General features: G+C 67.4%; 45 protein-coding genes and 1 riboswitch (1 of these 46 running past the window's edge). Of the genes, 14 read left to right on the top strand and 31 right to left on the bottom strand.

Annotated features, from left to right (window positions below):
• Positions 1-75: 75 nt before the first annotated feature.
• Positions 76-1,764 (bottom strand): SulP family inorganic anion transporter, encoded by a 1,689-nt coding sequence (locus ACZYZF_RS07610; protein WP_463835160.1) that lies wholly within the window; start codon positions 1,762-1,764, stop codon positions 76-78.
• Between the two features lie 57 nt (positions 1,765-1,821).
• Here ACZYZF_RS07610 and ACZYZF_RS07605 point away from each other — a divergent pair, with 57 nt between their 5' ends.
• Entirely contained in the window at positions 1,822-3,141 is a 1,320-nt protein-coding gene (locus ACZYZF_RS07605; RefSeq protein WP_463835096.1) for a uracil-xanthine permease family protein, read from the top strand.
• Here the strand turns inward: ACZYZF_RS07605 and ACZYZF_RS07600 are convergent.
• The 5 genes from ACZYZF_RS07600 to ACZYZF_RS07580 are packed head-to-tail and all read right to left on the bottom strand — an operon-like array spanning position 3,077 to position 8,666.
• Positions 3,077-4,102 carry an NAD(P)/FAD-dependent oxidoreductase gene (locus ACZYZF_RS07600; protein ID WP_463835095.1) on the bottom strand — a complete coding sequence of 342 codons (1,026 nt, stop codon included), beginning with the start codon at positions 4,100-4,102 and terminating at the stop codon, positions 3,077-3,079. The genes ACZYZF_RS07605 and ACZYZF_RS07600 overlap by 65 nt on opposite strands.
• Positions 4,099-4,608, bottom strand: coding sequence for an isoprenylcysteine carboxyl methyltransferase family protein (locus ACZYZF_RS07595; RefSeq protein WP_463835093.1), 510 nt, complete (start codon positions 4,606-4,608; stop codon positions 4,099-4,101). The genes ACZYZF_RS07600 and ACZYZF_RS07595 overlap by 4 nt, the downstream gene beginning before the upstream one ends.
• Positions 4,608-5,675, bottom strand: a complete 1,068-nt coding sequence (locus tag ACZYZF_RS07590; RefSeq protein WP_463835092.1) for a type III polyketide synthase — start codon at positions 5,673-5,675, stop codon at positions 4,608-4,610. Before ACZYZF_RS07590 ends, ACZYZF_RS07595 begins: the two co-directional genes overlap by 1 nt.
• Positions 5,676-5,727: 52 nt before the next feature.
• On the bottom strand, positions 5,728-7,164 hold the full coding sequence (locus tag ACZYZF_RS07585) for a M28 family peptidase (RefSeq protein ID WP_463835090.1): 1,437 nt from the start codon (positions 7,162-7,164) through the stop codon (positions 5,728-5,730).
• Positions 7,161-8,666: a M28 family metallopeptidase gene (locus ACZYZF_RS07580; protein WP_463742796.1), complete on the bottom strand. Its 1,506-nt coding sequence runs from the start codon at positions 8,664-8,666 to the stop codon at positions 7,161-7,163. Before ACZYZF_RS07580 ends, ACZYZF_RS07585 begins: the two co-directional genes overlap by 4 nt.
• 336 nt (positions 8,667-9,002) lie before the next feature.
• Here ACZYZF_RS07580 and ACZYZF_RS07575 point away from each other — a divergent pair, with 336 nt between their 5' ends.
• Positions 9,003-9,707, top strand: coding sequence for a slipin family protein (locus ACZYZF_RS07575; RefSeq protein WP_463835089.1), 705 nt, complete (start codon positions 9,003-9,005; stop codon positions 9,705-9,707).
• Positions 9,708-9,714: 7 nt separating this feature from the next.
• On the opposite strand, the gene ACZYZF_RS07570 is transcribed toward ACZYZF_RS07575, so the two are convergent.
• The 8 genes from ACZYZF_RS07570 to thiO all read right to left on the bottom strand — a co-directional run bounded on the left by ACZYZF_RS07570 (position 9,715) and on the right by thiO (position 14,878).
• A complete protein-coding gene (locus ACZYZF_RS07570; protein WP_463835087.1) occupies positions 9,715-10,473 on the bottom strand; it encodes an ABC transporter permease in 759 nt (252 codons plus the stop codon).
• The gene (locus tag ACZYZF_RS07565) at positions 10,470-11,414 is read right to left on the bottom strand and encodes an ATP-binding cassette domain-containing protein (RefSeq protein ID WP_463742799.1); all 945 of its coding nucleotides are present in this window, start codon (positions 11,412-11,414) and stop codon (positions 10,470-10,472) included. The genes ACZYZF_RS07570 and ACZYZF_RS07565 overlap by 4 nt, the downstream gene beginning before the upstream one ends.
• 47 nt (positions 11,415-11,461) lie before the next feature.
• Positions 11,462-11,752 (bottom strand): WXG100 family type VII secretion target, encoded by a 291-nt coding sequence (locus ACZYZF_RS07560; RefSeq protein WP_463835086.1) that lies wholly within the window; start codon positions 11,750-11,752, stop codon positions 11,462-11,464.
• Between the two features lie 16 nt (positions 11,753-11,768).
• Positions 11,769-12,068, bottom strand: coding sequence for a hypothetical protein (locus ACZYZF_RS07555; protein WP_463742801.1), 300 nt, complete (start codon positions 12,066-12,068; stop codon positions 11,769-11,771).
• 74 nt (positions 12,069-12,142) lie between these two features.
• Positions 12,143-12,919: an SGNH/GDSL hydrolase family protein gene (locus tag ACZYZF_RS07550; RefSeq protein ID WP_463835085.1), complete on the bottom strand. Its 777-nt coding sequence runs from the start codon at positions 12,917-12,919 to the stop codon at positions 12,143-12,145.
• 6 nt (positions 12,920-12,925) lie between these two features.
• Positions 12,926-13,684, bottom strand: coding sequence for a thiazole synthase (gene thiG, locus ACZYZF_RS07545; protein WP_463742803.1), 759 nt, complete (start codon positions 13,682-13,684; stop codon positions 12,926-12,928).
• The gene (gene thiS, locus ACZYZF_RS07540; protein ID WP_463742804.1) at positions 13,677-13,877 is read right to left on the bottom strand and encodes a sulfur carrier protein ThiS; all 201 of its coding nucleotides are present in this window, start codon (positions 13,875-13,877) and stop codon (positions 13,677-13,679) included. Before thiS ends, thiG begins: the two co-directional genes overlap by 8 nt.
• Positions 13,874-14,878, bottom strand: a complete 1,005-nt coding sequence (gene thiO / locus ACZYZF_RS07535; protein WP_463742805.1) for a glycine oxidase ThiO — start codon at positions 14,876-14,878, stop codon at positions 13,874-13,876. Before thiO ends, thiS begins: the two co-directional genes overlap by 4 nt.
• Positions 14,868-14,982, bottom strand: a riboswitch (TPP riboswitch). Its footprint overlaps the gene before it by 11 nt.
• 39 nt (positions 14,983-15,021) lie before the next feature.
• On the opposite strand from thiO, the gene thiE reads away from it, so the two are divergent.
• Positions 15,022-15,693: a thiamine phosphate synthase gene (gene thiE, locus ACZYZF_RS07530; protein WP_463835084.1), complete on the top strand. Its 672-nt coding sequence runs from the start codon at positions 15,022-15,024 to the stop codon at positions 15,691-15,693.
• Here the strand turns inward: thiE and ACZYZF_RS07525 are convergent.
• The gene (locus ACZYZF_RS07525; RefSeq protein ID WP_463742807.1) at positions 15,677-16,183 is read right to left on the bottom strand and encodes an NUDIX hydrolase; all 507 of its coding nucleotides are present in this window, start codon (positions 16,181-16,183) and stop codon (positions 15,677-15,679) included. The genes thiE and ACZYZF_RS07525 overlap by 17 nt on opposite strands.
• Before the next feature lie 135 nt (positions 16,184-16,318).
• Between ACZYZF_RS07525 and glnX the strand changes: the two genes are divergently transcribed.
• The 3 genes from glnX to ACZYZF_RS07510 are packed head-to-tail and all read left to right on the top strand — an operon-like array spanning position 16,319 to position 20,888.
• Complete coding sequence (gene glnX / locus ACZYZF_RS07520) at positions 16,319-17,638, top strand: protein kinase G-activating protein GlnX (RefSeq protein ID WP_463742808.1); 1,320 nt, start codon at positions 16,319-16,321, stop codon at positions 17,636-17,638.
• Positions 17,635-18,606 carry a glutamate ABC transporter substrate-binding protein gene (locus tag ACZYZF_RS07515; protein WP_463742809.1) on the top strand — a complete coding sequence of 324 codons (972 nt, stop codon included), beginning with the start codon at positions 17,635-17,637 and terminating at the stop codon, positions 18,604-18,606. The genes glnX and ACZYZF_RS07515 overlap by 4 nt, the downstream gene beginning before the upstream one ends.
• On the top strand, positions 18,606-20,888 hold the full coding sequence (locus ACZYZF_RS07510) for a serine/threonine-protein kinase PknG (RefSeq protein WP_463742810.1): 2,283 nt from the start codon (positions 18,606-18,608) through the stop codon (positions 20,886-20,888). Before ACZYZF_RS07515 ends, ACZYZF_RS07510 begins: the two co-directional genes overlap by 1 nt.
• 1 nt (position 20,889) lies before the next feature.
• Here ACZYZF_RS07510 and ACZYZF_RS07505 read toward each other — a convergent pair whose 3' ends face one another.
• From ACZYZF_RS07505 to ACZYZF_RS07490, 4 genes are read right to left on the bottom strand one after another with little or no spacing between them, the layout of a single operon-like run.
• Positions 20,890-22,020, bottom strand: a complete 1,131-nt coding sequence (locus ACZYZF_RS07505) for an acetate kinase (protein WP_463835082.1) — start codon at positions 22,018-22,020, stop codon at positions 20,890-20,892.
• Positions 22,017-24,095, bottom strand: a complete 2,079-nt coding sequence (gene pta, locus ACZYZF_RS07500) for a phosphate acetyltransferase (RefSeq protein ID WP_463835081.1) — start codon at positions 24,093-24,095, stop codon at positions 22,017-22,019. Before pta ends, ACZYZF_RS07505 begins: the two co-directional genes overlap by 4 nt.
• Positions 24,096-24,114: 19 nt before the next feature.
• On the bottom strand, positions 24,115-25,434 hold the full coding sequence (locus tag ACZYZF_RS07495; RefSeq protein ID WP_463835079.1) for an aspartate aminotransferase family protein: 1,320 nt from the start codon (positions 25,432-25,434) through the stop codon (positions 24,115-24,117).
• A 30-nt stretch (positions 25,435-25,464) separates the two neighbouring features.
• Complete coding sequence (locus tag ACZYZF_RS07490) at positions 25,465-27,021, bottom strand: APC family permease (RefSeq protein ID WP_463742814.1); 1,557 nt, start codon at positions 27,019-27,021, stop codon at positions 25,465-25,467.
• A 244-nt stretch (positions 27,022-27,265) separates the two neighbouring features.
• On the opposite strand from ACZYZF_RS07490, the gene ACZYZF_RS07485 reads away from it, so the two are divergent.
• A complete protein-coding gene (locus ACZYZF_RS07485; protein WP_463835078.1) occupies positions 27,266-28,027 on the top strand; it encodes a GntR family transcriptional regulator in 762 nt (253 codons plus the stop codon).
• A 2-nt stretch (positions 28,028-28,029) separates the two neighbouring features.
• On the opposite strand, the gene ACZYZF_RS07480 is transcribed toward ACZYZF_RS07485, so the two are convergent.
• On the bottom strand, positions 28,030-28,992 hold the full coding sequence (locus tag ACZYZF_RS07480) for an endonuclease/exonuclease/phosphatase family protein (protein ID WP_463835077.1): 963 nt from the start codon (positions 28,990-28,992) through the stop codon (positions 28,030-28,032).
• A gap of 1 nt (position 28,993) precedes the next feature.
• Positions 28,994-30,004, bottom strand: coding sequence for a glucose-6-phosphate dehydrogenase (coenzyme-F420) (gene fgd, locus ACZYZF_RS07475; RefSeq protein ID WP_463835076.1), 1,011 nt, complete (start codon positions 30,002-30,004; stop codon positions 28,994-28,996).
• A gap of 34 nt (positions 30,005-30,038) precedes the next feature.
• On the opposite strand from fgd, the gene ACZYZF_RS07470 reads away from it, so the two are divergent.
• Positions 30,039-30,779: an MBL fold metallo-hydrolase gene (locus tag ACZYZF_RS07470; RefSeq protein ID WP_463835074.1), complete on the top strand. Its 741-nt coding sequence runs from the start codon at positions 30,039-30,041 to the stop codon at positions 30,777-30,779.
• Here the strand turns inward: ACZYZF_RS07470 and ACZYZF_RS07465 are convergent.
• The 4 genes from ACZYZF_RS07465 to ACZYZF_RS07450 form a co-directional block, all read right to left on the bottom strand.
• Positions 30,776-31,078 carry a hypothetical protein gene (locus ACZYZF_RS07465; protein ID WP_463835073.1) on the bottom strand — a complete coding sequence of 101 codons (303 nt, stop codon included), beginning with the start codon at positions 31,076-31,078 and terminating at the stop codon, positions 30,776-30,778. The genes ACZYZF_RS07470 and ACZYZF_RS07465 overlap by 4 nt on opposite strands.
• Positions 31,079-31,096: 18 nt before the next feature.
• A complete protein-coding gene (locus ACZYZF_RS07460; RefSeq protein ID WP_463835071.1) occupies positions 31,097-32,194 on the bottom strand; it encodes an LLM class flavin-dependent oxidoreductase in 1,098 nt (365 codons plus the stop codon).
• Entirely contained in the window at positions 32,191-32,676 is a 486-nt protein-coding gene (locus ACZYZF_RS07455) for a GNAT family N-acetyltransferase (protein ID WP_463742821.1), read from the bottom strand. The genes ACZYZF_RS07460 and ACZYZF_RS07455 overlap by 4 nt, the downstream gene beginning before the upstream one ends.
• A 104-nt stretch (positions 32,677-32,780) precedes the next feature.
• Positions 32,781-33,860: a class I SAM-dependent methyltransferase gene (locus tag ACZYZF_RS07450; RefSeq protein WP_463835069.1), complete on the bottom strand. Its 1,080-nt coding sequence runs from the start codon at positions 33,858-33,860 to the stop codon at positions 32,781-32,783.
• A gap of 73 nt (positions 33,861-33,933) precedes the next feature.
• Here ACZYZF_RS07450 and ACZYZF_RS07445 point away from each other — a divergent pair, with 73 nt between their 5' ends.
• Entirely contained in the window at positions 33,934-34,785 is an 852-nt protein-coding gene (locus tag ACZYZF_RS07445) for an SDR family oxidoreductase (protein ID WP_463742822.1), read from the top strand.
• Here ACZYZF_RS07445 and ACZYZF_RS07440 read toward each other — a convergent pair.
• Genes ACZYZF_RS07440 through ACZYZF_RS07415 form a run of 6 tightly spaced genes read right to left on the bottom strand, consistent with a single transcriptional unit; the run spans position 34,782 to position 38,873 of the window.
• Positions 34,782-35,192 carry a hypothetical protein gene (locus ACZYZF_RS07440; RefSeq protein WP_463742823.1) on the bottom strand — a complete coding sequence of 137 codons (411 nt, stop codon included), beginning with the start codon at positions 35,190-35,192 and terminating at the stop codon, positions 34,782-34,784. The genes ACZYZF_RS07445 and ACZYZF_RS07440 overlap by 4 nt on opposite strands.
• 9 nt (positions 35,193-35,201) lie before the next feature.
• The gene (locus ACZYZF_RS07435) at positions 35,202-36,416 is read right to left on the bottom strand and encodes an O-succinylhomoserine sulfhydrylase (RefSeq protein ID WP_463742824.1); all 1,215 of its coding nucleotides are present in this window, start codon (positions 36,414-36,416) and stop codon (positions 35,202-35,204) included.
• A gap of 7 nt (positions 36,417-36,423) precedes the next feature.
• Positions 36,424-36,837, bottom strand: a complete 414-nt coding sequence (locus ACZYZF_RS07430) for a rhodanese-like domain-containing protein (protein WP_463742825.1) — start codon at positions 36,835-36,837, stop codon at positions 36,424-36,426.
• Entirely contained in the window at positions 36,834-37,289 is a 456-nt protein-coding gene (locus ACZYZF_RS07425; RefSeq protein WP_463742826.1) for an Rv0361 family membrane protein, read from the bottom strand. Before ACZYZF_RS07425 ends, ACZYZF_RS07430 begins: the two co-directional genes overlap by 4 nt.
• 6 nt (positions 37,290-37,295) lie before the next feature.
• Positions 37,296-38,546, bottom strand: a complete 1,251-nt coding sequence (gene purT / locus ACZYZF_RS07420; RefSeq protein ID WP_463835067.1) for a formate-dependent phosphoribosylglycinamide formyltransferase — start codon at positions 38,544-38,546, stop codon at positions 37,296-37,298.
• 24 nt (positions 38,547-38,570) lie between these two features.
• Positions 38,571-38,873 (bottom strand): UBP-type zinc finger domain-containing protein, encoded by a 303-nt coding sequence (locus ACZYZF_RS07415; RefSeq protein WP_463835066.1) that lies wholly within the window; start codon positions 38,871-38,873, stop codon positions 38,571-38,573.
• A 43-nt stretch (positions 38,874-38,916) separates the two neighbouring features.
• Here ACZYZF_RS07415 and ACZYZF_RS07410 point away from each other — a divergent pair, with 43 nt between their 5' ends.
• The 5 genes in view from ACZYZF_RS07410 to ACZYZF_RS07390 are tightly spaced (at most 10 nt apart) and all read left to right on the top strand, a layout consistent with a single transcriptional unit that may run on beyond the window.
• Positions 38,917-40,506, top strand: a complete 1,590-nt coding sequence (locus ACZYZF_RS07410; protein ID WP_463742829.1) for a Na+/H+ antiporter — start codon at positions 38,917-38,919, stop codon at positions 40,504-40,506.
• Positions 40,499-42,505: an MMPL family transporter gene (locus tag ACZYZF_RS07405; protein ID WP_463835065.1), complete on the top strand. Its 2,007-nt coding sequence runs from the start codon at positions 40,499-40,501 to the stop codon at positions 42,503-42,505. Before ACZYZF_RS07410 ends, ACZYZF_RS07405 begins: the two co-directional genes overlap by 8 nt.
• Positions 42,506-42,515: 10 nt before the next feature.
• Positions 42,516-43,322: an alpha/beta fold hydrolase gene (locus tag ACZYZF_RS07400; protein ID WP_463835064.1), complete on the top strand. Its 807-nt coding sequence runs from the start codon at positions 42,516-42,518 to the stop codon at positions 43,320-43,322.
• Between the two features lie 9 nt (positions 43,323-43,331).
• On the top strand, positions 43,332-44,537 hold the full coding sequence (locus ACZYZF_RS07395; protein ID WP_463742832.1) for a cytochrome P450: 1,206 nt from the start codon (positions 43,332-43,334) through the stop codon (positions 44,535-44,537).
• Between the two features lie 5 nt (positions 44,538-44,542).
• A protein-coding gene (locus tag ACZYZF_RS07390) for a ferredoxin (protein WP_463742833.1) crosses the window boundary here: on the top strand, positions 44,543-44,566 show its beginning. Its footprint extends 171 nt past the window's final position; only the first 24 of its 195 coding nucleotides appear in the window; its start codon is at positions 44,543-44,545; the stop codon falls past the right edge of the window.

Here is a 44,566-nt window from a genome sequence, read left to right as displayed (position 1 = left end):
CCGCCAACAAACCCACACCCAACGCATCAACACCGAACGCCGACTCAACACCGAACAAGACAAACCCCCGCCCTACTAGGCAGAACGGTTTCGGAATGCCTCCACCGCAGTCGGCAGGGTGGGGAAGATCCGGTCGGTACCGACGCGGTCGAGAAAGCCGGCTGCCACCAGGTCGTCGCGCAGATCGGCCTTGACGCGAGCCATCGCGAACACGATGCCCTGCGCCGTCAACTCACGGCGCAACTGCTCCAACGCATCAACAGCCGTCAGGTCCGGGTCGACGTTGGCCTCGGCGTTGTAGACGAACCACTCGACCTTTTCCGGGGCAGCCTCGACCGCAGCCAACGCGCGTTCCCTGAAGTTCTCAGCGTTGGCGAAGAACAGCGGAGCGTCGTAGCGGTACACGACCAGCCCGGGAACCAGTCGGGCGTCCGGATAGTCGTCGACATCGTGCATCCCTGCCACCCCGGGGACATAGCCGAGCACACTGTCGTGCGGACGGGCGATCCGCCGCAGCGCATCCATGAGGGACAGGGCAATTGCCACCAGCACCCCGTAGAGCACACCGAAGGCCAGCACCGCGACCGTGGTGGCGAGCGCCAGAATCAGCTCACTGCGACGAAAGCGTGCCAGCCGCCGGAACTCTCCGACGTCGATCAACCGCAGCGCGGCGTAGACCACGAGTGCACCCAATGCGGCCATCGGGAAATTCTCCAGCAGATCACGCCCGACCAGCATGACCAACAGAACAGTTGCCAGCATCACCAACGAGTACAACTGGCTGCGGCTTCCCACGGTGTCGCCGAGGGCAGTACGGCTACCGCTGGAACTGACCGGAAATCCTTGCGTGACACCCGTTGTCAGGTTGCACACACCCAAAGCGCGCAGTTCCGCGTTGGCGTCGATGGTCTCTCCCTTACGCGCCGCGAAGGTGCGGGCCGTCAAGGCGTTGTCGGAGAACGCGACAACCGCAATACCGACCGCCGGGATCACCAGACCTAACAGCTCCGTCATCGGTACCGGCGGAAGCGCGGGTTTCGGCAACCCGGCCGGGATGCCCCCGACCACCCGGATTCCATTGTCATCCAAGGAAAACAGCCACACCAACGCCGTGGCTGCCAGCACAGCGACCAGAGGGCCCGGGAACCGCGGCGAGATCCGGTACAACACGAGCAACAGCGCCAGTACCGCGGCCGACAATGCCAGCGTCAATGTGTGCAGCGACCCGAGACCCGTGACGAAGGAGCGGACCTGGTCGATGAATTCGTCGCCGGTGACCTCGACGCCCGTGATCTTGCCGAGCTGGCCGCCGATCATGATGACGGCCACCCCGGTCATATAGCCGACCAGGACGGGGCGTGACAGCAGGTCGGCCAGGAACCCCAGCCCGCACAGCCCGGCCACCAGACAGATCGTCCCCACCAACAACGCGAGAACCGCCGACAAGGCGACATAGCGGGCCGGATCGCCGATCACCAGCGGAGCCAGGGCGGTGGCCGTCATCAACGCCGTGGTGGACTCCGGACCGACCGACAGCTGCCGCGACGAACCCAGCAGCGCATAGACGGCCATCGGCACCAGCGCCGCCCACAACCCCGCCACCGGCGGTAGGCCCGCCACCGTCGCATAGGCCATCACCTGCGGCACCAGGTATGCCGCGACAGTCACCCCGGCCAGGACGTCGCCGCGTAGCCAGGAACGCTGGTAGCCCGTGAACTGCGCCAGTCCGGGCACCCAGCGCGCCAGATTCGATTTCATCAGGATTGATTCTTGCCCTAGTCCGCATGCGTGGCAGCCGATCATGGTGTGTAGTCAACAATCGTGATTCCGCTGCGTTGGAAATACGTCGAGACCCGCACCGACGACGACTTCGTCGTCGCCCCCGGGGAACGGCTCGATTGGGCCAGCACCATCGGCATCGGTGCCCAGCACGTGGTGGCCATGTTCGGCGCCACGTTCTTGGTGCCGGTGCTCACGGGCTTTCCGCCGGCCACCACTCTGCTGTTCTCCGGTGTCGGGACAATCTTGTTCCTGCTCATCACGGGCAACCGGTTGCCGAGCTATCTGGGGTCGAGTTTCTCGGTGATCGCCCCGGTGACGGCAGCGGTGGCCGCCCACGGAACCGGAAGTGCGCTGGGCGGTTTGATCGCCGTCGGAGTGTTGTTGATCCTCATCGGCGCGGTGGTGCACCTGATCGGAACCCGGTGGATCGACCTGACCCTGCCGCCGGTGGTGACCGGGGCGATCGTCGCGCTGATCGGCTTCAACCTGGCCCCCGCGGCCAAGGCCAATTTCGAGAAGGGCCCGCTGGTCGGGTTGGTGACACTGGTATTGCTGGTCGGCACGCTGGCCTTCTTCAAGGGGTTGATCGGCAGGCTGGCGATCTTCGGCGCGGTCGTGATCGGGTATCTGCTGGCGCTGGCACTCGGTGACGTGGACACCGCGGCGATCGCGGCGGCGCCGTGGCTGGGACTGCCCGAGTTCCACACCCCCACGTTCAGTCTGGCGGTGCTACCGCTGTTCTTGCCCGCGGTGATCGCACTGGTGGCCGAGAACATCGGGCACGTCAAGTCGGTGGGACAGATGACGGGCACCGACCTCGATCCGATGATCGGCCGGGCGCTGGCAGCCGACGGGGTGGCCACCGTGCTGGCCGGCGCCGGCGGCGGTTCGGCCACCACCACCTACGCCGAGAACATCGGGGTGATGGCGGCCACCCGGGTCTACTCAACCGCGGCGTACTGGGTGGCCGCGGCGGTGGCCATCGCATTGTCGTTGTGCCCCAAGGTCGGAGCGGCGATCTCGGCCATTCCGCCGGGTGTGCTGGGCGGCGCGACCATTGTGCTCTACGGCCTGGTCGGCATCCTGGGCGTGCGGATCTGGCTGACCAATCACGTGGACTTCTCCAAGCCCGTCAACCAGATGACCGCGGCCATCCCGCTGATCATCGGAATCGCCGATTTCACCTGGCAACTGGGTTCGCTGACGTTCACCGGGATCGCGCTGGGCTCCATCGCCGCGCTGCTGGTGTTCCACGGCATGCGGTTGCTGGAGTACCTCGGTGACCTGGCGCGGCCTACTCCCCCAGAGCATTCACCACCCGGGCAAACACCGACGGCAGCGCCGCCGCCGCCGGGGTGATGCAAGCCCGCACCGGACCAAAACCACTGCCGTGCAACAGGGCTGCGGTCAGCAAGCGATAGCGGCGCGTCAACGCACGCCACTGCCGGTCGTAGTCACCCGGGGCGTCCGCCCGCACACATCCGACCAGAAGCTCGGCCGCACCGAAGGCCAGGCCCAACCCCTCCCCGGTCAGCGCATCCACGTAGCCTGCCGCGTCACCGACCAACAGCACCCGCCCCGCACTGCGGTTGCGGACCTTCTGCCGCAGCGGCCCGGCGGCCCGGTCCTGGCCGTGTTCAAGGCCGTCGATCCGCTCGACCAGCATCGGGAATGCCGCCAGGTGCTGATCGAAGCCGCCGCGCTCCGAGGTCAGGATGGCTATCCCGACACAGTTCTCGCCGACCGGCGTCACATACGCCTCGGTGTCGGACCCCCAGTAGACCTCGACGCAATCCGACCACGGGGCGATCTGGACGTGACGGCGAATTCCCCAACGGCGTCGCCTGCCCTCACCGCCGCTGAGCCCGAGCGAGCGACGGATCGGCGAATGCAGACCATCGGCGGCCGCCAGGTAGCGAGCCCGAAAACCGGCCGCGCTCACCGATATCGAGTCCTGGGTCACCGAGCCCACCTCACCGTGGACCACCCGAACCCCGGCCGCCGACGCCGCCTCCGACAGCGCGGCATGGAGCTCCGTGCGGCGCACTCCGCGGCCTGCCCCGTCGCGGAACCTGGCCTCGGCGGTGCGGCGCCCGTCGAGGTAACGAATGCCGAAAAAGGCCCTGAAATTCCCTCCCTCGATGTCCGCGCCCAGACGCTGCAGCTGCCGGACCGAGTGCGGCATCAGGCCCTCACCGCAGGCCTTGTCGATCGGGCCCTGGCGACGTTCCACCACCACGACCTCCAGCCCGGCGCGGGCGGCGTGCACCGCGGTGGCCAGTCCGGCCGGGCCGCCACCTGCCACGAGCAGATCGATCATGTCAAGCCTTGCAACGCTTCATTTTCCACACGGATCCGGGTTCGCAGCAGGGCAGCGTTGGCCACGGTGAACACCAGAGCGGTGATCCATGCGCCGCCGGCCAGCGGCAACGCGGCCCCCTCGGTGACCACTGCCACGTAATTCGGGTGCGGCAGAACCCGGTACGGTCCGTCGACGATGCGCGGGGCGCCCGGCACCACCACGACCCTGGTGTTCCACTGCCTGCCCAGCGTGGTGATGCACCACCAGCGCAGCGCCTGGGCAGCGAGCACGACCACCGCCATCGTCCGGCCGAGGATGGGCGATGGCCGGCGCCGACGTGCCTCCACCACCGCACCCACCAGCAGCGCGCTGTGCAGCGCCACCATCACCGGATAGTGACTCGCCCCGAATTCCTTGCCGCCCGAGGCGATGCTCCACTTCAGGTTGCGTTTGGACACCACCAGCTCCAGGAGCCGCTCAGCGGCAACAAGAACGATCAGCGCGGTGAATCTCTTGGCCGTCATCAGCGCCAGCGCAGCAGGACGAGTTCGGAACAGAACCCCGGACCCATGGCCATCATCACCCCGGGCGTATCCGACTCCGGCCGTTTGCGGATGGTGTCACGCAAGACGTGCAGCACCGAGGACGATGACAAGTTGCCGACGTCGGCCAGCGACTGCCAGGTGAGATCCAGTGCGTCCTCAGGTAATCCGAGGGTTTCGATGATGGCCTCGATCACCTTGGGCCCACCCGGATGGCTGACCCAGGCGGACACATCGTCGACGGAGAGGCCGTGCCCACCGAGAAATCCGGTGACGTCATCGCCCAGGTAGCGCCCGACGAAGCCCGGAACCTCGGCGCTGAGCACGATCTCGAAGCCGTCGGAACCTATATCCCAGCCCATGGCGTGCAACGAATCCGGATACAGATGACTGCGTGAGTCCAGCACATCGGGTCCGGTGGGGTTGAGCTGACGGGCCCGTTCCTCGCCGACCGCAACCACCGCGGCGGCACCGTCACCGAACAGTGCACCGGCCACCAGCGTCGGCATGGAGGGATTGTGTTTGCGGGTCAGCGAACACAATTCCACCGACACCAGGACCGCCACCTTGTCGGGCGCACCGCGCAGATAGTCGTTGAGGCGGGCGATGCCGGCGGCGCCGGCCACACAACCCAGACCGAAGATCGGGATGCGGCGCACGTCCGGCCGCAGGCCGAGGCGCCCGGCGATCCGGGCGTCCAGCGACGGAACCGCGGCGCCGGTGACGGTGGTGGTGACGATCAGGTCCACATCCTGCGGACGCAGACCCGCATCATCGAGCGCACCGGACAGTGCGGCGCAGCCCAGTTCTGTTGCGTGCTCGATGAACAGGCTGTTGCTCTTACCGAAATCGTCGAGATGGGCATATTCCTCGAGCGGGAGAACCAGATACCTGCTGTTCACTTTCGCGCTCTTGTGCAGCGCCCGCACCACCTCCTCGGACTCGGCGTATCCGGGCAGGTCCAGCAGGGCGGTGGTGACCTCGTCCTGGGTATATCGATGCGGCGGCAGTACCGCATGGACGCCGGCAATGGAGCTGTGGCTGGGCATTCTCGCGACGTTAATTCCCATACCCGTACAACGGGGGCCTACCCCTGACGGTTCAACCGCGGTGCCTCTTGTCCCGGGCCGGCACACCGTTGGGGCCCCCGATCGACTGGGCGTAGGTGCCAACGGTGAACGCGATCGCCGATCCCATGATCCCGAGCGCACGCGCATCGATGTTGTCGATGGTGTCACGTGCGGTGTGATAGTTCGGATCGAAGGCCACCCCGGTTCGTCCGCCCCACAGTCGGGCCTGAACCTTGCTCTTGCGCTGCGACGATCCGGTGGTGGCGCCTCCGATCGGTACCCCGGCCTGCAGGAGTGGATGGTAGTCGGAGTTGATGCCGATCGGCATGTCCGCGGGCCGCACCCCGGCGAGGTTGAGGTAGCCGGCCATGGTCCGTTCGATGCCGGCCGAACCCTCGGGTATCGGTTTGGGGTCTCCTGCCTGGCCGGACTGGTCGCCGTCGTAGGTGAAGAACCCGGCGTTGGGTGAGCCGACCATGTCGAAGTTCAGGTACAGCGCGAGATCGTCGAGTTGGTCCAGCGGCAGGCTGCGCACGTACTGCGTCGACCCTTCCAGCCCCATCTCCTCGGCACCCCAGAACGCGAACCGCACTGCATTCGTCGCCTTCGGCGAACTACCGAGCTGCAGCGCGGTTTCCAATACGGCTGCCACGCCGGACCCGTTGTCGTTGATGCCGGGGCCACCACCCACACTGTCCAGGTGCGCGCCGACGAGCACCACATCCGAGGTCGAACCGGTCTTCGTCTGCGCAGTCACGCTGCGGGATTTGACCATCTCGGCTTTGCCGTCGAGGGTCAGCCGAACCGGGGCGCTGGTGCCGAGCAGCGCCGCATCTGCAGTCTCGTCGATGACGCCGACCGGCACGGTGAGTTGGCGGTAGTAGCCGGTGCTGAACAACCCACCCGGAGCGGGCTGCCGCCCACGGTTGACCACCAGCAACCCGACCGCGCCCTTGGCCAACGCGGTGTTCTGTTTGACCACAACGGAACACCCGGTCTCGTCGACAACCGCAATGGCACCGGAGATATTCACCGAGCCGTAGTCGGAGGCCGCGCACCCGGAGGGCTTGGCCGGCCGCAACGTGGGCGCGTTGAGCCCGCCCGGTGCCGTCATCACCAGCATCGACGCCTGATCCACTTCGTAACTGCGCCCGGAAACGTTCAGCGAGGGGTTCCCTCCGCGCATCGAGCCCATCCGCTCGAACTCGGGTGTCTGCACGTCGAAACCCTTGTCCCGCAGCAGTTGTGCCACATAGTCGACGCTGGCGTCGTATCCGGAACTGCCGACCGCCCGGTTGCCGTCATGGCTGTCGGCGATCTCCTGGAACTTGCGCAGGTGGGTGAACATGGCGTCGACGGTGATCTTGCCTGCCAGATCCTGGGGCTCGACAGCCGACTGCGCCGACTGCGCCGAGCAGCCCGCCAGTGCGGCACCGAGCAATATTGCAGCGAGTCGACGCGCCGTCACTGCGGGGTGATCTGGTGGCGCGTACGGTCTGCGCGGACCGGTAAACCGTTGCGACCCCGCTGATCTTGGGCATATAGCCCGACAGCAAATGCAACTCCCTCGCCATGTATCTGCAACGCATCCCGGTTCACGTGGTCAAGGGTATCGGTGTTCTTGTGATAGTTCGGGTCGAATGGTTCATCCGCCTGGCCGGCCCACAATTTCGCCTCTTCGGCGGTCATCTTGTCCTCGGCGCCCGAGAACAACCCCCCGGCGGGAACCCCGGCCATGGTGAACCCGTCGTAGTCGGACCGACCGTCAAAACTGGTGTCACGCGGCGTCTTTCCCGCTTCTTTCAGATAGGCCGCCAGGGTCCGCTCGATTCCCGCCGAGCCCTCGGGAACACGCGGACGCCCCTGTTCGTCCAGCGGTGCGGACTGGTCGCCGTCGTAGGTGAAGAAGCCCGCGTTGGGCGAGCCGAGCATGTCGAAGTTCAGGTACATGGCAATGTCCTTGAGCCCTTCGTCATCCAGGGACTCGACATAGTTGGTCGAGCCGAGCAAACCTTCCTCCTCGGCGCCCCAGAAGCCGAATCGCACGGCGTTGGCCACCTCCGGCGAATCACCCAGCTGCAGAGCAGTTTCCAGGACGGCGGCGACTCCGGAGCCGTTGTCGTTGATGCCGGGGCCCTCGGGAACGCTGTCGAGGTGTGCCCCGACCATGACCACGTCCGAGGTCGACCCGGTCTTCGTCTGGGCGACGACATTGCGGGTGTGCTCGACGCGCACCCCGGCCACAAGCTTGAGCGTGGCGGGGCCGGGCGCGTTGCGTAAACGGGTGCCCTCGTCCTTCGTCACACTGACCACCGGAATCTTGACATCGGTGTTGCGGCCCAGCGTGCCGCCCATCTTCTCTTCGTTGTCGGTGTTGACGACGATCATCGCCACAGCACCGCGCTCGGCGGCCGCGGACTGCTTGTCCGCGAAGGGGCAGGAGCCACGGTCGACCAGGACCACAGCGCCGGCGACGGGCAGTCCGTCATAGTCGGCGGCCTGGCACCCCGGCGTGTCCTCCACCTTCGCGGGGACCAGCGGCCCGGACACCCCTTCCTGGGCGGTGCCGATGGTGAACCCCAGCGGCTTGGCGGTGACCGGCTGACCACCGACGGTCACCTGCGGATCCTCGGCGAACGGGAGTTTCACCTCGAACTCCGGGGTCTGGACGTCAAATCCCTTATCGCGCAGCGCACCGGCGACGTAATCGACACTCGCGTCGTACCCCGCGGTGCCCAGCGCGCGGTTGCCGTCGTGCGCATTGGCTATCTCCTGCAGCTTGCCCAGATGCCCCATCATCGCGTCGGTCGACACCTGCGCACGCAACTCGTCGGCGTACAGCACCGCCGACGATGAGGACTCCCGGGACGCCTGCCCGTCGGTCTGCAGTTCGGTCTTTGCATCACAGCCGGCCAGCCCCACGGTCAGCGCCAGTGCGCCGAGAACCGCCCCCGTCGAAGTACGTCGCATTGGACCCACGGTAGCCGCTGCCTCGAATTGCCCGACCGATAAATCAGTTGCCTGGCGATTTGCTGTGATGGCATGGTGTTCCACGGCGCCGACAGGGAAGCAGGCCGCGCGGGGTACCGCAACGTTTCTGCGTGTTGCCGGCGGCGTCATGGCACAGGTAAAGGGCCTGAGGTTCGAATCCTCTCTTGCAACCCCGATACCGTCGCCGGAATCGCGCACACGGGGGCCTTGCGGCCCGCACCCGCCGGTACGGGGGTGCGACGCCCCGCCCGCGGTTGCGTCCGGTGGCGGTATCCCTTTGCCACACAGACACATACACCGGAAGGAGGACACGATATGGGCATCTTCACGTTCAACCGAATCACCGTTTCTGCAGGCCAGTGCGCACTGGAGTACCGCGACGGCACGCTGGGTCGTGTCCTGCCCCCGGGGCGCCACCGCATTGATGTGGCGGCCTCGGTGGTGCGTGTCGAGATGCGTGAGCAGGTGCTCACGCTGGCGCCGCAGGAGGTGCTGACCTCGGATGCGGTGACGCTGCGGATCACCGTCGCGCTGCAGTTCAAGGTCAGCGACGCGGTGGCCTACGTGGAGGCGGCGGCCGATCCGATGGCCGCGGTGTACCTCGCCGCGCAGATCGCCCTGCGCGACCTCGTCGCCGCAGTGACCGCCGACGAGGTGATGCAGCGGGGCAACCGCATCGATGCTGCGGCGATCGCTGCGGCAGCGCGGACGGCCGGTGCCCGCACCGGGGTCGAGGTGATCGAGGCGTTCGTGAAGGACGTGATCATCCCGGCCGAGATCCGGGCCGCGGCCATGCAGCTGGTGACGGCCAAGGCCACCGGGGCGGCCAAGCTGGAAGCGGCCCGCGCCGAGACCGCTGCACTGCGCGCGCTGGCCAATGCCGGCAAGCTGCTGGATGCCCACCCGGCCCTGGCTCAGCTGCAGCTGATCCAGCGCGTGCCGTACGGGTCGAAGGTGGTACTGGCCCTCGGCACGGCCGAAGCGGTTGGTTCGACGGAGGTGGCGTCTGACCCGGAGTAATTCCGGGTCAGGCGTCACGCCTGTTCAGCACGACCGCGGCGGCGACAAACGCCACCGCGACCCACACCATGAAGTACACCAGCGAGCCCAGCTCACCCCACGGCATGACATACGTCGGGAACAGCCAGTCCACGTGCAGGAACGTGAACATGTTGGCGAACGGCAACCAGGGACCTGTCTGCGGGCCGGAGTTCGGCATGTTGCCGAGCAGAGGCTCGGCCACCAGCGGCCACAGCAGCAGGACCGCCACCGCGCCCGCAGCGAATCGCACCAGCGCCCCGACCGCCACCCCGAGCACCGCGGCCAGCGCGGCGTACAACGCGAACCCGCCGGCCACCCGCCACGTCGCCGGGTTGGCCATCGACAGCTGCGGACCGACCACCGGGTCGGCGACCATCCGGGCCACCAACACCGAGGCCAGCACCATCACCACCGCGCACACCGAGGAGAACGCCGCGCACACCACCGCTTTCGCGGTGAGCACCTGCGTTCGGTTCGGGGTGGCCAACAAGGTCGTGCGCATCAGGCCGCTGCGGTACTCGCCGGTCATCGTCATCGAGGACAGGACCATGAGCACGGGAACCCCGAACACCGCGACACCCAACGCGGCCTTGGACGGGGACAGCGCGGAATAGTGGTCCGCCGTCATGCCCTGCATGGCGGCCAGGCCGAGGCTGAGCACCGCGACACCGACCGTCGACCACAGCGGGGAGCGGGTGGTGGACAGCTTGATGCGCTCGGCGTCGAGTGCGGCCAGTGCGCTCATCGTTCTTCTCGGTTCTTCGCGCGAGCGCTCATCACAACACCAGCCCGGTAATCGACGGCATCATCGGTGAGTTTCAGATACGCCTCCTCCAGCGAGGCCTGCCGCTGGCTCAACTCGTGCAGGGTGATCGCGTTGCGCGCGGCCAGGTCGCCGATCACCTCGATCGCCGCGCCGTGCACCGCCAGCGCGTCGCCGTCGGCGGCGGCCTCCACCTCGAACCCGGCATCGGTGAGAACCTCACGCAGTGTCTCGAGTTGTGGGGTGCGGACCCGCACGGCATCGGCGGACGTGCCGCTGACGAACTCGCTCACCGTCGTCGAGGCGATCAGCTTGCCCTGCCCGATCACCACCAACCGATCTGCGGTGTTGGACATCTCGGCCAGCAGATGGCTGGACACGAACACCGTGCGACCCTCGGCGGCCAGGCTGCGCATCAGGGTGCGCACCCAGTGGATGCCCTCGGGATCCAGGCCGTTGACCGGTTCGTCGAACAGCAGCACCGGCGGATCGCCCAGCAGCGCGGCGGCGATCCCCAACCGCTGGCTCATGCCCAACGACAGCGCCCCGGCATTGCGTTCTCCTGCCGCCGTCAGCCCGACCGTCTCGAGCACCTCGTCCACCCGGGTCGCCGGAATCCGGTTGGCCGCGGCGATCCAGCGCAGGTGGTTGCGGGCGGAGCGGTTCGGATGGGCCTGCCGCGCGTCGAGCAGGGCGCCGACCGTGCGCAGCGGGTCACGTAGCTCCCGATAGTGCTTGCCGTCGATGGTCGCGTTCCCGGCACTGGGATGGTCCAGTCCGAGGATCAGCCGCATCGTGGTGGTCTTGCCTGCGCCGTTGGGCCCGAGGAAGCCGGTGACCACGCCCGGCTCGACGGTGCACGTCAGATCGTCGACAGCGCGGTGGGTGCCGTAGAGCTTTGTCAGCCCGGTCAGTTCGATCATCACCGCCATCATTGCAGGCGGTGTCGTTCTGACTGCTCAGGTTCAGATCAGCTGAACATTCCCGTCACATCGGACTCGGTGGTGTTGAGCGTCTCGATGCCCGCGTGAACCGCGGCGCACAGCTGGTCCAGCGCCTGAGCCTCTTCGTCGGCTTCCTTGTTCCACTCGCTGTACTGCTGATTGAACTGTTCCGAGGCCGTGCCACTCCACATCCCGCCGATGTCGGCCATCAGCGAGGTCTCTTCCTCGAGGATCTGTTTGACCTTGGCGGCCTCGGCATCCAGCTCGGCGGCCAGCTGCCGCGTCCGTTCGAACTGGACGCTGATATCGGTGCTCATTCGGAAACCTTCTGTTTCAAATGTTCATGGACTGGGCCAGCGAGCCCGCCGCGTCACTGTCGGTCCCCTCGTATGCCGCGATCGCCTCGCTGAGGAGGTGCGACATGTCGAGCTCTTCCCGACGGACATCCGATGCCTGCGTGAGGTAATTCGAGAGGGCGGTCTGGACCGCTGAGCCCGACGTTCCCGCCCATGCTGTGGCGAGCTCACCTGCGATCTCGGCGACGCGGCGCTCGTGCTGGGCGCGTTCGGCGGCGAATTTCGACAGTTGGGCAGACTTCTTCCGAAGCTCGTCACCATTCAACCCCAGGGCCATGGCACCTCCCTCAATGCAAGCCAGAACTTCTTCAAAGATTGTTACACGCCGCCATCAGCCCCGATGTCACGAATTCAGGCGCCGGCGCCGGCCTGCGCCACCACCAGATCGGCAACCGCCCGCATGCCCGCGGCGTTGGGATGCAGCGGCGCCGGCCGGCATGGCCAGGGCAAACCGGGCCGCGTCGTCCATGGCCGGGCCGACCAGGCATGGTGCGCCACGCTGGCCTGCGCAGCGCGAACCCATCCGCAGTCTGTCTGCGCGGCCGCCTCTCCGGTGAGTCGTTCCAGGGTGGCCGCGATGTGCCGTCCGAGCGCGACGTCGGCCTCCGACAGGGGCGGCGACACGACGCCTTCTGGCGGCAGCAGAGTCAGGTAGTCCACGAACAGCACCCGTGCCAGCGGAGCGCGCCGCCGGATCTCACGTCCCACGGTCACCAGTGCAGCTGCCACGTCGGTCAGCGCCGCCGCCCGTGCGTCGGGGTCGAGCAGGTCACGCAACCGCGAACCCAGCAGCGGCAGGGACCGGGTGAACCGAGGCAGCGCGGCGGCCATCAGCTGGGGCACGTAGCCGGCGTCGTTGCCACCGATCGTGACGGTGACGAGAGCCTCGGACCCGTCGAGCGCATCGATCTGCGGTGGCGCACCGTTCTGACGATCCCGCAGTATGTGCGCGGTGGTGGCCCCGGAGTAGGTCACATCTACCAGATCGAGCCCGAGCTGGGCGGCCACCAGATGCGGGTAATTGCGGGCCGAGCGGCCCGCCTGCCACGGCGCGCCGGCAGCCGACGGCTTGATCCCGGGCCCGGCCGCCATCGAACTGCCCAGGGCCACATAGCGTTTACCGTGCACGTCGAATCACAATGCCGGGCTCGACGCCTGCGCCCAGAACCGCTTCGGAATCCGGCCCGCCTGGCGTGCCAGATATCCGGCGGTGACGGCCGCCGACATCGCCGCAGCCATGGTGGGTGGATCGGATGCCCGGGTGACGGCGGTGGCCAACAGCACTGCATCGCAGCCCAATTCCATCGCCAGCGCGGCATCCGACGCCGTGCCGATCCCGGCGTCCAGCACCACCGGCACCCCGGCCTGCTCGACGATCATCTCGATGTTGTGCGGGTTGGAGATGCCCAGGCCTGTTCCGATCGGCGAGCCCAGCGGCATGACCGCGGCGCACCCGGTGTCCTCCAGCCGGCGGGCCAGCACCGGGTCGTCGTTGGTGTAGGGCAGCACGATGAACCCGTCATCGACCAATTGTTCTGCCGCCTTGACCAATTCGATGGCATCGGGCAACAGTGTGCGGTCATCGGCGATGACTTCGAGTTTGACCAGATCGGTGCCCAGCGCCTCGCGGGCCAACTGCGCGGTGAGCACGGCCTCGGCCGCGCCGCGACAGCCCGCGGTGTTGGGCAGCGCCGCGATACCGAGCCGGTTGAGCAGATCGAGCACTCCGGTGCCGGCCTCGGCGTCCACCCGTCGCATCGCCACGGTCGTCAACTCTGTCCCCGAGGCGACCAATGCCTCTTCCAGCACAGCCAGATTCGGCGCACCGCCGGTGCCCATGATCAGCCGGGAGCCGAACTCCCGGCCGCCGATGACGAGTTTTGAATCAGCCACCCTGCACCGCCGTCACGACCTCCACCCGGGCGCCGTCGGCCAGCGTCCGGTCCCATTCCGACCGGGGCAGCACTGTCCAGTCCAGAGCGACGGCGATGCCCTTGTCCGGAAAGCCGCGAGTCTCCAGGAGACCCTCGACGGTGGTCTGGTCGTCCACCTCCAGGGCCTCGTTGTTGACCGTGATGGTGATCATTTCGCTCCCACACTCATCTCGAGCTCAGCCGCGACCCGCTCAGCGGTCCACGGCGCCAACAGAAATCCGTTGCGGCCGTGCCCGACGGCCACCAGGGTCCGCTCGTCGACCCGCTCGACGATGGGCAGCCCGTCGGGCGTCATCGGCCGCAGTCCGGCCGCAGTCTCGGCCAGCTCGTACTCGCCCAGTGCGGGCATCACCGCGCAGGCGTCCTCGAGCAGGTCGCGCACCCCGCTGACCACCGGCGCCGTGTCGCGCCCGTGCTCGTACTGGGTGGCGCCGACCACCACGCCGTCGGCGCGCGGCACAAGGTACACCGGCCGGCCGTGCACACGGGCCCGGATCACCCGCTGCGGCACCGGCATACAGCCCTTACGCCACCGCAGCCGCAGCACCTCGCCCTTGACCGGGCGCACCGGCAGGCCCGGCCACAGCTTCGGGGAGTCGATCCCGTTGGCGATCACCCGCACGTCCGCCTCGATTTCGGACAGGTCCGCGACCGGCCCGGCCCACCGCACCGCCAGTCGTTCGCAGTGCGCGGCCAGCCCGTCGACCACGGCGCGGTTGTCCACGGCGAGTTCGGTGGTGGCCCGGAACCCGTGCCGGATGCCTTGGGCTAGTAGGGGTTCCACGTCACGCGCGGCCGTGGTCAGCTCGACCGGCTGTCCTTGGGCAGACAGCCATTCGGCGACGGTACGCAGATCGGCCACGTCGGCCCGGTCGACGGCGACCACCAGCGACTCGCGGGCGGTGACCACCTCGGGCGCCAGCCCGTCGAGAAACCCCGAGTGCCACAGCTTCAGCGATTCCAGGCCGATCTGCAGGATCTGCTCTTCGCCCGGCCAGCCTTCGCTGTGCGGGGCCAGCATGCCGCCGGCCACCCATGAGGCACCACGTTCGGTGGTGCAGTGCAGCCGCACGGTCCAGCCGTCCAGCGCAGCCCGGCGTGCGACAGACAGCCCGATGACACCGCCGCCGATGACGGCGAGTGTTCGCGCCATATCCGCTCCCTTCGCCGGCATGACCCGGATCAGGTGTGACGGTCAGGGCCGGTCCGTGTGCCCACTCTCAGCCCCTCGTCCCAGGGACTCCCGTATTGATTGCCAGTCCAGGGTACTCGGGCGGTACCCGCTACCGTCGCGGTGTGGAATCACCCGCCGACCGTTTGCAGCGCGCCACCCTCTACCTGTGCACCGACGCCCGCCGGGAGCGCGGTGACCTGGCCGAATTCGCCGACGCGGCGCTGGCCGGCGGGGTGGATCTGATCCAGCTACGCGACAAGGGCTCAGCCGGGGAGAAGCGGCTCGGCCCGCTGGAGGCCCGGCAGGAACTCGAGGCGCTGGAGATCCTGGCCGAGGCCGCCCGCCGCCACGGTGCACTGCTGGCGGTCAACGACCGCGCCGACATCGCGCTGGCAGCCGGAGCCGACGTGCTGCACCTGGGCCAGGACGATCTGCCGCTGGACGTCGCGCGGGGCATCATCGGCGATCGTCGCGTGATCGGTCGCTCCACGCATGACGCCGCGCAGGCCGCGGCGGCCGTCACCGAAGCCGTGGATTATTTCTGTGTCGGCCCGTGCTGGCCCACCCCGACCAAGCCGGGCCGAACCGCGCCGGGACTGGACCTGGTGCGCTCGACGGCGGCGCTGAACCCGGCCAAGCCGTGGTTCGCGATCGGCGGGATCGATCAGCAACGGCTGCCCGAGGTGCTGGCTGCCGGGGCCCGGCGCATCGTGGTGGTCCGCGCGATCACCGCGGCCGAAGATCCGCGGGCCGCAGCCGCCGAACTCAAGGCAATGATCAGCGCGGCGGGTTGAGTTCGAGCGGCAGGGACGCCGTCACCGCCCGAAGCTGCTCCCAACTGGCGGCGAACCCGGGATGCAGCGGCAACTCGGCGACCTCGTCCTCGGCCACCCAGCGCAACTCCGAGCTCTCCCGGTTCGGAATGGTCTCCAGCGGTGCGGGCACATCGGCGATCACCGTGGTGTAGCTCCAGTGCGTGCCGCCGGTGCCGGCCACCTCGGCCGTCACCACCGTGGTCCGCACGGTGAGCTGCTCGGCGGTCACCCCGGCTTCCTCGTTGGCCTCCCGGACCGCGGCCTGCTCGGCGGTCTCGTGACTGTCGCGGGCACCTCCGGGCAAGGCCCAGGTTCCGCCCTGATGACTCCACGGGGCGCGGTGTTGCAGCAGCACGGCCGCCGATCCACCCGGCCACGGCGCGCGCAGCAACAGGCCGGCCGCACCGTGCCGCCCCCAGTAACGGGCGCCGTTGTCGGAGAACACCCAGCCGTCACCGTCGCCTCGCACCCGTACAGAATAGGGAACGTCGCCAGTTTCGGTGGGGCCCAATTTCTCCGCGAGCCTAAGCGCAGCCCTCTTAGAATTTTTTTATAGTGTGGGGACAGCCCGTTTGCACCGAAACTAAATGAGGTCCGCGCACAGGTGACTGTGGAGTTGGCACATCCCTCGACCGAACCGCTCGCGTCCCGGTCGCCGACCACTCCTGCGCACCCGCGGTGGTGGTTCCTGTGGACCACCCCCGGACGCATCCTGACGATCGGACTGGTGCTGTCGGCACTCGTGATCGCCAGCGCGTTCGCCACATCCACCACGATCAACGACCGCCAGCAGGCGCTCACCACGGTGCTCGATCACACCGAGCCCCTGGCATTCGCGGCCGGCCAGCTCTACACCACGCTGTCGGTGGCCGACGCCGCCGCGGCCACGGCCTTCATCGCCGGGGCCGAGCCCCGCGACGTGCGGCAGCGCTACGAGCAGGCCATCACCGACGCCTCGGTTGCGGTGACCCGGGCTTCGAGCGGGTTGACCGACGAAGAGCTGGTGCAGCTGCTCGGCCGGATCAATGCCCGGCTGGCCGTCTACACCGGCCTGGTGGAGACCGCGCGGACCAACAACCGGGCCGGCAACCCGGTCGGCTCGTCATACCTGTCGGAAGCCTCGGCGCTGATGCAGTCCCAGATCCTGCCCGACGCGCAACGCCTGTACGAGGAGACCTCCGCACGGGTGGATGCCGAGACGACGGCCTCCACCCGGATCCCCGCCGCGGTGATGTTGGTGGTGCTGGCGACGTTGATGTTCGGCGCGTTCGCCAACCGCTGGTTGGCACGACGCACCCGGCGCCGGGTCAACATCGGTTTCGTGGCCGGCGGGATGGCCGTGCTGATCATGCTGATCTGGGTGACGACGGCACTGGTGATCTCGACATCGGACAGCCGCAGCGCCAAGGACACCGCCGCCGAATCCCTGAAGACCGTGACCAATCTGGCCATCACCGCCCAGCAGGCCCGGGCTGACGAAACGCTGGCCCTGATCCGGCGTGGCGACGAAAACCTGCGTAAACAGTCCTACTACCAGCGCATCGAGGCCATGCAGCAACAGCTCGCCCAATATCTGGCCCGCGACACCCGCATCGACAAGAGCGATCTGACGGGTGCCGAAGATCTGCTCACCAAATGGCGGGCGGCCGATGACCGGATCAACGCGTATATCGCGGTGGGCAATTACCAGGCCGCGACGCAGGTGGCTCTGGGCACCGGCGAGGACGATTCCACGTCGGCCTTCGACAAACTCGACGATTCGTTGTCCAAGGGCATCGAACAGAGCCGCAGCCAGTTGCGCAACGACATCGCCAATGCCCGCCGGGTGCTGTCCGGCGCGACCGTGGGTGCCGCCCTGCTCAGTGTGGCCGCGGCGCTGGCGGTGGCGCTGGGCCTGTGGCCTCGACTCAGTGAGTACAGATGATGGCAAAACTGCGAAAGATGTTGGCCGCGCTGACCGCAGCCGTGGCGGTGGCCGGATGCGGTCAGAGTGCACCGGCGTTGACCGTGCCGACGATGACCCTGGCCCCGCCCAGCCCGGCCGGCATGCAGGAGCTGGCGCCTCAACCGGTTCGGGTGCCGGAGCCGGAGACCGACGAGTGCAACCGCACCGCCAGCCTGCGACCGTTCACCAACAAGGCCGACGCCGACGCGGCAACGGCCAGGATCCGCGACCGCGGGCGGTTGGTCGTCGGGTTGGACATCGGCAGCAATCTGTTCTCGTTCCGCGATCCGATCACCGGTCAGATCAACGGGTTCGACGTCGACATCGCCGGGGAGGTCGCCCGCGACATCTTCGGCACCCCCTCACAGGTCGAATACCGCATCCTGTCCTCGGCCGACCGCATCACCGCACTGCAGAACAATCAGGTCGACATCGTGGTCAAGACCATGACGATCACCTGCGAGCGCCGCAAGCAGGTGAACTTCTCCACGGTGTACCTGATGGCCCACCAACGCATCCTCGCCGCCCGCGATTCCAACATCTCGCAGGCCTCCGACCTCTCGGGCAAGCGAGTCTGCGTGGTGGACGGCACCACCTCACTCAAGCGGATCCAGCAGATCAGCCCGGCACCGATCATCGTCTCGGTGGTCACCTGGGCCGACTGCCTGGTGGCGTTGCAGCAACGCCAGGCCGACGCGGTCAGCACCGACGATTCGATCCTGGCCGGGCTGGTGGCCCAGGATCCGTATCTGCACATCGTCGGTCCCAGCCTCAACGAGGAGCCCTACGGCATCGGGTTGAACCTGGAGAACACCGGGCTGGTCCGGGTCGTCAACGCCACGCTGGAACGCATCCGCCGCGACGGCACCTGGAACACCTTGTACCGCAAGTGGTTGACCGTACTGGGTCCGGCACCGTCTCCCCCGGTCGCGAGGTATGTCGACTGATGAAGAAACCCGACGACGCCGATTTGCCGGTGCCTCCCGATTCCGACCCCGATACGAGCGGAGGGCCCGGTACGCAGCCGGCAAGCCTGGAAGACCTCGACATGGATTCGCGGTCGACCATGCGGCCGATGGCCACCCAGGCCGTGTTCCGTCCGGAGTTCGGCGACTCCGACGACGGGCCGTACGGCGACACCGAACCGCAGAACCTCGCGACGATCGCGACCCGGACGCTCTCGCCGGCCCGCAGGCTGGGCGGCGGCCTGGTCGAGATCGCGCGGGTGCCCGAGCGCGATCCGTTGACAGCGCTGATGACCAATCCGGTGGTGGCCGAACAGAAGCGGTTCTGCTGGAACTGCGGCAAGCCCGTCGGTCGATCGTCATCCGACGGGCATGCCCTGTCGGAGGGTTGGTGCCCGCACTGCGGCAGCGCGTATTCGTTCCTGCCGCAGCTGTCCCCGGGCGAGATCGTTGCCGACCAATACGAGATCAAGGGCTGTATCGCCCACGGCGGGTTGGGCTGGGTGTATCTGGCCTTCGACCACAACGTGAACGAACGTCCCGTCGTGCTGAAGGGCTTGGTCCATTCCGGTGACGCCGAGGCCCAGGTGATCGCCATGGCCGAACGCCAATTCCTGGCCGAGGTGACGCACCCGGGGATCGTGAAGATCTACAACTTCGTCGAACACGATGACAAGCACGGCAATCCTGTCGGGTACATCGTGATGGAGTACGTCGGCGGGACATCGCTCAAACAGGCCAGGGGAACTCGGCTTCCGGTGGCCGAGGCGATCGGCTACATGCTGGAGATCCTGCCCGCGCTGGGCTATCTGCATTCGATCGGGCTGGCCTACAACGACCTGAAGCCCGAGAACATCATGATCACCGAGGAGCAGCTCAAGCTGATCGACCTCGGAGCCGTATCCAAGCTCAACTCCTACGGATACCTCTACGGCACACCAGGATTCCAGGCTCCCGAGATCGTGCGTACCGGGCCCACGGTGGCCACCGACATCTACAGCGTGGGACGCACGCTGGCCGCGCTCACCCTGAAACTGCGGACCCGGCGGGGTCGTTACGTCGACGGGCTGCCGTCCGAAGATCCGGTACTCGACACCTACGATTCCTTCGGCCGGTTCCTGCGCCGCGCCATCGATCCGGATCCGCGACGCAGGTTCACCAGCGCCGAGGAGATGTCGTCCCAGCTGCTCGGCGTGCTACGCGAGGTGGTGGCCACCGACTCCGGAATTCCCCGCCCCGGCCTGTCGACGGTGTTCAGCCCGTCCCGGTCCACGTTCGGGGTCGATCTGCTGGTGGCACACACCGACGTTTACGTTGACGGGCAGGTCCATTCGGAGAAGCTGACCGCACAGGAGATCGTGCGGGCGCTGCCGGTGCCGCTGGTGGACCGCACCGACGTCGGGGCTCCGCTGCTGGTGGCCAGTGTGCTCAGCCAGCCCGTGCACACCCTGGACCAGCTGCGCGCGGCCCGCCACGGCGCGATCGACGCCGAGGGCGTGGACGTGTCCGAATCGGTGGAACTGCCGTTGATGGAGGCACGCGCCCTGCTGGATCTGGGCGATGTCGCCAAGGCCACCCGAAAGCTCGACGAGCTCGCCGTGTGGGCCGGTTGGCGCTGGCGGCTGGTCTGGTTCCGCGCCGTGGCCGAGATGCTCTCAGCCGATTATGACTCGGCCACAAAGCATTTCACCGAAGTCCTGGACACGTTGCCCGGGGAGCTGGCCCCCAAACTGGCGTTGGCCGCGACGGCCGAACTGGCCGGCAACGCCGACGAGCTGAAGTTCTACAACACCGTGTGGAGCACCGACAACGGCGTGATCTCGGCCGGCTTCGGGTTCGCCCGCGCCGAGTCTGTTGCCGGGTCGCGGGACAAGGCGGTCCAGACCCTGGACGAAGTTCCGCCCACCTCACGACATTTCACCACGGCCCGGCTGACGAGTGCGGTCACCCTGCTGTCGGGGCGGTCCACCGGTGAGATCACCGAGCAGAACATCCGCGATGCGGCGCGGCGGGTGGAGGCGCTGCCCGATTCGGAACCACGGGTGTTGCAGATCCGGGCCCTCGTGTTGGGCACCGCGATGGACTGGCTGGCCGACAACACTGCGAGCAGCAATCACATTCTCGGATTCCCGTTCACCGAACACGGTCTCAAGCTCGGCGTCGAGGCGTCGCTGCGGGCGCTGGCCCGCGTCGCCCCCACCCAGTCGCACCGCTATGCCCTGATCGACCTGGCCAACAGTGTGCGGCCGATGAGCACCTTCTGAATCAGGCCAGGGCCGCGCAGGCCTTCGCGATCGCCAATTCCTCATTGGTCGGCACCACGAGCACCGTCACCGACGAGTCCGGGGTCGAGATCCGCCGGGCCTCGTGCGCTTGCACCCTGTTGAGTTCCTCGTCGATCTCGATCCCCAGCGCGCTGAGTCCGGACAATGCGTCGCGGCGCACCGCGGCGTCGTTCTCCCCGACCCCCGCGGTGAAGCTGATGACATCGGTACGACCCAGCACCGCCAGATATCCTCCGACATACTTGCGTAGCCGGTGGATGTAGACGTCGTACGCCAATTGCGCATTCTCATCACCGGATTCGATGCGCGCGTGTAACTTCCGGAAGTCGTTCTCGCCACCGAGGCCACGGACACCCGACTGGCGGTTGAGCATCGTGTCGATGTCCTGGACGTCCATGTCCGCCGCACGGCGCAGATACAAGATGATGCCGGGGTCGATGTCGCCGCTGCGGGTGCCCATCACCAGGCCCTCCATCGGCGTCAACCCCATCGACGTGTCCACGGGCCGGCCGCCGGTGATAGCGCTGGCCGACGCACCGTTACCCAGGTGCAGCACAATCTGATTCAGCGACTCATAGGGCCGGTCCAGGAACGTGGCGGCCTGCTCGCTGACGTACTGATGCGAGGTGCCGTGAAAGCCGTACCGCCGGATACCCCAGCGCTCGGCCACCTCACGATCGATGGCATAGGTCGCCGCCGCCGCGGGCAGGTTGTGGAAGAACGCGGTGTCGAAGACCGCCACGTGAGGCAGATCGGGCAACAGCTTGCGGGCTACCTCGATACCGAGGATGGCCGGCGGATTGTGCAGCGGGGCCAGTGGCGACAGCTCTTCGAGCTTGGCGATCAGATCGCCGTCGATCAGGGTGGGCTGGTAGAAGGCCCTGCCACCGTGCACCACCCGGTGCCCCACTGCCACCAGACCCAGGGTGTCGAGGTGCAGACCCTGACCCGCCAGTTCATCGAACGCCGCCCGCAGTGCGGCGTCATGGTCGGGCACCTGCTCCGAGCCGATCTGCTCGATGATGCCGTCGGCCAGGAATTCTCCCGAATCCGGTTTCACCACGGCATATTTCAGTGACGAAGATCCGGAGTTGACCACCAGAACCGTCATGGTTGCCCCTGTGCCTGGATCGCCGTGATCGCCACGGTGTTGACGATGTCCTCCACCAGGGCGCCGCGGGACAGGTCATTGACCGGCTTGTTCAGACCCTGCAGCACCGGGCCGATCGCGATCGCGCCGGCGCTGCGCTGTACCGCCTTGTAGGTGTTGTTGCCGGTGTTGAGGTCGGGGAAGATCAGCACGGTGGCCCGCCCCGCCACCGGCGAGTCGGGCATCTTGGTGGCCGCCACCGACGGCTCCACCGCCGCGTCGTACTGAATCGGCCCCTCCACCAACAGATCCGGTTCGCGTTGACGCACCAGTTCGGTTGCCGCCCGAACCTTGTCGACGTCGGCCCCGGTACCCGAGGTTCCCGTCGAATACGACAGCATGGCGACCCGCGGATCGATGCCGAACTGCGCGGCGGTGCGCGCCGAGGAGACCGCTATGTCCGCAAGTTGCTCCGAGGTCGGGTCCGGCACGATCGCGCAGTCGCCGTAGGCCAGTACCCGGTCGGCGAGACACATCAGGAAGATGCTCGACACCGTCGAGATCCCCGGCGCGGTGCGAATGATCTCGAAGGCCGGCCGCACGGTGTGCGCAGTGGTGTGCGCGGCGCCCGACACCATGCCGTCGACCATTTGGTTATGCACCAGCATCGTGCCGAAATACGAGACGTCGTGGATGATCTCGCGGGCCTGCTCGACAGTCACGCCCTTCTTTCGGCGCAGCTCGGCGTACTGCTCGGCGAACCGGTCGCACAACTCGCTGGTACGCGGGTCCAGCACCACGGCCGCATCGATGTTCACCCCCAGTTCTGCTGCCCGGGAGCGGATCTGACTTTCCTCGCCGAGGATGGTCAGCTCGGCGACCTCATGCTGCAACAACCGGCCCGCGGCCTTGAGGATGCGGTCGTCGGTCCCCTCCGGCAGCACGATGCGCCTGCGGTCGGAGCGGGCCTGGTCGAGCAGTTGGTAGGTGAACATCTGCGGCGTGGTGACCGCGGGAATCGGGATGCTCAGCTGCGCGATCAGATCGTTGACGTCCACGTGCTTGTCCATCAGCGCGAGCGCGGTATCGATCTTGCGCTGCGATTTCGCCGTGACGCGGCCGCGTGCACCTGCGACCCGGCTTGCGGTCTCGAAGGTGCCGTACTTCGTGGCCACGATCGGCAGCCGCAGACCCAACCCCTCGACCAGCGACGCAACAGCGGGATGCAGTTCGAGCCCACCGTTGAGGATGATGCAGGACAGTGACGGAAAGCCCTCTGCGGCATGGGCACTCACCACAGCGAGCACCACATCGGACCGGTCACCCGGCGTCACCACGGCGACACCCTCGGTCAGCCGCTCCAGCACATGCTCAGCCGTCATCCCGGCCACGAGCACGCCCATCGCCTCGCGCGACAGCAGCGCCGGATCCCCGGCGATCACCGTGCCGTCGACCGCCACCTGCAGTTCGGCCACCGACGGGGCGAACAGCAACGGCTCCTCGGGCAGTACATAGGCGGGCGTGCCGAGCGGCTTGAGGGCCTCGGCCACCGCATCCAACTGCGCGGGGTCACACCGGTTGGCGACCACGGCGGCGGCGTGCGCATGCTGATGGTTCAACTCGGCCAGGCACACCTCGGCCACATGAGCGACCTCCTCAGGCGTGCGGTCCGCCGCCTTGACCGCGAGCACGACGGGCGCACCGAGATTGACCGCGATGCGCGCATTCATGCTGAGCTCGCTGGGGGTGGCGACGGCGGTGTAGTCGCTGCCGACGATCAGCACGGCATCACACTGCTCGGCCACGCGGTGGAACCGGTCGACGATATCGGCGATCGCGACGTCGGGATCCTCGTGCACCTGCTGGTAGCTGACCCCGACACATTCGTCGTAGCTCAACCCGGCCGTGGCACTGGCCAGCAACAATTCGAGGATGTAGTCCCGATTCTCGCCGAGGCGTGTGATCGGACGGAACACCCCCACCCTGGGCACCGTCGCAGCAAGTCGATGCAGGATGCCCAGCGCAATCGTCGACTTGCCGGTGTCACCTTCGGGTGAGGCTACGTAGATCGCGGTCGCGATGTCTCCATCCGGCACCGCTCCAGCATTCCCTAGATCAGGGCAGCGCCGCCACCGCCCCCGCAAATTCCGTACAGAACCAGTCCACGTCGCTCATCGAGAACACCAACGGTGGACGCACCTTGAGAACGTTGCCGTGCGTGCCGCACACCGAGATCAGCACCTTGCGGTCGCGCATCGCGTTGACCAGGTCATGGGCGCCGGCGCGGTCAGGGGTCCTCAGGTCGGGGTCGGTGACCATTTCGACGCCCACATACAGCCCCGACCCGCGGATATCCCCGATGCGGGGATTCTCGGCGGCCACCCGGGTGAGCTCGTCGCGCAGGGCCGTGCCGACCCGCGCCGCGTTGGCCATCAGCCCGTCGTCCTCGATGACGTCGAGGACGGCGGCCGCCGCGGCCATCGACACCGGATTGCCCCCGAAGGTGTTGAAGTACGGCACTTCGTGGGCGAACGCCTCGAGCACGTCGCTGCGGGCGGCCATGGCCGCAACCGGCAACCCGTTGGCCATCGGCTTGCCCATGGTGACCAGGTCGGGCACGACACCGTGCCGGGTGAAGCCCCACATCGACTCCCCGGTGCGGCCGAAACCGGGCTGCACCTCGTCGGCGAGGAACACCCCGCCGGCCGCACGGACCGCCGCCACCGCCGGCGCCAGCACCGAGGGGTCCGGGTAGATGCCGTCGGACGAGAAGAAGGTGTCCACGATCAGGCAGCTCAGCCCGACACCGGCCGCCTTCAGCTCGGCGATCGCGGTTTCCACATCGGCCAGGAACCGGCCTGCCACATCGGCACCCGAGCGGTAGCTGTCCGGTGCGGCCACGGCGCGTACATGCGAACCGATGGTGGTAGCACCACCGATCGACGGTGAAATCGCCGTCACCGCTTCGGTATTGCCGTGGTAGGCGTCGCGGGTGACGATCACGCCGCGTGCCCCGGTGTACCGCTGGGCCACCCGCAGGGCCAGGTCGTTGGCCTCCGAACCGGTGCAGGCGTACATCACCTGGTCGACTTCACCCGGAAGTGTGGCCAGCAGCCGCTGCGAGTACTGCACGATGCCGTCGTGCAGGTAGCGGGTATGGGTGTTGAGTGTCTCGGCCTGGCGGGTGATGGCTGCCACCACATGCGGGTTGCAGTGCCCGACGCTGACGACGTTGTTGTACGCATCGAGGTAGCGCGCACCGTCGGCGTCGAACAGATGGCTGCCGCGCCCGCGGACCAGGTGTACCGGCCGTTCGTAGAACAGCCGGTACGCCGGGCCCAGCAGGTGGGTGCGGGCCTCGATCAGCTTTTCGGTGTCAGGATCGGTCGAAATACCGCTGTAGCTGTTCGAATCCATGATGTTGGAAAAACTCATGGCATCCCTTTCGCGACATGCGGCCACCCGCTAACGTTCGTGCGCTTCCTCCAACACTGTGCGCCCGATATCGGAATAACGTTCCGGATCCCTGAATTTCAGGAACAGCGCCCACAGCACGCCCCCGATCCCGGCGATGCCGACAACATACGGGATCGAGGTGAAGATCCAGTCGGAAGCGGCCGTGCCCGCAGCAAACGACGCGTTCTTGGCCAGCAGATAGATGACGTAGAGCATGCCGGTTCCGCCCAGCAACGGCGCCAGGAAGGTGGTGAACCAGTTCGCCGTCTCCGGGTGGCGCTTCTGTACGTGGAAGTAGGAGATCACCGAGAACGCCGCCAGGGCCTGCACGATCATGATGGCCGTGGTGCCCAGCAACGCCATCAGGCCGTAGAGCCCGGTGTAGGGGTCACGTCCGGTGATGTCGAAGAACATCACCACCACGGTCGCGAAACCGGTCTGCACAAATCCGGCGATGTGGGGCGAGCCGTGTACCGGGTGGGTGGAGCCGATGGTCTTGCGCATTCCCGGCAGGACGTTCTCGCGTCCGAGGGCGTAGAGGTACCGGGCGGCGCAGTTGTGGAACGCCATGCCGCAGGCGAAGGAGCCTGACATCAGCAGGATCTTGAACAGGTCGACGGCCCAGTCGCCGAGGTGCAGGCGCACCGGGTTGAAGAAGATGTCACCCGCGGTCGTCGAATCTTGCGCCAGCGCAATGGCATTCTGCGGCCCGGTGCCCACGATCGCCAACCACGAAACCAGCACGTAGAACGCGCCGATGCCGACCACCGAGCTGATCACCGCGATCGGGATGATCTTCTTGGGGTTGCGGGACTCCTCGCCGTACATGGCACTGGATTCGAAGCCCACCCAGGACCAGAACGCGAAGAACAGACCGACGCCGGCCGATCCGGCGACGGTGATCATACTGCCGTCGACACCGGCCACCTCGCCCGAGAGACTCTGAAAACCGTTGAGCGGGTTGAGCGATCCCAGCGACCAGCCCTGCGGGCCGCCACCGGTGAACACGACTGACAGCGCCATCATGGCCAGCATGATGATCTCGGTGATCAGGAACACCGCGAGCACCTTGGCCGCCAGGTTGATGTCGAAGTAGGTCAGCACGGCGTTCACCGCCAGCATCACCACGGCGAAGAGGATCCACGGCACATCGACGTTGAAGAACGACTTGAACAGATCGTTGCCGAAGAACGAGAAGATGCCGATCAGCGAGGCCTCGAACACCATGTAGGCCAATGCGGTCAGGAATCCCGCACCGAGACCGACGACACGCCCCAGTCCGTGCGAGATGTATCCGTAGAAGGCACCGGTAGCGGTGATGTGCTTGCTCATCGCCGCGTAGCCGATGGCGAACAGGGTCAGCACGATGGTGGCGACGAAGTATCCGGCGGGCGCGTTGACACCGTTGCCGAAGCCGACCGCGATCGGCACATTGCCGACCATGGCCGTGATGGGGGCGGCCGTCGCGACTGCCATGAACAGCACGCCGACCAGCCCCACGGCGTTGGGTTTCAGGCGCTGGATTCCGGCACTCGACGGTGCCGGCGGATCGATGATCTCGCTCATTGCGGGTCCTAACTGAGGACGACTTTCGGACCACTATTTGGTCTGATTGTTCGGGGTCGCCGACGGCATTGTGGTGCGACGCAGCACATTGTTAGCCCGCAGAGGCGGCCGCGGCAACTCGAAACTTATTGCAGGTCAAGTCATTTGTTGCCGCTACGTTACGAACCTGGGAACCGTGAAACGGGGAGGTTAACCGGTCGGTTTTGGTCTGCTCTGCCCGGTCGATTTGGTCCATACTCGCGCTATGTCCACGACATCGGGCGGCCCCGTCGCCGAGGACGTGCGCCGGCGCATCCTGTCCATGTTGGCCGCGGGCGCCCTGCGGCCCGGCTCGCGGCTGGGCACCGAGCGTGAGATGGCGGCGGACTTCGCGGTGTCGCGCTCCACGTTGCGCAGCGCACTGCTGCCGTTGAGCCAGGCCGGCGTGCTGGAGCGCCGCACCGGGCGCAACGGTGGCACCTTCGTGCGCGCCGACGTCGTCGAACGCAATGCCGCCGAACTGGCCGGCTTACCTGCCCGATTGCACAGCGGCGGCCACACCAGCGCCACCCGGGTACTGGCGACCGACCGCAGACCGGCCACCCCGGTGGAGTCGCACGCCCTCGAAATCGCCGATGGAGCAGATATATTCACGGTCCGGCGGCTGCGGTACGCCGACGGTGCACCGTTGTCGGTGGACCTTTCCTGCTTCGACGCCGAGCGCATGGACGACCTGCTGGAACAGCCGCTCGGCGGTTCGCTCTACGAGTTGGTGCGCGTACGGTACGGCCTGAGCCCCGCTGCCACCACGGAGACCATCGAAGTGGTCAGCGCCAGCCCGCGCGAAGCACAATGGCTCGACATCGCCCAGCGCAAACCGCTCTTGGCCATCACGCGCGTCACCCGCGACAGTAACGGCCGGCCGTTCGAGTACGCCTATGACCTGTTCCGGGCCGACCGGGTTCGGCTCACCGCCACCAGCCACGGCAGTGCCGGCGCCGTGCGGCGGTCGGTGAGCAGCGCCTGACGTCAAATGCCTTGCGGGACTATGATATCCGCGATGAGTGCCAGGTGGTCGGCACCTGGTACGAGCTCTGTTCGTACCGCGGTGGCATCTGCATTGCGCAACAGCACATGGTCGATGCCGACGGCGGGTACCCGCCTGGGGCCGACCGGGAAAGTGCGGATCAAGCCCCCGCCGGCCTGCTCCGCGGCGTCGCGGTAGCCGGTGGCCAGCAGTTCCCGGAACGGCAGCATGTCGTAAGTGGCATTGAAGTCCCCGGCAACGATCACCGGGCCCGGTCCGGCGTCGGCGGCGAGCTGCCGCAGCATCGTGGGGAACCTTTCCATGTCCTGGCGCCATGACTCGATCGGCTGCGGCCACGGCGCGGCGAAATGGACACCGACCAGGACCGGGGCCACCGCGACCTCGGGCACGTGCAACCGCGTCCGCAGCATCACCATCGAATAACCAGGAACGTGAGCGCTGTCGGTCAGCGGGAACCGGCTCCATATCCCCAGGCCGCCGGCCATCGGCTCCGGGTCGAAGATCCGGTGGCCGAAGGACTTCTCCAGCCCCGCCGCGATCAGGCCGTCGGCAGCTTCCTGCGTGAGCTCCTGCAGCACTACGACATCAGCGGTGCGCTCGGCAGCGGCCACCACGGCGGCCGGGTCACCCCGCCCCATACCGAGATTCGAGCTGAACACCCGAACCGGTGCCGACTGTGCCGTCACCGCCTCCGGACCCAGGTACTGCGGCACGTGGATCACCGCGGCCGCCAGCGTCAGCACCACGGCCAGCGTTGCCAGCACCCGCCGCCGGCCGAGCATCAGCATCAGCACCGCCACCGGCGCTGCCAAGGTCAGGTACGGCGACGCCGTGGCCAACAGCACCGTGCCGTGGCGGCCCAGCGGTACGTAGCGCACCGAGAGGCCCACCGCAGCGATCACCGCCGCAACCACCCCGAAGAGGGTCGCGAGAATTCGGATCAAATCAGCCGAGCTTGCGCAGCCGGGGCTCCAGATCCGTCTTGAACAGTTCGAGGAACCGGCGTTGATCGTGTCGCGGGTCGTGGAACACCAGGTGGTTCAGGCCCCACTTCACGTACTGGCCGACCATCTCGACGGCCTCGTCGGGATCAGAGGCCACGATCCAGCGCTTGGCGACCTGTTCGATGGGAAGCTCGTCGGCGGCCTTCTCCATCTCCATCGGGTCGTTGATGCTGTGTTTCTGCTCGGCGGTCAACGACAGCGGCGCCCAGAACCGGGTGTTCTCCAGCGCCTTCTGCGGGTCGGGATCGTAGGAGATCTTGATCTCGATCATCCGGTCGATGTCCTCTGGATTGCGCCCGGCGGCCTCGGCACCTTCCTTCACCGCGGGGATGAGCTTGTCCTTGTAGAGCTCCTCGCCCTTGCCCGACGTGCAGATGAACCCGTCACCGGCCCGGCCCGCGTACTTGGCGACCTGCGGTCCACCGGCGGCGATGTAGATGGGAATGCCGCCCTCGGGGACGTCGTAGATCGAGGCGCCCTTGGTCTTGTAGTACTCGCCTTCAAAGTCGACGCGGTCGCCGAGCCACAGCTCGCGCATGAGCTTGACCGACTCGCGCAGCCGGGCGTAGCGCTCCTTGAACTCGGGCCAGTCGCCCTCGTAGCCGGTGGCGATCTCGTTGAGCGCCTCACCGGTACCCACCCCGAGGAAGATCCGGTCGGGGTACAGACATCCCATGGTCGCGAAGGCCTGCGCGATGACCGCAGGGTTGTACCGGAACGTCGGCGTCAGCACCGAGGTGCCCAACACCAGCCGCTCCGTGCGCTCACCGACCGCCGTCATCCAGGCCAGGGAGAACGGTGCGTGCCCGCCCTCGTGACGCCACGGCTGGAAATGGTCGCTGACCGTCGCACTGTCCATGCCCGCCGCCTCTGCGGCGACCGCCAGCTCCACCAGTTCACGCGGAGCGAACTGCTCCGCCGATGCCTTGTATCCCAGTTTCAGTTCAGCCACGGTTCGTTTCTACTCCTATGCTTAAACTCGCGACATGGCAGCAGCCCTGACCGCGATCACCGAGCATGTGCACTTCGCGCAAACCGACTTGGTCAACTGGACGCTCGTGACCGACGGGGATCGGGTCATGCTGATCGACGCCGGGTTCCCGGGGCAGCGCGAAGACGTCATCGGATCGGTCCGCCGGCTGGGGTTCACCGTCGACGACATCGCCGCCGTCCTGCTGACCCACGCCCACATCGACCATTTCGGAACTGCCATCTGGCTCGCGAAAACCCATGGCACACCGGTGTTCTGCCACGACGCCGAACTCGGCCACACCAAACGTGAATATCTGGAACAGGCCGCCCCCGCTGACGTGGTCCGCAACATCTGGCAGCCCCGCTGGCTGAAGTGGGCGGCCACCATCACCGCCAAAGGCGGGATGAACCACGCCGGCATACCGACCGCGCAGGCGCTGACAGCCGAGACCGCGGCGGGCCTGCCCGGGACGCCGGCGCCGGTCCCCACGCCGGGGCACACCGGCGGTCACTGCTCGTTCATCGTCGACGGGGTCCTGATCAGTGGCGACGCCCTGGTCACCGGGCACCCGCTGTTGCGCCATACCGGCCCGACGCTGCTGCCGGCGCTGTTCAATCACGACGAGGACGGCTGCCTGGCCAGTTTGACGACGCTGGCGGCAGTCGAGGCCGAGGTGATGCTGCCCGGACACGGCCCGGTGTGGCGCGGATCGATCGCCGACGCCGCCTCCGCGGCCGCCGCTCTCCACGCCTAGTGCTGCAGGATCCGGTACCCCAGCAGGAAGAATCCGGTCAGGCACAGGCCGCAGGCCAGCACGATCGTCGGCATCAGGACCATCTGGTCGAGCTCGTCGGGGTCGAACTCCTCGTCGTCGTACACCGACCCGAACAGCACCCGGGCAAACCTGGTCCGGCGGAATGCGTGCATCCGCCGCCGAGACTCCGCCGATTCGGACCGGCGACCGATGAAAAGCCGCAAGGCCACCCCGATCGCAAACACCACCGCAGCCGCTACCAGTAGCAGCGATCCCACGATTACCTGCAGACTCGGCATCGCAGGCCAGCCTAGCCGCTATTGGTGCCACCGCTCGGCGATCAGCTGGTGGGAGCGCAGCCGGTCGGAGTGCCGGTGCGTCACCGAGGTGATGACGAGCTCGTCCGCCCCGCTGACCCGCTGGAGTGCCTCCAGCCGGGTGGCCACCTGATCGGGGTCACCGACGAATTGTGTTGCGATACGGTCCCGGACCACGTCCAGCTGCTCGTCGGACAGCGGCCCGCAATCGGCGGGATCCGGATAGGGCACCGCGCCGCCGCCGGCCCGGATCGAATACACCCAGTGGCCGTAGCTCGACGCAAGATGTCGTGCGGTGGATTCATCGTCGGCCACGACCACGTCGGCCGACACCGCCACGTACGGTTCGGACAGGCTCTCCGACGGCGTGAATCCGTTGCGGTACACCTCGATTGCCTCAAGCGCGGTGGCCGGCGTGATGTGGTAGCTCGCCACGAACGGCAGCCCGCGCGCGGCCGCGACGCGCGCACTCTGCCCCTTGCTGCTGCCGAACACCCACGGTGTCAGGCCGGCGCCCGCACCGGGAACGGCTGTGCCCACCTCGTAGCGCCCGGCGAGCATGGCCAGGATGTCGTCCACTTGTTCGGCGAAATCCGGTGTGAGAGCTTCGGGTTGCTGCAACACCGCCATCCGCGACCGCAGCCGCGGGTCCCGCATCAGTGCACTGACGTCGTAGGGCGCCGGGATCACCACACCGTCGATCTCGTGCCACTGGCGCGGCGGTCTGGGCTCACGCGGCTTGTCCCGCACCGCTTCGGCGCGTTTCTGACCCGAGCGGCCCACGCCCAGATCGATCCGGTCGGGGTAGAACGCGGCCAGCGTGCCGAAGCTCTCGACCACCGAGATCGCCGTGGTGTGGCCGAGTTGCACGGCCGCGGTGCCGATCCTGATCCGTTCGGTGGCCGCGGCGATCTGGCCCACGAGCACCGCGGGCGACGAGCTGGCGACCGATACGAAGTGATGCTCGGCGACCCAATACCGTTGGTAGCCCCACTGTTCGGCGTGACGGGCCAGATCGACGGTGTTGCGCAGCGCCGTCTGGGCGTCGCTGCCCGCACTGATCGGAGCCAGGTCGAGGATCGAGAGCGGCGCGCTCACGTCAGCTCCTTCTCGAAGGCGATCGGGAAGACCGTCCCCTCCCCCTCGGGCGGCAACGGTGCGAGCAGCCGGGTGTAGCCCGCGGAGTCGTAGAGCGCCTCGGCCTCCGGCTGCAGGTGACCCGTCGTCAGGTAGACCCTCCGGTACCCGCGCGCGGCGATCTCGCATTCGAGATGGGCGAGCAGCACGCGGCCGTATCCACGCTGCCGGTAGCGACTGTCGGTCCAGATGCGTTTGAGCTCGGCGGTCTGGGTGTCGAATCGGGTGAATGCCCCGCCGGTCACCGGCACGCCGTCGAGCACGCCGATGTACAGGCCGCCGCCCGGCGGGGCGAACTCGTCCGCCGACTTCCCGCGCAGCCAACCCATCATCTGCTCCGGCGTTCCGCCGTAGCGCCCCGAGTACTCCACCGCCAGCTCGGTCATCAGCGGGAGAGCCAGTGGGTCCTCCAGGCCGACCGCGACAAACCGCACACCACTCACGGGGGCTGACTTAACCACCGTTTCGATACCCACGGCACTTCCAACGCGGGTCATGCCGGGAACATGCCCACCGGCTCAGCCTGATTAAAAGCCCGGCGAGCTGCTCATTTCCTGGCGAGGTAGTAGTAGTTCGACGGGTCCTGCTCGACCTCGGAGACTTTCACGTCAGTGAATCCGGCGTCGGTCAGCATCGACACAGCCAGCTGCCTGCCCCACATCGTGCCCAGCCCGGCGCCTCCCAGGCCGAGCGAGACCGACATGCAATGCGTCAGGGAAACGGCGTAGCGATACGTACTCATCGCAGCGCCGATGTTGTCCTCGAGTCGGCTGGAGGCCTTGATGTCGGCCATCACCAACACGCCACCCGGCCGCAACGCGCGATAGATGTTCTCCAGTACGCGGGCCGGCTGCGCCTGGTCATGAATCGCATCGAATGCCGTGATGACGTCGTACGCCGCGGTCTGGTCGAGGTCCGCCAGGTCGGCAGCCACGAACGAGACATTGGTCAAACCACGTTGCGCCGCCTGCGCGGCCCCGGTGGCGATCGCCTCCGGCGAGAAGTCGATGCCGGTGAAACGGCTGGCCGGGTAGGACCGGGCCATCAGGCCGACCGCGTACCCACTGCCACAACCGAAATCGGCGACGTCGATTCCGCTCTCGAGCCGTCGAGGAAGTCCATCGACCAACGGCAGCACGGCACTGATCAGCGCAGCGTCGAATACCTCACCACTCCGCTCGGCCATCACGGTGTGGAAGCGCGGATAGTCGTCGTAGCTGAGACCACCGCCATCGCGGAAGCAGCCGAGGATCTTCTGTTCGACTTCGCACATCAGCGGGACGTACTGGGCCAGGCGCGCCAGATTGCCCAGACCGGCGTCGCGCGTGAGTGCAGCGGCGCGGTGGCGGGGCAATCGATACGTCGAGGACTCCGCGTCGTAGTCGACCACCCGCCCCGCGGCCATCCCACCGAGCCATTCACGGACGTAGCGCTCATCGAGGCCGGCCAACTCGGCGATCTCAGCGCTGGTTGCCGACGGCAGCTTCGCCATCGCGTCGAACAGCCCGGTCTGGTGGCCCAGGCTCATCAGCAGGACCAGGCCCGCACTGTCGATCGCGGAGGTGATCCGCTCGGAGAAGTCTTCTACGGTCTCGGTAACTACCGGCTGGTCAGTGCCATTCACCATCACGCCCGCCCAGACTACGCCGCCTCGGCCACCCCCTTCCGCGCCAAACTTGACACGTGTAAAGTTCGGCGCCATGGACAACATCCGGGGCAAGACCATCGCGATCACCGGCGCCGCCCGCGGCATCGGTTACGCCACCGCCAAGGCCCTGCTGGCCAAAGGCGCCCGCGTCGTCATCGGCGACCGTGACGTCGCCCTTCAGGAGTCGGCCGTAGTCGAGCTGACCAAGCTCGGACAGGTCTCCGGCTACCCGCTCGACGTCACCGACCGGGAGTCCTTTGCGACATTCCTGGACAAGGCCCGTACCGACGGCGGCGGACACATCGACGTGCTGATCAACAACGCCGGTGTCATGCCGGTCGGCCCGTTCCTGGAACAGAGCGAACAGTCGATCCGGTCCAACATCGAGGTCAACGTGTACGGCGTGCTCACCGGCTGCCAGTTGGCGCTGCCGGAGATGGTGAAGCGCCGCAGCGGCCACGTCATCAACATCGCCTCGCTGTCGGGCCTGATCCCGCTGCCGGGCCAGGTGGTCTACGTCGGCGCCAAGTACGCCGTCGTCGGTCTGACCACCGCGCTCGCCGATGAAATGGCCCCGCACGGGGTGGACGTGTCGGTGGTCATGCCGCCGTTCACCAACACCGACCTGATTGCGGGCACCAAGTCCGGTGGAGCGATCAAGCCCGTCGAGCCCGAGGACATCGCCGCCGCCATCGTCAAAACCTTGAACAAGCCCAAGACCCACGTGTCAGTGCCGCCACCGCTGCGCTTCACCGCCCAGGCCGCGCAGATGCTGCCGCCCAAGGGCCGGCGCTGGATGAACAAGAAGCTGGGCCTGGACAACGTGTTCCTGGAGTTCGACGCCGCCGAACGCAAGAGCTACGAGGACCGGGCCCAGAAAGCTCAGGGAGTCATCGAAAGCTAGAACTTCGGCAGGGGTTGACCGGCGCGGTAGCCCTCGATCACGTCGAGGGCACCGCCGCGCAATTCGTCGTGGGTGAACTCGTAGCGCTCGACGCTGCCGACGAACACCACCCGCACGATCTCGCCGTCCTCGGCCGCGTCCAGCCACAGTGAGGTCACCGGGAGGCCGTCGGACACCTGGGCGCCGGACGGCTCGTAGAACCACACCGCATAGTCGTCGTTGGACTCGTCTTCGTCGAAAGTCCAGCCGCGGGCGGTGATTCGCTCATCGAACTCGGCCAGATCGGCGACGACGGCATCCGGGATGTCGGCCAATTGCTCGACGGACTCCGCCGACACCCGGTTCACGCCCCGGTCGGCCTGCCGCTTTTTGCGGCGGGCCTTCTTGGCATCGGAGCCCTTGGACACGTCTGACCCCTAGCTCAGCGCCTGGTCGAGATCGGCGATCAGATCCTCGGTGCCTTCCAGACCGATCGAGATGCGCACGACGCCGTCGCCCAGCCCGATCGCGGCGCGACCCTCCGGGCCCATGGCCCGGTGCGTGGTGGTGGCCGGGTGGGTGATCAGCGTCTTGGCGTCGCCGAGGTTGTTCGAGATGTCGATGACGCGCAGCTTGTCGAGCACCTCGAACGCGCGCGCCTTGCCATCGGTGCCCTTCAGCTCGAAGGTGATGACGGTGCCGCCACCGCGCATCTGACGCTGGGCCAGGTCGTACTGCGGATGCGACTTCAAGAACGGGTACTTCACCCAGCTCACCGACGGGTGGCCTTCCAGGAACTCGGCGATCCGCTGCGCCGAGCGATTCGAATAGTCCACCCGGACCGCAAGCGTCTCAAGGCCTTTCAACAGCGTCCAGGCATTGAACGCGCTGATCGCCGGACCGGTGTGGCGCATCAGCTTCTGCACCGGGCCGTCGATGTACTCCTTGTCGCCGAGGATCGCCCCGCCGAGCACGCGGCCCTGCCCGTCGATGTGCTTGGTGCCCGAATACACCACCACATCCGCGCCGAGCGGCATGCCCTGCTGCAACAGTGGCGTGGCGAAGACGTTGTCCAGCACCACCTTTGCGCCCGCGGCATGGGCCAGCTCGGACACCGCGGCAATATCCACCAGGGATTGCATCGGGTTGGACGGCGTCTCGAAGAACACCGCCGTCGTCGGCACCGAGAGTGCCTCTTCCCATTGCGCGAGGTCTTCGCCGTCGACGAACACCGTCTCCACACCCCAGCGCGGCAGGATCTCGTTGCACACCACGAAACACGACCCGAACAGGCTCCTGGCAGCCACCAGGCGGTCACCGGCACCCAGGAGTGCGCCCAGTGCGGTGAACACCGCTGCCATGCCGGTGGCCGTCGCGAAACATGCGGGCGCATCTTCGATGAGGCGCAGCCGCTCCTCGAACATCGAGATGGTCGGGTTGCCATACCGGGAGTAGACGAAACGGTCGATCTCGCCGGTGAACGCCTGCTCGGCCGCGGACGCGGACTCGTAGACGTACCCCGAGGTCAGATACATCGCCTCGGCGGTTTCCTCGAACTCCGACCGCAGGAGACCGCCGCGCACACCGATGGTGGCCTGGCTCACGCCCTCGGGCAGAGCAGCCGGGATCCGGACAGATGGGATGTCAGTCATCGAACTCTCAACTTTGTTTCCAAGGCAGACCAACGGCCTTCCAGCCGGTACCGCCGCGGTGGCGGTTCTCGTCGAGATTGCCCTCGAAGCCGTCGAGGATGTTGTAGGACGGCGCGATACCGGCCGCGGTGGCGGCCTCGGCAGCGCCGATCGAGCGATTGCCGGAGCGACAGAGGAAGACCACCGGCCGCTCCCCCGGCGTCACGCCGGAAGCCTGGAGATCGTCGACGAACGCATCGTTGTGGCCGCCGTCGGTCCGGTTCCACTCCACGTACACCGCGTCACGCTCGAGGCTGGACAGATCCGGCACCCCGACGAAGCGCCACTCGGCGTCGGTACGACAGTCCACCAGCACGGCCTCGGAATTCTCACTCAGAAGCTTCCAGGCCTCCTCAGGCGTGATGTCTCCTGCATAGCTCACGGGCGTGAGTCTCCCATACTCGAACAGACGCGCCATTCGCCGTCCTCACGCACAAAGGCCGTCTCGGTGTTCACCTTGGCGTCCGGGGTATTGCCGAAGTGGTAGACCACCTTCGCGGTGGCGCGGTCACCCTCGACCTGCACCGCGGAGACGTCGTCGACATACCTGGCGCCCTGCTTGGCTACCGAATCACGCTGCCGGGCAATGAAATCTGCCTCGGTGCCGCGTTGCGCGGCGCAGGTGTGAACCGAGAATTCGCCGAAGTTCTCGCGCTGCAGGGCGTCGTTCTGGCCGACCGCTGCGAGGCTGACCTTCTGCTCCTCGCTGCGCCCGTCGCTGCCGAAGACGTTGAGCAGAACGACAACGATCACCACGAGCACAATGACGGCCAGCGCGCCGAGAAAGGGCGCCATCGTGGGCCGATCCTCGGTGTCGTCGGTGTCCTCAGCCATTCCCGGCTACCACAGCTTGCGCAGCGCAGAACCGACCCGGCGGGCACGGTCACGGGCAATGATCACATCCGGCGCGGTGGCCAGTGCGACCCCGAGGCGCCGTGGGGCCTCGGATTCACCCGGCCGACCGAACAACCGCACATCACTTTCCGACGTGGCCAGCGCCTCGGACAACACACCGCTGATGTCGGCCGACAGCTCGCCGGCATCGGCCCCGCCGTAGCTGACCTCGGCGGCTGCCGGGGAGATCATGATGGTGTCCACCGCCAGACCCAGGATCGCCCTGGCGTGCAGCTCGAACTCCGACAACCGCTGCGACCGCAGCGTCACCAGCCCACTGTCGTGCGGCCGGATCCGGACATCGGAGAAGTACACGTCGTCGCCCTGAACCAGCAGCTCGACACCGAACACCCCGCGTCCGCCCAACGAGTTGACTATCCGCGCGGAAATGGACTTCGCGGCGTCCAGCGCGGCCGGCGACAGGGGCTGAGGCTGCCACGACTCCAGCACGTCCGCACCGACCTGACGGTGCCCGATCGGCTCGCAGAACTGCACGCCGGCACCCGACGGCCCGGCCGTGCGCACCGTCAACATCGTGATCTCGTATTCGACCTCGACCACGGACTCGGCCAGCACGCGGTTCTGGGCGATGTGTCCGGCGGTGGTCGCACGCTGCCAGGCTGGTTCGACGTCGTCGGGTCGCAGCAGCACCGACTCACCGTCGCGTTGCGCGCCCACGACCGGCTTGACCACCAACGGGAAGCCGGCATGCTCGGCCACCGCGGTCAGTTCCTCGACCGAACCGGCGAACCAGAACGGCACCGTGGGCAGGCCCAGCTCGTCCGACGCCAGCCGGCGCAGACCTTCACGGTCCTGGCTGAGCCGGATGCTGCGCGGGGCAGGCAGAACCTCGATACCGCCCCGCTCGGCCACCGCGACCAGGGCGTCGGCGGCGATGACGCCGGACTCGGCCACCACGTAACGCGGCTTCTCCCGCTCGATCAGCGCGGCGAGTTCCTCGGCGTCGTTCATCTTGATCACCGCCGAGCGGTCCGCGACGCCGTGTGCCGGGGCGTAGTACCGGTCCGCGGCCACCACGACACCGCCGAGCCGCTGGAACGCCAGCGCAAGCTCCCGGCTCAACTCGCCCGAGCCCAGCAGCAGCACCGTCGCCGCGGGGTCGGTGGGCTTGTCGGCGCCCGCTTCGGCGCCGTCGACCTGATCTTCGGTCTGCACGTCCTCTATCGATTCACTCATCGCACGCACCAGCCTGCCAGATCGTCAACCGACCCGATGGTCGATATAGCACCAACGCCAACTCTCGCCCGGTTCCGCCGAGCGCATCACCGGATGACCGCTTTGCTGAAAGTGCTTGGTGGCATGCTGATGCGGGCTCGAGTCACAGCAACCGACGTGACCGCACGTCACACACATCCTCAGATGGGCCCAGCTGTTCTCGCCGTCTTCCTCGCATTCCTGGCACTGTCCGGGAGTCAACGGTTGCGGCTCGGGGACCTCGGCATCGAGATGTTCACAGGTGCGAGGCGTCGGAATCTGCTCACGCCGACGTGATCTCCTCAACATGTTGATCAAGGATAGGCACGGCACAAGAAGGAGGAACGACAACGTGGGTGCCTCACTCCTGGCGGCCCTGGTCGCCGCGATCCTGCTGGCCGCCGTCGCCCGCCGCTTCGACGTCTCGGCGCCGTTGGCGCTGGTGGTGGCCGGGCTGGCCGGCAGCACGCTGCCCGCCTTCCACGACGTCCAGCTGGATCCCGACCTGGTGCTCTTCGTGATCCTGCCCCCACTGCTGTGGTCGGCGGGACTGGAGAGCAGCTACGTGGCGCTGCGCCGCAACATCCGGCCGATCGGGCTGCTCGCCGTCGGGCTACCGCTGGCCACGACGTTCGCTGTCGGCATCGTCGCGTTTCACACCGTGCCCGAACTCACCATCGCAGCGGCCCTCACCCTCGGCGCCATCGTCGCCCCGCCCGACGCGGTCTCGGCCACCGCGGTCGGCCGTCGCCTCGGTCTGCCCCGACGCACCATGACCCTGCTCGGTGGGGAAAGCCTGCTCAACGACGCCACCGCGCTGACCGCCTACAAGGTGGCGCTCGGAGCCGCCATCGGCACGGCCGCCAGCTGGGGCGACGGCCTGGCCACCTTCGGGTTGGCCGCAGTCGGCGGCACCGTGGTCGGCGGTGTGATCGGCATGGTGGTGCACTTCATCCGCACCCGCCTCGACGATCCCCTGGTCGAGAGCGCCATCGGCCTGATCGCACCGTTCTTCACCTACCTGCTGGCCGAGGAGATCCACGGCTCCGGCGTGATCGCCGTGGTGGTGGCGGCGTTGATCCTGGGCCAGCGGGAGACACAGGCCGGCTACGCCACCCGGCTGCAGGACAAGGCGGTGTGGAAGGCCCTGCAGCTGATCCTCGAATCGTTCGCGTTCCTGCTGATCGGCCTGCAGCTGCCGAAGGTGATCAGCGAGCTGGCCGGTATCTCGGCGGCCACCCTGGCGATCTCGTCGGCGGCCGTGCTCGCCACCGTGATCGGGGTGCGCATCGTGTGGGTGTACGTCTCGACCTATCTGCCCCGTGTGCTGTCCAAGAAGCTGTGCGCGCGCGAGACGGCACCGACGAGCGGTCAGGTGTTCGTCGTCGCCTGGGCGGGCATGCGGGGCGTGGTGTCGTTGGCCGCGGCGTTCGGTGTTCCGGCCACCACGCTGGCCGGCGATCCGTTCCCCGGCCGCCCGCAGTTGGTGTTCCTCACCTTTGTGGTCGTGGTCGGCACGCTGTTGCTGCACGGCTTGACCTTGCCCTGGTTCATCCGGGTGCTCGGGGCCCAGGGGGACGAGGCGCACAGCGACGCCGTCGCCACAGCCGCGGCGCAGGACAAGGCGGCCCGGGCCGCCGCTGAACGGCTCGACGCCCTGATGTCCGAACAGTCAGCCACCGATGTGCCCGAACGTGCCGCCGACGTCCTGCGGGCGTGGAACACCCGGCGCCGCAATGCCGCCTGGGAGCGCCTGGGCCGCGACGACGCCGACATCGGGGAGAGCCCGACGTCGGCATTCCGCCGGTTACGCCTCGAAATGCTTGCCGCCGAACGGGACACGTTCATCGCCGAACGCGATGCGGGACACATCGACGACGAGGTTCTGCGTACTGTGCTCCATGGGCTCGACTTGGAAGAGGCGACACTGAATCGTGATTAGGCGTCTGGCGTGGCTCGCGGTGTTGGTCGTGATCGTCTCGGGCGCGCTACTGGGCCTGCTCAGCGGCAGCGAGGCCGCCTCGCAGTCGCCGGTCGCCGTTCCGTCCGACGCCGAGTCGGCACGGGCTGACGCGCTGCGGGCCGATTTCCCCGGTGGAGATCAGGTACCGGCGATCCTGGTGGTGACCCGCACCGACGGCGGCGAACTCACCAGCAGCGACGTCGACGCCACCGCGGACGCACGCCACCGGATGACCGATGCACCCGGGCCGCCCGTAGTGGTCGCCGATGACGGCAAGGCCGCGGTGGCCACCGTGCCGTTGAAGGCCGACCTGTCCGGTTTCGGGCTGAACGACGCCGTTAAGGATCTGCGCGCCACCGCGGCCAACGGCCTCCCGGCCGGGCTGCGGGCCGAGATCACCGGAGGCCCGGCGTTCGGTGCCGACATCGCCAATTCGTTTGCCGGAGCGAACATCACACTGCTCGCGGTGACGGCGGCGGTGGTGGCCCTGCTGCTCATCGTCACCTACCGCTCACCCGTGCTGTGGCTGGTGCCGCTGCTGGTCATTGCCTTCGCCGACCGCGTCGGTGCCGTCGTCGGGACCGCGGTGGCCTCCGGGCTGGGCCTGAGCCCCGACGGGTCCACCTCGGGTATCACGAGCGTGCTGGTATTCGGCGCGGGCACCAACTATGCGCTGCTGTTGATTTCACGCTACCGAGAGGAACTCGGGCGCACCGAGCAGCATCGCGCGGCCCTCGTGACGGCGGTGCGTGCCGCCGCCCCGGCGATCGTCGCCAGTAACGCGACCGTGGTGCTGGCCCTGCTGACCCTGCTGTTCGCCTCCGCACCCAGCAACCGCAGCCTCGGCGTGCAGGCCGCATCGGGTCTGGTGGTCGCCGCGATCTTCGTCCTGGTCGTGCTGCCGCCGTTGCTCGCGCTGTGCGGCAAGCGACTGTTCTGGCCGTTCATTCCGCAAGTGGGTGCCACGCCACTGACCGAAAGCGGTGTCTGGCACCGGGTTGCGGACTCGGTGGCCCGCAAACCGGCCCGCGTGGCGGTGGCCTCGCTGGCCGGCCTGGCCGTCCTGTGCACCGCCCTGTTGTCCACCCCGATCGGGCTGACCCAGACAGAGCAGTTCCGGGTGCAGGCCGAATCGGTGACCGGCTACCAGACACTGGCCGCCCACTTCCCGAGCGGTCTCACCGACCCCACGCGCGTCGTCGCGTCCACAGCCAAAGCCGGTGCGGTGCAGCGCGCAATCACCGACACCCCCGACGTCGTCTCCGCCACCCCCGCAGGACAATCCCCAACCGGGCTGACCCAATGGTCGGTTGTACTCAAGGCCGAACCTGCCTCCGACGAGGCCTTCGAAACCATTGACGCCCTGCGTGATTCAGTACATTCGGCGGACCGCACCGCGTTGGTGGGCGGGTCCGACGCCCAGGCCAGGGACATCGCCAAAGCAGCGCAGCGTGACCGGCTGGTGGTGATCCCGGCGATCCTGGCGGTGGTGCTCGCCGTGCTCTACCTGCTGCTGCGGTCGGTGTTCGCGCCGCTGGTGCTGGTCGGGGTGACGGTGCTCAGCGCACTGGCCGCACTCGGACTGGGCGGCTGGGCCAGCGTTCACATATTCGGATTCCCGGCCCTGGACAACAGCACCCCGCTGTTCGCCTTCCTGTTCCTGGTGGCCCTCGGCGTGGACTACACGATCTTCCTGGTCACCCGGGCCCGCGAAGAGACACCGGAGTACGGAACTCGGCAGGGCATCGTGCGTGCCGTGTCGGCCACCGGAGCGGTGATCACCAGCGCCGGTGTGGTGCTGGCGGCAGTGTTCTGCGTTTTGGGTGTGCTGCCGCTGATCGTGCTGACCCAACTGGGCATCATCGTCGGTCTGGGCATCCTGCTGGACACGTTCGTGGTCCGCACCGTGATCATTCCTGCCCTGTTCACATTGATCGGCCCGCGGATCTGGTGGCCGGGACTACGTGCCGACCGCTAGCTTGGCAGGTGTGCAGGAGCTGCGAGTACCGACGAAACTCGGCCGCCTTCGCGTCCAGGTCCGCGGCGACGGCGATGCCGTCCTGTTTTGGCCGAGCCTGCTGATGACCGGCGACATGTGGGCCGGGCAGGTGCAGGAGTTCGAGTCCGATCACCGGGTCATCGTCGTCGACCCGCCCGGTCACGGCGGCAGCGAAAAGCTCACGGCCCCCTTCAGTTTCACCGACTGCGCCGATGTCGTCGCCGACATTCTCGACGGCGCGGGCGTCGAACGCACGCACTTCGTCGGCAACTCGTGGGGCGGGATGATCGGTGGAACGTTCGCGGCGTTGCACCCGAGCCGCATCGGCCGAGCCGTGTTGATGAACTGCACGGCGTCACCCGCCGGGCGAGCGCAGAAGTTGGAGTACGGCCTGCTGCTGCGGATGGCCAAAACGCTCAGGGGTATCCGCGGTCCCCTCACCCGACCGGTGCTCACGGCGTTCCTGGGCCCGACGACGTTTCACACGCGTCCCGAGGTGGTCAGCTTCGTGCGGAACGCCGTGCAGCGCGTCGACGTCGATTCCGTCGCGTGGGCGGTGCAGAGCGTAGTACCGCAGCGCCCGGACCAGCGGACGTTGCTCTCCCGCGTGAAGGCACCGGTGCTCGTGGTCGCCGGCGCCGAAGACGCGACGTTCCCGCTGCGGGAGACCATCGCGATGGCCGACGCCATTCCGGGGGCCGACGTGACGGTGCTCGACGGCGTCGCACACCTGGCCGCGCTGGAGAATCCCCGCCTCGTCAACACGTTGATCAGGCAGTTCCTGGCACGCGAGTAGCGTCGTGGCATGACTGGGCCGACGACGCTGCCGCCATTGCACATGCGGCGCAATGCCTTCGACCCGACCCCGGACCTGCGTGAGATCCGTGAGACCGACGGGGTGCGCAAGATCATCAGTGCGCTCGGCAACGCCGTGTATTTGGTCACCCGCCACGAGGACGTCAAGGCGATGCTGGGTGATCACGAACGGTTCTCCAACAGCAGACCACCCGGTTTCACCCTGCCCGGCGCGCCGGCGATGTCCGACGAGGAGCTGGCCAGCGCACGGGCAGGCAACCTGCTGGGCCTTGACCCGCCCGAACACCAGCGGCTGCGCCGGATGCTCACGGCGGAGTTCACCATCCGCCGGATGAAACGCCTGGAACCTCGCATCCTCGAGATCGTCGACTCCCGGCTCGATGCGATGGCGGCGGCCGGCGCACCCTCGGATCTGGTGGCCGACTTTGCGCTTCCCATCCCCTCTCTGGTGATCTGCGAACTGCTCGGCGTGCCCTACGAGGATCGCGACGACTTTCAGCAACGGTCCACACACCAGCTCGACCTGTCCCTTCCCATCGCGGAACGTCTTGCACTGCAACAGCAGAGCCGTGACTACATGCGCGGCCTCGTCGCGCGGGCCCGCCGCGATCCGGGCGAGGACATCCTCGGCATGCTGGTGCGCGACCATGGCGGCGAGCTGACTGACGACGAACTCGTCGGCATCGCCGGGCTGCTGCTGCTCGCCGGGCATGAAACCACGTCGAACATGCTGGGCCTCGGTGTCCTGGCATTGCTGCGCCACCCCGACCAGCTGGCCGCAGTCCGCGACGATCCGGATGCAGTCGGCCCCGCTGTCGAGGAACTGCTGCGCTGGCTGTCCATCGTGCAGAACGCCATCCCGCGCTTCACCACCACCGAGGTCGAAGTTGCCGGCGTGCGGATTCCCGCGGGCGAGTTGGTCTTTGCCTCATTGCCCGCGGGCAATCGGGACCCGGACTTCATCCACACCCCTGACACGCTCGACATCGGCCGCGGCGCACCCGGCCATCTGGCCTTCGGCCACGGCGTTCACCATTGCCTCGGCGCTCCGCTGGCCCGCATGGAGATGCGGATCGCCTTCCCGGCCCTGCTGCAACGGTTCCCGGACCTCGCCTTGGCCGAGCCGTTCGACGACGTCGCCTACCGGTCTTTCCACTTCATCTACGGGCTCAAATCGTTGGCGGTAACGTGGTGAGTGCCATGAAAGTAGAACCAGATCGGGAC

The organism is Mycobacterium sp. IDUB_24, assembly GCF_055419385.1.
This window is presented reverse-complemented; position numbering and strand designations above follow the sequence as displayed.

Coding starts and splice junctions, on each gene's coding strand:
- ACZYZF_RS07590 (WP_463835092.1), bottom strand. CDS start 5,675: ATGCCCAGCCACAGCTCCATTGCCGGCGTCCATGCGGTACTGCCGCCG.
- ACZYZF_RS07515 (WP_463742809.1), top strand. CDS start 17,635: ATGATGGCAAAACTGCGAAAGATGTTGGCCGCGCTGACCGCAGCCGTG.
- ACZYZF_RS07470 (WP_463835074.1), top strand. CDS start 30,039: ATGGCAGCAGCCCTGACCGCGATCACCGAGCATGTGCACTTCGCGCAA.
- ACZYZF_RS07450 (WP_463835069.1), bottom strand. CDS start 33,860: ATGGTGAATGGCACTGACCAGCCGGTAGTTACCGAGACCGTAGAAGAC.
- ACZYZF_RS07465 (WP_463835073.1), bottom strand. CDS start 31,078: ATGCCGAGTCTGCAGGTAATCGTGGGATCGCTGCTACTGGTAGCGGCT.
- ACZYZF_RS07415 (WP_463835066.1), bottom strand. CDS start 38,873: ATGTTGAGGAGATCACGTCGGCGTGAGCAGATTCCGACGCCTCGCACC.
- thiO (WP_463742805.1), bottom strand. CDS start 14,878: ATGGCGCGAACACTCGCCGTCATCGGCGGCGGTGTCATCGGGCTGTCT.
- ACZYZF_RS07495 (WP_463835079.1), bottom strand. CDS start 25,434: ATGAGTTTTTCCAACATCATGGATTCGAACAGCTACAGCGGTATTTCG.
- ACZYZF_RS07510 (WP_463742810.1), top strand. CDS start 18,606: ATGAAGAAACCCGACGACGCCGATTTGCCGGTGCCTCCCGATTCCGAC.
- ACZYZF_RS07600 (WP_463835095.1), bottom strand. CDS start 4,102: ATGATCGATCTGCTCGTGGCAGGTGGCGGCCCGGCCGGACTGGCCACC.
- ACZYZF_RS07555 (WP_463742801.1), bottom strand. CDS start 12,068: ATGGCCCTGGGGTTGAATGGTGACGAGCTTCGGAAGAAGTCTGCCCAA.
- ACZYZF_RS07435 (WP_463742824.1), bottom strand. CDS start 36,416: ATGACTGACATCCCATCTGTCCGGATCCCGGCTGCTCTGCCCGAGGGC.
- ACZYZF_RS07395 (WP_463742832.1), top strand. CDS start 43,332: ATGACTGGGCCGACGACGCTGCCGCCATTGCACATGCGGCGCAATGCC.
- ACZYZF_RS07580 (WP_463742796.1), bottom strand. CDS start 8,666: ATGCGACGTACTTCGACGGGGGCGGTTCTCGGCGCACTGGCGCTGACC.
- ACZYZF_RS07575 (WP_463835089.1), top strand. CDS start 9,003: ATGGGCATCTTCACGTTCAACCGAATCACCGTTTCTGCAGGCCAGTGC.
- ACZYZF_RS07595 (WP_463835093.1), bottom strand. CDS start 4,608: ATGACGGCCAAGAGATTCACCGCGCTGATCGTTCTTGTTGCCGCTGAG.
- ACZYZF_RS07485 (WP_463835078.1), top strand. CDS start 27,266: ATGTCCACGACATCGGGCGGCCCCGTCGCCGAGGACGTGCGCCGGCGC.
- ACZYZF_RS07490 (WP_463742814.1), bottom strand. CDS start 27,021: ATGAGCGAGATCATCGATCCGCCGGCACCGTCGAGTGCCGGAATCCAG.
- ACZYZF_RS07560 (WP_463835086.1), bottom strand. CDS start 11,752: ATGAGCACCGATATCAGCGTCCAGTTCGAACGGACGCGGCAGCTGGCC.
- ACZYZF_RS07425 (WP_463742826.1), bottom strand. CDS start 37,289: ATGGCTGAGGACACCGACGACACCGAGGATCGGCCCACGATGGCGCCC.
- thiS (WP_463742804.1), bottom strand. CDS start 13,877: ATGATCACCATCACGGTCAACAACGAGGCCCTGGAGGTGGACGACCAG.
- ACZYZF_RS07570 (WP_463835087.1), bottom strand. CDS start 10,473: ATGAGCGCACTGGCCGCACTCGACGCCGAGCGCATCAAGCTGTCCACC.
- ACZYZF_RS07505 (WP_463835082.1), bottom strand. CDS start 22,020: ATGACGGTTCTGGTGGTCAACTCCGGATCTTCGTCACTGAAATATGCC.
- purT (WP_463835067.1), bottom strand. CDS start 38,546: ATGAGTGAATCGATAGAGGACGTGCAGACCGAAGATCAGGTCGACGGC.
- ACZYZF_RS07565 (WP_463742799.1), bottom strand. CDS start 11,414: ATGATCGAACTGACCGGGCTGACAAAGCTCTACGGCACCCACCGCGCT.
- ACZYZF_RS07445 (WP_463742822.1), top strand. CDS start 33,934: ATGGACAACATCCGGGGCAAGACCATCGCGATCACCGGCGCCGCCCGC.